Annotated in this window: 63 protein-coding genes (2 of these 63 running past the window's edge); 40 read left to right on the top strand and 23 right to left on the bottom strand. The window is 48.7% G+C overall.

The features are described from left to right. On the top strand, positions 1-149 hold the final stretch of the coding sequence (locus J9260_RS03365) for a TolC family protein (protein ID WP_210219647.1). The gene continues 1,102 nt to the left of window position 1, outside the view; only the last 149 of its 1,251 coding nucleotides appear in the window; its start codon lies off the left edge, out of view; it ends in the stop codon at positions 147-149. Between the two features lie 28 nt (positions 150-177). Continuing rightward, complete coding sequence (locus J9260_RS03360; protein ID WP_210219646.1) at positions 178-570, top strand: hypothetical protein; 393 nt, start codon at positions 178-180, stop codon at positions 568-570. On the opposite strand, the gene J9260_RS03355 is transcribed toward J9260_RS03360, so the two are convergent. The 4 genes from J9260_RS03355 to J9260_RS03340 all read right to left on the bottom strand — a co-directional run bounded on the left by J9260_RS03355 (position 567) and on the right by J9260_RS03340 (position 3,981). Beyond that, positions 567-1,586 carry a sensor histidine kinase gene (locus J9260_RS03355; protein WP_210219645.1) on the bottom strand — a complete coding sequence of 340 codons (1,020 nt, stop codon included), beginning with the start codon at positions 1,584-1,586 and terminating at the stop codon, positions 567-569. The two genes, J9260_RS03360 and J9260_RS03355, sit on opposite strands and share 4 nt — an antisense overlap. Then, a complete protein-coding gene (locus J9260_RS03350) occupies positions 1,583-2,272 on the bottom strand; it encodes a response regulator transcription factor (RefSeq protein ID WP_210219644.1) in 690 nt (229 codons plus the stop codon). The genes J9260_RS03355 and J9260_RS03350 overlap by 4 nt, the downstream gene beginning before the upstream one ends. Positions 2,273-2,319: 47 nt before the next feature. Further along, positions 2,320-3,009, bottom strand: a complete 690-nt coding sequence (locus J9260_RS03345) for a DUF2202 domain-containing protein (RefSeq protein ID WP_210219643.1) — start codon at positions 3,007-3,009, stop codon at positions 2,320-2,322. A 105-nt stretch (positions 3,010-3,114) separates the two neighbouring features. Continuing rightward, a complete protein-coding gene (locus tag J9260_RS03340; protein ID WP_210219642.1) occupies positions 3,115-3,981 on the bottom strand; it encodes a thioredoxin family protein in 867 nt (288 codons plus the stop codon). 218 nt (positions 3,982-4,199) lie between these two features. On the opposite strand from J9260_RS03340, the gene pelF reads away from it, so the two are divergent. The 8 genes from pelF to J9260_RS03300 all read left to right on the top strand — a co-directional run bounded on the left by pelF (position 4,200) and on the right by J9260_RS03300 (position 15,671). Then, positions 4,200-5,747, top strand: coding sequence for a GT4 family glycosyltransferase PelF (gene pelF / locus J9260_RS03335; RefSeq protein ID WP_210219641.1), 1,548 nt, complete (start codon positions 4,200-4,202; stop codon positions 5,745-5,747). Then, entirely contained in the window at positions 5,728-7,095 is a 1,368-nt protein-coding gene (pelG, locus tag J9260_RS03330) for an exopolysaccharide Pel transporter PelG (protein WP_210219640.1), read from the top strand. Before pelF ends, pelG begins: the two co-directional genes overlap by 20 nt. Before the next feature lie 62 nt (positions 7,096-7,157). Then, positions 7,158-9,818 carry a polysaccharide deacetylase family protein gene (locus J9260_RS03325; RefSeq protein ID WP_210219639.1) on the top strand — a complete coding sequence of 887 codons (2,661 nt, stop codon included), beginning with the start codon at positions 7,158-7,160 and terminating at the stop codon, positions 9,816-9,818. Between the two features lie 55 nt (positions 9,819-9,873). Next, positions 9,874-10,977, top strand: a complete 1,104-nt coding sequence (locus tag J9260_RS03320; protein ID WP_210219638.1) for a glycoside hydrolase family 191 protein — start codon at positions 9,874-9,876, stop codon at positions 10,975-10,977. Positions 10,978-10,979: 2 nt separating this feature from the next. After that, a complete protein-coding gene (locus J9260_RS03315; protein ID WP_210219637.1) occupies positions 10,980-12,407 on the top strand; it encodes a tetratricopeptide repeat protein in 1,428 nt (475 codons plus the stop codon). 150 nt (positions 12,408-12,557) lie between these two features. Next, on the top strand, positions 12,558-13,832 hold the full coding sequence (locus J9260_RS03310; RefSeq protein ID WP_210219636.1) for a hypothetical protein: 1,275 nt from the start codon (positions 12,558-12,560) through the stop codon (positions 13,830-13,832). Beyond that, complete coding sequence (locus tag J9260_RS03305; protein WP_210219635.1) at positions 13,813-14,715, top strand: tetratricopeptide repeat protein; 903 nt, start codon at positions 13,813-13,815, stop codon at positions 14,713-14,715. The genes J9260_RS03310 and J9260_RS03305 overlap by 20 nt, the downstream gene beginning before the upstream one ends. Next, positions 14,712-15,671 carry a porin family protein gene (locus tag J9260_RS03300; protein ID WP_210219634.1) on the top strand — a complete coding sequence of 320 codons (960 nt, stop codon included), beginning with the start codon at positions 14,712-14,714 and terminating at the stop codon, positions 15,669-15,671. Before J9260_RS03305 ends, J9260_RS03300 begins: the two co-directional genes overlap by 4 nt. Positions 15,672-15,726: 55 nt before the next feature. Here J9260_RS03300 and J9260_RS03295 read toward each other — a convergent pair whose 3' ends face one another. Next, positions 15,727-17,373, bottom strand: a complete 1,647-nt coding sequence (locus tag J9260_RS03295; protein WP_210219633.1) for a YdgA family protein — start codon at positions 17,371-17,373, stop codon at positions 15,727-15,729. A 91-nt stretch (positions 17,374-17,464) separates the two neighbouring features. Beyond that, complete coding sequence (gene murJ, locus J9260_RS03290) at positions 17,465-19,021, bottom strand: murein biosynthesis integral membrane protein MurJ (RefSeq protein WP_210219632.1); 1,557 nt, start codon at positions 19,019-19,021, stop codon at positions 17,465-17,467. A 177-nt stretch (positions 19,022-19,198) separates the two neighbouring features. On the opposite strand from murJ, the gene J9260_RS03285 reads away from it, so the two are divergent. From J9260_RS03285 to J9260_RS03215, 15 genes are all read left to right on the top strand, one after another. Beyond that, on the top strand, positions 19,199-19,468 hold the full coding sequence (locus tag J9260_RS03285; protein WP_210219631.1) for an EF-hand domain-containing protein: 270 nt from the start codon (positions 19,199-19,201) through the stop codon (positions 19,466-19,468). 94 nt (positions 19,469-19,562) lie between these two features. After that, positions 19,563-19,907, top strand: coding sequence for a Grx4 family monothiol glutaredoxin (gene grxD, locus J9260_RS03280; protein WP_210219630.1), 345 nt, complete (start codon positions 19,563-19,565; stop codon positions 19,905-19,907). A gap of 2 nt (positions 19,908-19,909) precedes the next feature. Then, positions 19,910-21,754 (top strand): 3-hydroxyacyl-CoA dehydrogenase NAD-binding domain-containing protein, encoded by a 1,845-nt coding sequence (locus tag J9260_RS03275; RefSeq protein ID WP_210219629.1) that lies wholly within the window; start codon positions 19,910-19,912, stop codon positions 21,752-21,754. Positions 21,755-21,823: 69 nt separating this feature from the next. Beyond that, positions 21,824-22,732, top strand: coding sequence for a hydrogen peroxide-inducible genes activator (locus tag J9260_RS03270; protein ID WP_210219628.1), 909 nt, complete (start codon positions 21,824-21,826; stop codon positions 22,730-22,732). A gap of 113 nt (positions 22,733-22,845) precedes the next feature. Continuing rightward, a complete protein-coding gene (locus J9260_RS03265; RefSeq protein WP_210219627.1) occupies positions 22,846-23,499 on the top strand; it encodes a response regulator in 654 nt (217 codons plus the stop codon). After that, complete coding sequence (locus tag J9260_RS03260; RefSeq protein WP_210219626.1) at positions 23,499-24,809, top strand: ATP-binding protein; 1,311 nt, start codon at positions 23,499-23,501, stop codon at positions 24,807-24,809. The genes J9260_RS03265 and J9260_RS03260 overlap by 1 nt, the downstream gene beginning before the upstream one ends. Positions 24,810-24,943: 134 nt before the next feature. Continuing rightward, on the top strand, positions 24,944-26,026 hold the full coding sequence (locus J9260_RS03255) for a hypothetical protein (protein ID WP_210219625.1): 1,083 nt from the start codon (positions 24,944-24,946) through the stop codon (positions 26,024-26,026). Beyond that, positions 26,007-27,164, top strand: coding sequence for a hypothetical protein (locus J9260_RS03250; protein WP_210219624.1), 1,158 nt, complete (start codon positions 26,007-26,009; stop codon positions 27,162-27,164). Before J9260_RS03255 ends, J9260_RS03250 begins: the two co-directional genes overlap by 20 nt. Beyond that, positions 27,161-27,385, top strand: a complete 225-nt coding sequence (locus tag J9260_RS03245; RefSeq protein WP_210219623.1) for a hypothetical protein — start codon at positions 27,161-27,163, stop codon at positions 27,383-27,385. Before J9260_RS03250 ends, J9260_RS03245 begins: the two co-directional genes overlap by 4 nt. After that, on the top strand, positions 27,357-28,754 hold the full coding sequence (locus J9260_RS18840) for a pre-toxin TG domain-containing protein (RefSeq protein WP_343231192.1): 1,398 nt from the start codon (positions 27,357-27,359) through the stop codon (positions 28,752-28,754). The genes J9260_RS03245 and J9260_RS18840 overlap by 29 nt, the downstream gene beginning before the upstream one ends. Before the next feature lie 210 nt (positions 28,755-28,964). Next, entirely contained in the window at positions 28,965-29,114 is a 150-nt protein-coding gene (locus J9260_RS03235) for a hypothetical protein (protein ID WP_210219621.1), read from the top strand. Positions 29,115-29,133: 19 nt separating this feature from the next. Beyond that, a complete protein-coding gene (locus J9260_RS03230) occupies positions 29,134-29,418 on the top strand; it encodes a hypothetical protein (RefSeq protein WP_210219620.1) in 285 nt (94 codons plus the stop codon). Next, complete coding sequence (locus tag J9260_RS03225) at positions 29,405-29,974, top strand: hypothetical protein (protein ID WP_210219619.1); 570 nt, start codon at positions 29,405-29,407, stop codon at positions 29,972-29,974. Before J9260_RS03230 ends, J9260_RS03225 begins: the two co-directional genes overlap by 14 nt. A 176-nt stretch (positions 29,975-30,150) precedes the next feature. After that, positions 30,151-30,624: a type II toxin-antitoxin system VapC family toxin gene (locus J9260_RS03220; RefSeq protein ID WP_210219618.1), complete on the top strand. Its 474-nt coding sequence runs from the start codon at positions 30,151-30,153 to the stop codon at positions 30,622-30,624. A gap of 2 nt (positions 30,625-30,626) precedes the next feature. Next, positions 30,627-30,803: a hypothetical protein gene (locus J9260_RS03215; protein WP_210219617.1), complete on the top strand. Its 177-nt coding sequence runs from the start codon at positions 30,627-30,629 to the stop codon at positions 30,801-30,803. A 113-nt stretch (positions 30,804-30,916) separates the two neighbouring features. On the opposite strand, the gene J9260_RS03210 is transcribed toward J9260_RS03215, so the two are convergent. Together J9260_RS03210 and J9260_RS03205 are read right to left on the bottom strand one after the other, a co-directional pair. Next, positions 30,917-31,354, bottom strand: a complete 438-nt coding sequence (locus J9260_RS03210) for a YqaA family protein (protein ID WP_425520100.1) — start codon at positions 31,352-31,354, stop codon at positions 30,917-30,919. Positions 31,355-31,363: 9 nt separating this feature from the next. Further along, positions 31,364-31,516, bottom strand: a complete 153-nt coding sequence (locus tag J9260_RS03205; protein WP_210219616.1) for a hypothetical protein — start codon at positions 31,514-31,516, stop codon at positions 31,364-31,366. Positions 31,517-31,882: 366 nt separating this feature from the next. Between J9260_RS03205 and J9260_RS03200 the strand changes: the two genes are divergently transcribed. Next, a complete protein-coding gene (locus J9260_RS03200; RefSeq protein ID WP_210219615.1) occupies positions 31,883-32,482 on the top strand; it encodes a glutathione S-transferase family protein in 600 nt (199 codons plus the stop codon). Positions 32,483-32,538: 56 nt separating this feature from the next. Here J9260_RS03200 and J9260_RS03195 read toward each other — a convergent pair whose 3' ends face one another. The 9 genes from J9260_RS03195 to gspE all read right to left on the bottom strand — a co-directional run bounded on the left by J9260_RS03195 (position 32,539) and on the right by gspE (position 39,327). Beyond that, entirely contained in the window at positions 32,539-33,144 is a 606-nt protein-coding gene (locus tag J9260_RS03195) for an FMN-binding negative transcriptional regulator (protein WP_210219614.1), read from the bottom strand. A 61-nt stretch (positions 33,145-33,205) separates the two neighbouring features. Then, positions 33,206-33,430 carry a DUF2798 domain-containing protein gene (locus J9260_RS03190; RefSeq protein WP_210219613.1) on the bottom strand — a complete coding sequence of 75 codons (225 nt, stop codon included), beginning with the start codon at positions 33,428-33,430 and terminating at the stop codon, positions 33,206-33,208. A 131-nt stretch (positions 33,431-33,561) separates the two neighbouring features. After that, a complete protein-coding gene (locus J9260_RS03185; RefSeq protein WP_210219612.1) occupies positions 33,562-34,461 on the bottom strand; it encodes a type II secretion system minor pseudopilin in 900 nt (299 codons plus the stop codon). Then, entirely contained in the window at positions 34,451-35,068 is a 618-nt protein-coding gene (locus J9260_RS03180) for a prepilin-type N-terminal cleavage/methylation domain-containing protein (protein ID WP_210219611.1), read from the bottom strand. The genes J9260_RS03185 and J9260_RS03180 overlap by 11 nt, the downstream gene beginning before the upstream one ends. Then, on the bottom strand, positions 35,065-35,466 hold the full coding sequence (gene gspI, locus J9260_RS03175; RefSeq protein WP_210219610.1) for a type II secretion system minor pseudopilin GspI: 402 nt from the start codon (positions 35,464-35,466) through the stop codon (positions 35,065-35,067). Before gspI ends, J9260_RS03180 begins: the two co-directional genes overlap by 4 nt. Next, on the bottom strand, positions 35,450-35,899 hold the full coding sequence (locus tag J9260_RS03170) for a GspH/FimT family pseudopilin (protein WP_246499608.1): 450 nt from the start codon (positions 35,897-35,899) through the stop codon (positions 35,450-35,452). Before J9260_RS03170 ends, gspI begins: the two co-directional genes overlap by 17 nt. After that, complete coding sequence (gene gspG, locus J9260_RS03165) at positions 35,871-36,320, bottom strand: type II secretion system major pseudopilin GspG (RefSeq protein ID WP_210219608.1); 450 nt, start codon at positions 36,318-36,320, stop codon at positions 35,871-35,873. The genes J9260_RS03170 and gspG overlap by 29 nt, the downstream gene beginning before the upstream one ends. Positions 36,321-36,383: 63 nt before the next feature. After that, complete coding sequence (locus J9260_RS03160; RefSeq protein WP_210219607.1) at positions 36,384-37,616, bottom strand: type II secretion system F family protein; 1,233 nt, start codon at positions 37,614-37,616, stop codon at positions 36,384-36,386. Further along, on the bottom strand, positions 37,603-39,327 hold the full coding sequence (gspE, locus tag J9260_RS03155) for a type II secretion system ATPase GspE (RefSeq protein WP_210219606.1): 1,725 nt from the start codon (positions 39,325-39,327) through the stop codon (positions 37,603-37,605). Before gspE ends, J9260_RS03160 begins: the two co-directional genes overlap by 14 nt. Before the next feature lie 159 nt (positions 39,328-39,486). Between gspE and J9260_RS03150 the strand changes: the two genes are divergently transcribed. From J9260_RS03150 to folK, 5 genes are all read left to right on the top strand, one after another. Then, the gene (locus J9260_RS03150; protein WP_210219605.1) at positions 39,487-40,620 is read left to right on the top strand and encodes a vWA domain-containing protein; all 1,134 of its coding nucleotides are present in this window, start codon (positions 39,487-39,489) and stop codon (positions 40,618-40,620) included. Positions 40,621-40,836: 216 nt separating this feature from the next. Beyond that, on the top strand, positions 40,837-41,115 hold the full coding sequence (locus J9260_RS03145) for a glycine zipper 2TM domain-containing protein (RefSeq protein ID WP_210219604.1): 279 nt from the start codon (positions 40,837-40,839) through the stop codon (positions 41,113-41,115). Positions 41,116-41,186: 71 nt separating this feature from the next. Continuing rightward, positions 41,187-41,639: a glycine zipper 2TM domain-containing protein gene (locus J9260_RS03140; protein WP_210219603.1), complete on the top strand. Its 453-nt coding sequence runs from the start codon at positions 41,187-41,189 to the stop codon at positions 41,637-41,639. A gap of 123 nt (positions 41,640-41,762) precedes the next feature. After that, positions 41,763-42,134 carry a dihydroneopterin aldolase gene (gene folB / locus J9260_RS03135; protein WP_210219602.1) on the top strand — a complete coding sequence of 124 codons (372 nt, stop codon included), beginning with the start codon at positions 41,763-41,765 and terminating at the stop codon, positions 42,132-42,134. Then, positions 42,116-42,607 (top strand): 2-amino-4-hydroxy-6-hydroxymethyldihydropteridine diphosphokinase, encoded by a 492-nt coding sequence (gene folK, locus J9260_RS03130; RefSeq protein WP_210219601.1) that lies wholly within the window; start codon positions 42,116-42,118, stop codon positions 42,605-42,607. The genes folB and folK overlap by 19 nt, the downstream gene beginning before the upstream one ends. Here folK and J9260_RS03125 read toward each other — a convergent pair. The 3 genes from J9260_RS03125 to rpmB form a co-directional block, all read right to left on the bottom strand. After that, positions 42,604-43,092, bottom strand: coding sequence for an SRPBCC family protein (locus tag J9260_RS03125; protein WP_210219600.1), 489 nt, complete (start codon positions 43,090-43,092; stop codon positions 42,604-42,606). The genes folK and J9260_RS03125 overlap by 4 nt on opposite strands. Positions 43,093-43,173: 81 nt before the next feature. Further along, entirely contained in the window at positions 43,174-43,344 is a 171-nt protein-coding gene (gene rpmG / locus J9260_RS03120) for a 50S ribosomal protein L33 (RefSeq protein WP_210219599.1), read from the bottom strand. 20 nt (positions 43,345-43,364) lie between these two features. Next, positions 43,365-43,601, bottom strand: a complete 237-nt coding sequence (rpmB, locus tag J9260_RS03115) for a 50S ribosomal protein L28 (protein ID WP_210219598.1) — start codon at positions 43,599-43,601, stop codon at positions 43,365-43,367. 138 nt (positions 43,602-43,739) lie between these two features. Here rpmB and J9260_RS03110 point away from each other — a divergent pair, with 138 nt between their 5' ends. Further along, complete coding sequence (locus J9260_RS03110) at positions 43,740-44,087, top strand: YkgJ family cysteine cluster protein (RefSeq protein WP_210219597.1); 348 nt, start codon at positions 43,740-43,742, stop codon at positions 44,085-44,087. On the opposite strand, the gene J9260_RS03105 is transcribed toward J9260_RS03110, so the two are convergent. Both J9260_RS03105 and J9260_RS03100 read right to left on the bottom strand, forming a co-directional pair. Further along, positions 44,076-45,236, bottom strand: coding sequence for a YbfB/YjiJ family MFS transporter (locus J9260_RS03105; protein ID WP_210219596.1), 1,161 nt, complete (start codon positions 45,234-45,236; stop codon positions 44,076-44,078). The two genes, J9260_RS03110 and J9260_RS03105, sit on opposite strands and share 12 nt — an antisense overlap. Then, complete coding sequence (locus J9260_RS03100; RefSeq protein ID WP_425520099.1) at positions 45,236-45,601, bottom strand: metalloregulator ArsR/SmtB family transcription factor; 366 nt, start codon at positions 45,599-45,601, stop codon at positions 45,236-45,238. The genes J9260_RS03105 and J9260_RS03100 overlap by 1 nt, the downstream gene beginning before the upstream one ends. A gap of 61 nt (positions 45,602-45,662) precedes the next feature. Between J9260_RS03100 and J9260_RS03095 the strand changes: the two genes are divergently transcribed. The 7 genes from J9260_RS03095 to J9260_RS03065 all read left to right on the top strand — a co-directional run bounded on the left by J9260_RS03095 (position 45,663) and on the right by J9260_RS03065 (position 53,942). Beyond that, complete coding sequence (locus tag J9260_RS03095; protein ID WP_210219595.1) at positions 45,663-46,427, top strand: sulfite exporter TauE/SafE family protein; 765 nt, start codon at positions 45,663-45,665, stop codon at positions 46,425-46,427. A gap of 44 nt (positions 46,428-46,471) precedes the next feature. Then, positions 46,472-47,926 carry an NAD-dependent succinate-semialdehyde dehydrogenase gene (locus J9260_RS03090; protein ID WP_210219594.1) on the top strand — a complete coding sequence of 485 codons (1,455 nt, stop codon included), beginning with the start codon at positions 46,472-46,474 and terminating at the stop codon, positions 47,924-47,926. 263 nt (positions 47,927-48,189) lie between these two features. Continuing rightward, positions 48,190-48,504 carry a DUF485 domain-containing protein gene (locus J9260_RS03085; protein WP_210219593.1) on the top strand — a complete coding sequence of 105 codons (315 nt, stop codon included), beginning with the start codon at positions 48,190-48,192 and terminating at the stop codon, positions 48,502-48,504. Between the two features lie 11 nt (positions 48,505-48,515). Further along, a complete protein-coding gene (locus tag J9260_RS03080; protein WP_210219592.1) occupies positions 48,516-50,549 on the top strand; it encodes a solute symporter family protein in 2,034 nt (677 codons plus the stop codon). A 115-nt stretch (positions 50,550-50,664) separates the two neighbouring features. Further along, positions 50,665-51,936 carry a DUF4118 domain-containing protein gene (locus J9260_RS03075; RefSeq protein ID WP_210219591.1) on the top strand — a complete coding sequence of 424 codons (1,272 nt, stop codon included), beginning with the start codon at positions 50,665-50,667 and terminating at the stop codon, positions 51,934-51,936. Further along, entirely contained in the window at positions 51,926-52,612 is a 687-nt protein-coding gene (locus J9260_RS03070) for a response regulator (RefSeq protein ID WP_210219590.1), read from the top strand. The genes J9260_RS03075 and J9260_RS03070 overlap by 11 nt, the downstream gene beginning before the upstream one ends. A gap of 91 nt (positions 52,613-52,703) precedes the next feature. Further along, positions 52,704-53,942 carry a cation:proton antiporter gene (locus tag J9260_RS03065; protein ID WP_210219589.1) on the top strand — a complete coding sequence of 413 codons (1,239 nt, stop codon included), beginning with the start codon at positions 52,704-52,706 and terminating at the stop codon, positions 53,940-53,942. A 72-nt stretch (positions 53,943-54,014) separates the two neighbouring features. Here J9260_RS03065 and trxC read toward each other — a convergent pair whose 3' ends face one another. Beyond that, positions 54,015-54,452, bottom strand: coding sequence for a thioredoxin TrxC (gene trxC, locus J9260_RS03060; protein ID WP_210219588.1), 438 nt, complete (start codon positions 54,450-54,452; stop codon positions 54,015-54,017). Between the two features lie 182 nt (positions 54,453-54,634). Between trxC and J9260_RS03055 the strand changes: the two genes are divergently transcribed. Further along, a protein-coding gene (locus tag J9260_RS03055; RefSeq protein ID WP_210219587.1) for an SdrD B-like domain-containing protein crosses the window boundary here: on the top strand, positions 54,635-56,939 show its 5' portion. Its footprint extends 845 nt past the window's final position; only the first 2,305 of its 3,150 coding nucleotides appear in the window; its start codon is at positions 54,635-54,637; the stop codon falls past the right edge of the window.

Genomic DNA, 56,939 nt, shown 5'->3' with positions numbered 1-56,939 from the left:
AAGGTCATTTAAACGAAGTATTGCTCGCCAAACGTAATGCCTTGGATGGCTTACTAGCATCACGCCAAATGCAAATTCAAGCCTTACTAGACCAAACACGCCTGCAATTGGATGCACACCAACTCTGGTCATTAGATAAACAGCCTTAAATCACCCTTTTATTTTTGGAGAACGTATATGTACAAGCGATTTCTAGTTACTACCAGCATCCTACTAACGTTATTAAGTGCTTGCACAACGCATCCCGGCACGCCGCAACCTATTGATACAACCTTCATCACTCAAGCTAACGGTATATCCGTCGCCTTTCGTTCCTTGAGAATGGAATCAGGCACGACAATCAAAGGGCAATTACACCGTACAGGGCATGAGCCAGTGCGCACCGGACACGTGGACTACGCCATTATCGACGCTAATGGCTCAATTCGTGAACAAGGCTGGGTCGAACATTCCAGTGCAATCCGTATGCGCCACACTAATCGCCCATCACGATTCAGCATCGCCCTCAAACAACCCTTGGCGAACGGAGAGAAAGTGCGCTTGAGCTACCATCAAGGCAACCACCCTTAACGCTGCGGCAACACCACTTCCACCCTCACCCCGCCACGCTTGGCGTGGGTGAAAAGCAAAGTACCGCCGTATAATTTAGCAATATCCTTACAAATCGACAACCCCAATCCATGCCCTTCCACAGATTCATCCAAGCGAATCCCACGTTGCGTCATTTGTTGCAAAGCAGCGTCACTGCAACCTTGCCCATCGTCTTCTACCACAATCAAAATATGTTGTTCGTGCCAGTCAATGCTGCAAAACACCTGCTCCCGCGCCCATGTGCACGCATTGTCGAGCAAGTTACCGATCAGCTCTAACATGTCTTCACGATCACCAAAGCGGGTAATTTCAGGTGCAATTTCCAAGTGGATACAGCGGGGCGATTTGTGATGAACTTTGGTTAAAATAGCCACCAGAATGGGTAATTCCTCATGGGGATCAAAGCGTTGCGTGGTATTTCCGACTCCTGCCATCCGCGCCCGTTTGAGTTCGCGTTCCGTCAATTGGCGGATGCGTTCGGCTTGTAATTTGGCGTGCTGACTGGTTTCACTGGAGGGTAATTCATCAAGGTATTGCACCAGTAAATTCAGCGGACTTTTAAATGCATGAGCCAGATTTCCCAGGGCATGACGCGAACGTTCCAAGCGTTCCTGCATCAGACTCAACAAGTGATTCAATTCTTTAACGATAGGGTATATTTCAGTGGGAACGGTATCGGTTAACTTATGGATTTTCCCGGCTTCTAACTGCTGAAGTTCGGCACGGATCACATCAAGACGGCGAAATGTGCGCCGAATAACCAGACTTTGCACCCCCAAAATCAACACAATCCCACCCGCAGCCAAAAACGGGAACAACCACTTAAAACGCTGTGGACGTTGATTCGCAGGCAACGGATAGTGTTCAGTATTAGCCGCAAACTGGCCTTCAGGCAGGGTACGTGGCAATAACATTCCCGCCAACCAAATCAATGCCATCACCGCAATCAAGGTAATCGCAAGATTAACCTGCAACTGACGTTCTAAGGACTTCATATATTCGACTCCGGTTTATCAGGATCAACAAAAATATACCCCTGTCCGCGCCGAGTAAGAATACGCCAATCACCTAATTTACGGCGCAAATGCCGCACATACACCTCAATCAGATTGCTATCGCGGTCAAAATCTTGATCGTAAACGTGTTCTGTCAAACGTGCCTTGGTCAAAATTCGCCCCGGATGCAGCATAAAATAGCGCAGTAAACGAAACTCCGTCCCCGTCAAGGTAAACACTTCACCCTCTGGCGTGGTTACTTGCTGCTGCTCTTCATCCAACTGCAATCCACAACAGTGCAATTGCTGATTAAGGGCGGATACCTGAAGGTTACGCCGAATCAATGCCTGAACTCGTACCAATAATTCCTCAAAGTGAAACGGCTTCCCAAGGTAATCGTCGGCTCCGGCTTTAAAACCATCGACCCGCTCATGCCATGCATCCCGCGCTGTCAAAATAATCACCGGAACCAAATTACCGCCTTGCCGCCAATGACGTAACACTTCTAAACCATTACGCTGCGGCAAACCAAGATCAAGAATCACCGCATCATACGGTTCTTCATTACCCATGAACTCCGCATCTACGCCATTAGTGGCAATATCCACCGCAAAACCAGCGCGTTTCAAACCGGTATGCACATTCGCTGCTAACGCTACGTCATCTTCCACCAGTAACAAACGCATCAGTCCACCTCACTTTTGCTCATCATTGCATTATTGACCACAATGACTCACTGCATCCGGCGGCCTTGACCCTGACCGTTGCCTCCGCCATTACCGTGACCTTGCCCGCCGCCTTGACCACCACGCTCGGTGGGGCTGTTGATAATCGCATCAACTTCTGCCTGCGGTAAGGCTTGTGCCTGATAAGTCACACCTTGATTTTCAATCTGTTTGGCAAATGCCCGCAAATGATTACGTGAGCCGCGCATTAAATTGCCGTACACCTGCGCAATATCGGCTTGGCGCGTACCGCTAATAGCTTTTTGCAAATCGCTAATGTCGGTTTCCTCAACCAACGCCCCCACTTGAAGTGCTTCGGCTAAGGAGGTTTGACCGCGTGCGATTAGTTGCGTGTAAAGCGTATTCAAGGCAGGTTCTTTGAACACACCCACAGCATCATTCACCACCGGATCGGCTAAACGGTAAGTTGTTAACAGGGATTTAATCCGATCTGTGTGTTGCTGTTCGGCATTGGCGATATTGCTGAAAACAGGCAGTTTCCATTGATTGCCCAGTGTCGTGTAGACATCACGCGCTAACTTTTCCTCTTCGCGCATAAACTGCAAGGCTTTGCCTTCATCCGCCGTAAGCTGGCTTGCACCGCCGCCGTTACCTTTGGCAACAGCAGCGGGTGACACTAACGTCGCAGCGCAGGCGAACGTCATTAATCCAAGCAATAGGGTTTGCTTAACTTTCATGGGGAATACCTCTTTGAATTCATTTTAATTTATTGTGACCCACGTAAAAGTCACACTAATCACTCTAAAGAGGTAATCTGAAACGAACCTGAAAATACGCGAGCGTTAGTACAATAACGCAAACAACTTGTTACGATACCGCTTCACCAACGGGTTGCCCGCGCCCATGATTTCAAACGTGCTGAACATACCTTTTTTGCCCGCGCCGTCTTGGAACTGACTGTCTTTTTTATGAACACTGAAGTACAGCTCTAAACCTGCTTCAAACTCATCCATTGCAACGCGCAATTTTGCCAGTTCCAGCATCGTCGCTAAATCGTCAGGATTTTCCGCCAAGCGTTGTTCCAATGCACTGGTATCAATGCCAACCACTTGCGCTTGCAACCTGGCTTTTTTCACTTCTGCCAATAATTGACTGACCACTTGGTTGTCAATCGCATCGGGCGGAACTGCCATCAACAGGGTTTCCGCTTCATCGGCCTGACCTTGCTGAATCAACATACCTGCCAACTCGACCACCGCTTCGTAGAAATCCGGCTCGTGTTGCACCACTTGCTGCATCAGGTTAATCGCTGCGGGAATATCACCACTTTCGTACAAACCCAAGGCTTGTTGACGATAACTTTCAGTGCGACGCACCCGGTGTTTATTGATAAATTTGCGTAATTCAGCTTCCGGCAACGCGCCCATGAATTCGTCAACCACCGTACCGCCTTTAAGCACTTTCACCGTCGGCAAACTACGCACTCCAAACTGTGCGGCTAACTGCTGATGTTCATCGCTGTTAACTTTCGCCAAGATAAAACCACCTTGGTATTCCACCGCCAATTTCGCAAGCAATGGCATCAAGGTTTTACACGGCTGACACCAATCAGCCCAAAAGTCGACCAAAATCGGAACTTGGAAAGAGGCATCCAGCAATTGCTGAAAATTCTGCGGGTTCGCTTCGACAATGTAAGGGGAATCAGCCATTGACTTTGATCCTTCGTAAAGTGATGAATTGCCGACAACATGAGGTCATTTGCGCAAAATGCAAGGGAGAGCGGCACACGAAAACCGAATACACCACCCGCAGACCGTTAGGGCGAGCATCCCTACCGTTAATGCACCGCGCATTAACACCCTATACCGTTTGTTTTGAATCATTAGGCATTAGCATCTTTCAACCTTTAACTAACGGCTAAATGCTTATGTCTGCACCTGAGTTTCCGCGACTTTCACGACATCAGCAGGCTGATATTTGCCTGTTGCTGGAAGGCACGTACCCCTATATTCGGGGTGGCGTTTCGACCTGGGTGCATCAACTGATTCAAGGCTTACCGCAATACCGTTTTGCCTTGGTGTTCATTGGTGCAACTCGCGAAAACTACCCGGACATGCATTATCAATTCCCTGCCAATGTCTGCCATTTTGAGGCGCATTATTTGGCGGAACCGTTAAACCTCGCCAAACCTTCGCCGCAAGCGGGCAATCCGACGTGGTTTGAAGCCTTGGATCATCTGCACACCCAGCTCAAACACGGCGGGCAACAACACGGTTTAGCCGCTTATGCACCGTTTATTGAGCAATTGCAGGCATCGCTGAAAGATGGAGCGGAAGCGTTTTTCTACAGCGAACAGGCATGGGAGCGTATTACCCGCGAATATCAGGCCAACGCGCCGGATTTACCGTTTAATGAGTACTTCTGGACGGTACGCTCCATGCATACCCCGCTGTTTAAACTGTTAGAAATTGCCCAAACCGCACCATCTGCCACGGTGTATCACACCATTTCCACCGGTTACGCCGGGGTGTTGGGGTTTTTCCTGAGCGTATTGCGCCAGCGTAAACTGTTGCTCACCGAACACGGGATTTACACCAAAGAGCGTTATATTGACTTGTACCAAGCCGATTGGATTCGTGACCCTACTCCGCAGTTTTCAATGGGTTTACACGCCCCGACCAGCTACATCCGGCGTATGTGGGGCAGATTTTTTGAAGGATTGGGGCGACTCACTTACGCCGCCAGCTCTGAAATCGTGACCTTGTTCGCGGCTAATCGTCAAACGCAAATCCAATACGGGGCAAATCCCAATCGTTGCCGCATTATTCCCAATGGGGTCGATATTCGCCAGCTTGCCACCACTCGCCAACAGCGTGCAGCAACCATTCCGCAGGTAATCGGGCTAATTGGGCGCGTAGTTCCGATTAAAGACATTAAAACTTACTTGCGGGCAACAGCCTTAGCACAACGCCAGATCCCTAACCTGCAAGCCTGGATTATTGGCGGTGAAGATGAAGACCCCGCTTACGCTGCCGAATGCCATCAATTAACCGCAAGTTTGGGGCTGCAAACCACCGTAAAATTTTGCGGATTTCAGTCCGTTGCGGCGATGTTGCCGCATTTGGGCATTGTGGTACTGAGTTCTATCAGCGAAGGCCAGCCATTATCCGTATTGGAAGCCTACGCCGCTGGTGTTCCGGTGGTTGTCACCGATGTCGGAGCCTGCCGCGAAATGGTGGAAGGTGTAACGGATGCAGATCGAGCCTTGGGGAAATCCGGCGAAGTCGTTCCCATCGCTTCACCCGATGCAATGGCGACTGCCCTAGTGCATTTGTTAAGCAATCCCAACGCATGGCGAGCCGCACAAGCTGCCGCGATTGCACGGGTCGAAGCATTTTACACCCAATCGGCATTTTTAAATCACTACGATAACTTGTACCAAAGGACGCTGGAACATGGCGGGCATCGGCTTTGAACTAAAAAAAATGATGGCGGGTAAAGGTTGGTTGGGCGTAGCTCAAGCGTACACCTATTCCGGCATTATCGGCTCTGGCCCGTGGGTATTGTCCATTTTGGGCATTTTACTCGCGAGTGCCTTGGGATTAAGCCGCAGCGGGGTGGATCAAAGTGCGGAATTTATGTCATCCGTCACTTACCTCATTGCGACATCGTTGGTCTTGAGCGGTGTGCTGCAACTGTTGTTTGTGCGCTTTATGGCGGATCGGGTTTACGAAGGCAAGGCTGAGTGGGTATTGCCCAATTTATTAGGTGCGTTAACCATTATGAGCGTGATTGCGGGCGTGATTGGCAGCACGATTGCACTACTGTGGTTTAGGCACGACCCAGTTTACGCACTGCTGATGCTGGTTAATTTCGTGGTGTTGTGCAATTTGTGGTTAACCGTGGTGTTTGTTTCCGGGTTGAAGCAATACCAAGCGGTATTGCTGTTGTTTTTCATCAGTTACGCCCTGTTATTATTGCTGGCATGGCTATTACGCACGGGCGGTACGCTGGGTGGTTTATTAGCGGTATTGGCGGGGCATAGTACGCTGCTGCTGACGTTGTTAGTGTTAGTCATGCGTGAATACCAAGGCGAGGCGACTCCACGTTTTGACTTTATGCAGCGTCGTTGGATTCATCCCAGCCTGATTATTACTGGCGTGTTATTTAATTTAGGCGTGTGGATTGATAAATGGATTTTTTGGTTTGACCCCACCACATCCGATACCGTGAATGGCGTATTGCGTGCATCCATTATTTACGATACGCCTTTTTTTCTAGCTTATCTTTCGATTATTCCCGGCATGGCAGTCTTTTTAATAAAAGTTGAAACTGATTTTGTTGAAACTTATCAACGCTATTATTCGGCAGTTAACGGGCAAGGCACACTGAGCGAGATTCAAATTTACCGTCAAGACATGGTGAAAAGCATTCGTGATGCCTTTAAAGGCATATTTTTCGTGCAAAGCTTATGTGTATTGCTGTTTTTTTGGTTAGCCGACGACATTCTGGCCTGGCTAAATCTATCGCCGTTATTTGTGCATTTGTACCGCATTGATCTGTTTGCGACGCTGCTACAGGTGCTATTTCTGACCACCCTAAGTATCAGTTTTTACTTCAACTTATTACGCCAAGCCCTGTGGATGTGTTTGTTATTAACGCTGGCAAACGCCCTATTGACCTTACTCAGCTTATGGCTGGGGGCAACTTTTTATGGCTATGGTTTTGCTTTAGCACTGTTATTAGCCACCGCAGCCGGAATAGCGGCTTTATCTGCAAAACTGAACCGCCTGGAATATTTAACCTTCATGATGCAACGCTGAAATCTATGCTTTGAACCAACATTTGTATTTCTGTTGAGTATGGACTGAGGATTATTTAAATTATGGATAGCAAATTAAAAACAGCTTATAAAGGATGGCCTTTATTGCTGTGGTGGTTATTAATTGCCACATTCTTACCCCTTTCCGCCAATGCAGCGGGTAGTTTAGTCAGCAACACAGCATGGACAACCGCCAATCGTTTAGACACGACTACAACTATGCAACAGGCTGGTTTTGAGATTTACGGACGTTACGAAAACAGCACGTATAAATTACTACTGAAATCAGTAGCTCCCAGCGCAGGTGTTGCGCCAACCCCAATTAGCACCAATACCACGATTTGGCTTAATAGTGACGGGCAAGCCACCACCGGCTACAAAATTTGGGGCTTCGCAGGCGGTGAAGAATTCAGCTTTAACGTTGCCAGTGATGGCACATTAGACTGGTATCGTTACCCCAACAACACTCAAACACTAATCGGTAAATTCCCTGTCGCGTCCTACATTAGTGGCGGCAATGCCACCACAGGTTATACATTGGAAATTCACCTCACGGATGCGCTGTTACAAGCCAACAGCACTGGTATGGCGGCTCCCAGCACTAGTGGAATAAAACTCTTTTTTGATGTGAATGACAGTATTTTCCTGCCGACCTATTACTCTAACGGCGAATATTTACTGGCACGCACCACTACTATTACCCGCACCAGCAAGCGCATTGGCATCGTTTATTCTGCAACCAGTGCCAATCGTTTTTGGGCATTAAAATCGTATTCTCAGTTATTTATGGCGGCTCAAATGCAAGCGGCACAAGCGGGTATTCCGTTTGATTTACTGACTGAAGATGATCTTAAAAATATCACTAAAATCGCTCAATACGATGCACTGGTTTTTCCGTATTTTGCCAATGTCAAAGCCGCTGATGTGGAAGTGATCAGTCAGAATTTATTGGTTGCCAGCACTCAATACAAAACTGGCCTGATTGTCTCCGGCAACTTTATGACCAACGATGAAAATGGCAATGCCTTGGCAGGTAATTCCTATAGCCGCATGGCTAGTATACTCGGCGTGACTCGCAGTGGCGGCACAACTGCACCCACTTCCGTGGTATTAAAAGCAGCCAGCACCACGCATCCGATGCTGCAAAATGGCTATACCGCTGCTGAAGAAATTTTAAACTACCCAACTGCGTATACCGATTATTTCGCCAGTGCCGGAACCACCGGTTACACCATCACACCAGTCGTCAATCAGATTATGGGTGGCGTTAGCACTGCCAGCGCGGTACTCGCCGCCACTAATGCGAGCGGAGCGCGGCATGTACATTTTTCCACGATCCAGTTCATGGGTGATTCCAACTTATTATGGGCGGCGATGCAATGGAGTGTTTACGGCAATAAAGCCCCAGTCGCCTTGCAGTTAGGACGTGAACAATCACTGTTCGCAGCGCGTAATGATATGGATATGAGTATGTATCCAGAGGAGTACAGCACTGTTGAAAGTCCTTTGTACACCATCATCAATAACTGGAAAACAACTTATAACTTCGTCGGCTCTTACTACCTGAATATTGGTAGTGGCGAAGATAATTGGACAACCGCAACTAACTATAATAGTTACGTTACGTTGTACAAAGATTATCTAACATTGGGTAGTGAAATTGGCACGCACTCTTACACCCACCCTGTTGATACTAATGTGTTAACGCCAGCACAAATTCAATACGAATTTGCAGATTCAAGAACACGTTTACAACAAATCACCCAATGGGGTTTAACCAATGTGGGTGGTGCAGTCCCCGGTGCGCCGGATAATCTGCCTGCTGCGAATGAAATGCTTAAGCATGTTTCTTACTTAAGCGGTGGTTATTCCGGTCGTGGAGCAGGCTTTGCTAATGCAATGGGGTATTTAACACCTGCTGACACCAAAGTTTACCTTAGCCCCAATATGACGTTTGATTTTACCAATATTGAATTCCTAGAAAAAACCCCAGATGAAACTAAAGTGATTTGGAATAATGAATTTAACGCATTAACCAATCACGCTAATCAAGCAGTAATACATTGGCCTTGGCATGATTATGGTCCGACTATCGGTGTCACTCAAACTACCCCCCCTTATGGTGGCTATCGTAAAAAAGATGGCACACCTATTAATTACACCGTCGATATGTTTACCAGTCTCATTAAAAAGGCTTTCGATGCTAAAACTGAATTTGTAACAGGTGCAGATTTAAGCAAACGCATCGCCACATTCCGTACCGCCATCCTGAACTTTACTCAACCCAACGCGACCAGTGTGAGTGTCACTTTAACGTCCAGTGATGCGGGACGCTATGCACTGAAAACCAACAGCCCGATTGCCTCTGTGACTAACTGGTATGCCTACAATACCGAGAAAGTTTTCCCCGCAAAAACTGGTGGTACTTACACCATTCAATTGGGAGCAACGCCAGCCAAAAGAACGCATGTTACCAAACTGCCGATGCGGGCTAATTTATTGAGCACCAGCTCCACGGGTATTAATAACTTGAAATTCAAATTTGAAGGTCAAGGTCGAGCAGAAATTGCACTGTCATGCACTACCAAACTCAACAAAATTACAGTGGCAGGAGCTAAGGCAATATCCCCGAACCCAGACCCAAAAGCTAACATCAACACGGTAATACTCGACTTCCCTAATCTCAAAACCAATGAAGCTACTCTTAACGTTACATGTAACTGAGATCGGTACAATGAAAAACGTCTGTTTGACATGGATTTTGCTACTGGGGTGTTTAATGAACTCCGTACAGGCTGAGACGATTAAGCAGCACAGTACCGCGCTGTTTTACGCCCCCAATTTACCCGTGGAATTGTTGAGTCAATACCAACGGGTGATTGTGGAGGCGGACAACGTAAAGCCGGAGGAGTTAACCGCTTTGCATCAAGGTGGCGCAAGTGTTTTAGCCTACCTTAGCATTGGCGAAATCGCTCCGAGCCGTAAATGGTACAAATCCGTCAAACCGGCGTGGATCTTGGGTAAGAACCGCGTTTGGGATAGTGAAATTATGGATCTCACTAATCCCGAATGGAGGCATTTCATTATTGAAGAACTGGTCGCGCCCTTGGCGAAACAAGGGTACGACGGGTTGTTTTTAGACACACTCGATAGCTTTCAATTGATTGCAACCACTGATGAGGCACGCAATCAACAAGCTGAAGCACTAACCCAAACACTTAACGAAATTCGCACCCAATACCCGCAGCTAAAATTGGTGGCGAATCGCGGCTTTGAAGTCATGCCGCACATCGCGCCGTTGCTGGATGCGGTATTGGCGGAATCGCTGTACGCCGCGTGGGACAATGCGCATCAACGTTTTCACCCCAGTAAAGCAGCCGATACCGAATGGTTATTGCAAAAACTGCAAGCCCTTCAAAAAGAGTTCAAGCTGGAAATTATCGTGCTGGACTACCTGCCACCAGAGGAGCGCGATGCGGCTGAAAAACTAGCGAAACGCATTGAAAAGCACGGCTTCGTACCCTGGATTAGCGTTGCCAGCCTCGACATTGTGGGTGTTGGCATGAAACCCACCGCGCCGAAGACTTTCCTGCTGGCCTACGATAGTGTGCAAGAAAGCCAGATACCGCCACTGCCCTATGCAGCGGTTGAAGCAGCTTTAAGCAAACACGGTTACAAACTGCACCGCCACGATATTCAAACAGGCTTACCCATTCAGGCACTCACAGGACGTTATGCCGGAATCTTAAGCTTTTTACCCTTTGAAACCCAAAGCAAAGCCTACCAAAACTGGTTACTACAACAGCATCGCGCAGGTATGTTATTCCAAGCCTTGCTGCCATCTGCCAGCTTACCGGATAGCACGTCCGGCAAAAGGAAATAACCATGTCAAACAAGGAACGTTTACTGACACCTTTGCACTTACTCCTCGCTCTCGGTGTGGGCGGTGGCGTATTGCACACCCTGTATCCCGACAGCGAAACCGTTTTAAAAACGGCGGATGCGCAACACCTGAAAACAGCGTTAAGCAATCCGTTGCAAACGGCTTATGCCCGCACCTTAGTCGCCCCCAACGTTGAACCCGTACCGTTATTGCAACTTGCCACCAGCCTTTCTGCGCAACACGCTTGGGAAGCTTCAGAAAATTTGTTAACCAAGTTACCCGGCGGCCTCAACCCTCAACTTACCCAACAAACCGAGAAACTGCACCTGCTTAACCGCTTGGATGCCTACTACGCTGACAACAGCACCCGTAATAAACAAGCAGTGCAAACGCAACTCAAAGTGCTTGCGACCTACCCGCAATGGAACACGATTACACGCACCCATTTAGCAAAGTATTCGCTCGATTTTGGCTTGCCAGCGCAAGCGATTCAGCATTACGCACAATTAGCCCAACAAGATCCTTCCCAAACCCAGCAATGGCTAATCCTGACGGCAACCACTGCTGACAATGCCGGATTATGGGACACCGCTGCCGATTACTGGCAACGGGTGCACGACCTTAGCCCCACTAAACTGAATGTTTACACGTATCACTGGTTAGAGTCCGCCATCAAAGCAGGACGCAACACCGAAGCCACCAATTATTTATACACATTGGTCGATCATTTACCTGAAACCAGCAGCGACTTACAACGCTTGGCGCATTTGAGCCTGAAACTTGGTAAGCCTGCGTTAGCCAGCACCATTTACCAACAATTAGCCAACGTTGATCCAGAATCTGCGCAAACATGGCACGAAAAAGCGGCACACTGGAGCCAGACAGTAGGTGCTTACCACCTTGCGGCGAATGCCTTAACCAAAGCACACAACCTTAGCAACGATGAAGCGGAACGCCTATCGCTGCAATACCGCAGCATTGACTTGTGGGTGGCAGCCAAACAACCCCACAAAGCAGCGTTGGCACTAAAGCCGCTGTTAGACAATAAACGTGCCACACATTTAACCCTGCCACACTGCTTGCAAGTGGCGTACTTAGCTGAAAAACAGCAACAACATGCACTAGCCAGCACCTTATGGACGTGGGTTTTGGCGCACAGTGATGACCGCAAGCTATGGCAACACGTTGCACTGTGGCAAGAAAGCCGTAAGCAGTACACCCAAGCACTAGCAACATGGCAGCAAATAGAAACACGTTTTGGAGTCAGCCAGCAAACCACCCTGATGCGTATTCAGGTGCTCTGGCGAGCCGAAAAACACCAACAAGCACTGCGTCTCGCCCGACAAGGTGGCAAAGGTTTGTATAAAACAGCTAACCGCTACCAACGCAGTATTCTCACAGAATTAAATAAACGACGTAACAACGCTTGATCACGGATTCTCAACAAAAAAATAAGGCCATTGAGTATGAACATCAATACTACACTTGCGACACTTAACCCATCAGACCCACATTGGTCACATAAAATAACCATCGCGTTATTTTTCAATCTACTCCCGCTATTAGGCTGGATGCTAGGAATGCCGGATCCGTTCTTTTTAGAAAGTGCATTTCCTTGGTTAATTATTCCGGGCATATTAACCGCGCTCAGTTTTGGCTCACGTTATGGTGTATATAGCTGTTTATTATTAGCCGTGCTTTCACGCATTTATTTAAATGTGATGGAACTGCCTAACGAACAAAGTTGGTTAGAATTATGGGCAGGTGGCTTATTATTAACTGTTGCCACAGGTGAACTCTCTGGACGCTGGCGTAATGCCTATTTAGCCGCAAAACAAGAAACGGATCGTCTCACCAATACTGCCAATCATACTGCCCAGCAATTGCATTTACTGCAAGTTTCCCATTCGCAACTGGAAGTTGAAGCCTTGGGAGCCAACCAATCATTGTGGAAATCCCTCAAATTATTGGAAGAAAGCGTTACCAACCAAGCTCCACACCTGCGACTGCCTGCTTTGGCGAAAAAAATGATCGAGATTTTAGCCACTTACGACTGGCTGGAAGTTGCCGCCTTTTACGCAGTGAATGACAACGGCACGCCCTACCCACAACCGTTAGCACAAGTCGGCACGATGCAAGCACTCAATGTACACGACGAATTGCTGCAACAAGCCTTAAAGACCCAACGCCCTGTCAGCATTAAGCGTGATTCCACACTCGCAGTCGATTACCAAAGCCTAGGCACATCATTGTTGGCGGTGTTTCCGATTAGCAATCCTGCGGGGAAAACCTGCCTGCTATTGGCGGTACAACAAATTCAGTTTCAAGCCTTTGAACCCAGCAATTTGAATTTACTCGCCACGTTATGCTCGTGGTTAGCCACCTGTTTAGAAGATAATCCTGGGCAATATTCAGCAATTACTTATCCAACGATCAATGCAGAAAACTTAACGCATTGGCATCGCACCGAAACTGAAGTGCACGTTGCCCTGTGTTTAGTTGCCTGCCACCACAAATCAACCTTATTGGTGGGGTTAGACATTGAAGCCTCCCCGTTAAAAGACCAATACATTCGCTATTTCACCAGCAACATCCGGGGTAGCAACCATCATTGGAAACTAGAACGTGATAATAATACCGTGATGATTTTACTATTGCCTATGCTCAATGGTGAATCATTCTGTATTTTAAAATACAAACTGGAAAACGACTTCCACTCCCATTTTAATAAAAGCTTTGCGCAGGCGGGGGTTGTGTTTCACCACCAATATTTTTACCGCTATCAACACCGCCAAGAATTAACTGGCTATTTAGACACCTTGAGGCAACCACGTTATGCATTGGCTGTTGCTTAGTTTTGCCCTAATTGATGCCTTGTGTTTAATCGCAGGGCTGCAAACACACCGACCTTATTTAGCATTATTAGGTTGGTTGGGGCATCTGACATTACTCATGGCAGGTACGTACCATTTAGTGCGCCTAACCCGTGCTAGTCGCCGCACTTATTGGGCGTGGTTATGCCTGTTATTGTTTTTGCCCGTTATTGGCTGGTTACTCGCGTGGGTGTTTTTACAAAACAACACCTGGTTTCGACCGTCTGTCCGTATCTCGCAAGACACCACGCGGGCGGATAGTTACATTGAGTTAACCGCGAACCCCAGTACATCGTTTTCACCCGACAGACTCAGCCAACGTTTGAGTGCTTTGACGACCGACGATTATCTGGATTTACTCGGCACAACCCAACATTTACCCAATAAACCTGCCAAAGCTTTGTTGGATGACGCGCTCCACAGCTCAACCGAAAGTGCACGGTTGCTGGCGCAAGCTCTGTCATCCAAGCAGGAACAACGACAAATGCAGCAACTAAAAACGCTCACCGAGCAATTGAAAAATCAGCAAATGCGTAACCCGAACTTACACCTCGCGCTGGCGCAATTGCATTGGCAAATTTTTGAGTCGCGCCGCCTCGATAGCTTTCAACAAACCGAAACCCTGCAAAAGGTACGCCTGCACGCGAACTTTGCAGCGCAACTCAATCCCAATTTAGCGCAAGCCCACTGGCTAACCGCACAGGTGAATTTACACCAACACCACTATCAAGCCGCCGAACACGCTCTTAAACGCGCGGCGAATGCGGGTATTCACCTCAATCGTATCAAACCGTATTTGCAAGCTATTCGCTTTCAACAGAATCGTCCAACAAACAGACTTCCCAGCCTTAAGGAATCCGCATGAAAACAACGTTATACACCGTCCCTGCTAGTCTATTACTACTGGGTATCAGCCACGATGTCTTGGCTAATGCGGATAGTTGGGAAGAAATTGCCGGTGACTTTGATCATTACAGCAACACCAATCCTTACCAGCGCAATACCGTTAAAATGACCTATCAACGGCAAGCCACTAGTACCACGCAATACGCGGTTAGCGGTGCATCTCACCGGATACACCACAAAAACGCACGTTACAGTGGGCAAGAAGTCAACGGTAAAATCCGCCATCAAATATCCCCGCAAGTCACCCTTGAAGGGCAACTCGGCGCGGTCAAACTCAATAAACCACAAGGCCGATCAGAAACCATTCCAACCCACAAAGTGCGGGCAGAATGGCAGGCACGTCATAACGTCAGTTTTGCTTTGCAACACCAAGGCGATGCCCTGTTTCGTGAAGAAATTGCAGTAGACAGTGGCAATAAAGTAATTCGTACCCAAGCCACCTCGGTAGAAGCATTTGCACGCCCCACCAAACGCACCAATGTTTCTGGGCGTTTACAACACAAACGTTACAGCGATGGCAATCACAGCCGCGATGCGTATGTCAGTGGTTTTTACGGCGTGACTCCGGCACAAGACCCGCGTTTGTGGGCGGGTGTAGAAGCTTGGCACTTAGACCACGACCGTACCGAAGCCGCTTATTGGTCGCCGAAAAATTACCGTTATGCTGGTGTGAAAGTGTACGGCGACACGCCGATCTCAAAGAACGTCAGCCTCACCGGCAGTCTCAGTAAAGGGCGCAGCAAAGAAGCAGGTAGTAATGGCAGTATTTCAGCATTTTCTGCCACCGTCGGGGCAAAATTCAAAGTAAATAGCAATGCTGATATTCGTTTGGAAGCACGCCACGGCGATTCTTACCGCAGTGGTGATCGTTGGGAAGGCAACGGTGTTATGCTGAGTTTCAACCACCGTTTTTAAAATCCATCATCACTTCCCCGCTGGCATCACACCAACGGGGGAGTAACTAACACGCTTATTTCTTAGCGTCAGCAGCAGGCTCTTCAGCCGCTTTCATGCTTTGTTCCATTTGCTGTAACTGCTTGAACATTTCCAACGCTTCTGGTGGTACATCGTCACTTTCTTCCAGTGCCTGCATCACTTCAGGAGTCATACCTTCTTTCTGGATACGTTCCATCAAATCAGCCGGAATACCCAAATCAGCCGCTGAACCATCTGCATCCGGTGTAGCACCCATGCCCGCCGCACCCGCGCCCGCATCCGGTGCAAGCAAATGCAGGAAATCGGCAAAGGTCATTTGCTGCCCGTTTAAGGTCACGTTTTCACCTGCCAGCGTCACATCGCTTTTCACTTTTTCGCCTTCAATTTTCAGCAAGCCCTGTTGTGAAAGCGGCATCAGCAGCATCTCTGTACCTTCAGGTAACATCGCTTTATCAGCATCTAACAGCACTTTACCTTGCATCATTTTCGCCCAATCGTTTGGCCCGAAAGCGACTAAATCCGTCATGCTAGGCGCACCTTGACCGGTATAGGTCAAATCGACATCAGCGTTCAGCTTACCCTTAGGACTTTCAGCGGTGAGGACATTATGCAAACGGCTTTTGCCCGTTTTCAGCACTTTGCTAAACACTAAGCCAATCATTTGCTCACTGTTTTTACTGACTTTCTCCATCAGCTCTTGCTGCTTTTTCTGACCTTCTGGGGTTTCCATTGCTTCAGCATTCCAGTCAGTTTGGCTCAGCGTATTTTGCATCTCAGCTTGCAACTGGCTAACTTCCTTCAAACCGTCAACATTCAGCCCCGCAAACTCCAACTGGTAGTTCACCTTAGTGACTGTATCTTTAACACCTTTGATATTGTTCACGCTGAAATTCATCGAGCCTAAGGCTTCATTGTTTTGCACATCGCTGTTGGTTTTCACCGCCAGATCAAACAAAACCGGCTCAGTTGTGCCTTCCGCAAGGATCGACACCTGCGGAGCCTGCATATCAAAACTGCCCAACACCTGCCCTGCCACCATACCTGTCATGGTTCCGGTCACATCCATGCTAGGAATCTGCATATGCGTGGTGGCATCTTTCAACTCAAATTTGCCCATGTGCACATCAACGTCACCCGCCATATCCGCGCCGTAATCGCCTGAAAACTGCACGCCATCCAAGCTCACATTCGTGCCTTCTTCAGCAAATTTCAGCGGATTCACCGTGAAATTAAAGCTGGTGTCGCCCCCGAAACCAATCACGGTATGACCATCCAGTGGAGCTTTACCCGTAAATAAAGTATTCAGTGCCTGACGTTTTTCAGCATCCAAAGCTTCCATATCGACCTGCGTATGGATGCGCGATGAACCAAACTGCACCGCGCTGCCACCGCCTAAAAAGATCGGGCCATTTTGAATATCATTAATAAATTGGACTTCACCAATGGCTTCGTTAAACGGCGGCATATCAAACTTTAATTTGGTAATAGCCTTGCCACCCAGTAACGATTTTTCATAACTGACCAACTCTTGCACCACACCACGCCCTGCGGCCTGTTGATTTTGTTGATCAATAAATTGGCGAACTGTTGTTTCGGTCTGCTGACCCACAAACCAGCTTGTACCGCCCCAAGCGACGACCAAAGCCACCGGGATAGACAACAGTGTTGCGATTTTTTTCATTGGAGAAACTCCTGATTGTTTCGTATCAAATAATCTGTTTTTGTAAAAATATAGCGGATCACACCGCCTAATCTTAGCAAATGTAAAGCCTTTAACGTCCTAACATCTGCTTTAACGGCATACCTAGCAGACGTAACGTAGCAAAATAGCTTACCAACGCCAGCACGATTAAACCGACTAACCATGTGACTCGTTGCCACACAACCGCGTTCTGCCACCAGCCATCCGCTGGCATCGCTGCAAATAACAAGCCGCCCATCACCAAACAGGCCGCAGCAATTCTCAATAAATAGCCACTCCAGCCACGATCAGGGTCAAAAATTTGCTGCTGGCGCAAGGTCATAAACAACATACCTGCGTTTAAATACGCCGCCAATGCCGTTGCCAACGCCAGACCCGCGTGCGCTCCGGGTGTGCCGCTTAAATGCCAAGGCAACACAATCAATACGTTCAACCCCATATTGGCAAACATCGAATAAATACCAATACGTACCGGCGTTTTGGTATCTTGGCGCGAATAAAACCCCGGTGCTAATACCTTCACCAAAATAAAAGCGGTTAATCCAAACGCATAAGTCATTAAACTCAACGCCGACATTTCCACGTCCTGCCAACCGAATTTACCGTACATCATTACCGTAGCTAAAATTGGCTCAGCTAACAACATCAAACCCAAGGTCGCGGGTAATGAAATCAACACCGCCAAGCGTAACGCCCAATCCATCGTGTGCCGAAACTCGCCCGCATCCGCTTTCGCATGGTCGCTAGACAATTTCGGTAAAATCACCGTGCCTAACGCCACCCCGAAAATCGCCAGTGGTAATTCCACAAAACGATCCGAATAATACAGCCACGAAATACTGCCCACCGCCAAAAACGACGCAATCACGGTATTAATCAGCAAATTAATCTGCGCCACCGATGACCCAAACAACGCCGGAATCATCAACCGCAAAATCCGGCCAACACCCTCATGCACTCGCTTAAACCGAAAACGCGGCACTAAGCCCAAACGCGCCAAGGTTGGTAATTGAAACACCAATTGCGCAATTCCCGCAAAAAACACCCCCCACGCCAACGCCAGTACAGGCTCATCGAAGTATGGCGCACCCCAGATTGCCGCCGCGATCATCACCACATTCAACAACGTTGGGGTAAAGGCCGGAATCGCAAATTTATGGAAAGTATTCAAAATGCCGCTGACAAACGCCGTCAACGAAATGAACAAAATGTACGGGAACGTAATCCGCAGCATCTCCGCCGCCAAGTCGGGACGGGCATTCGGCTTACTATCAAAACCGGGCGCAAATACCCAAATTAATACCGGCGCAGCAATAATCCCCAGCACCGTAATCACCAGCAATACCGCACCCAGCGCACCCGACACGTGGTCAATCAGATCACGCAAACTCTCACGGTCACGCTTTTCCTTGTACTCCGACAACACCGGCACAAAGGCCAACGAAAACGCGCCTTCCGCAAACAAGCGACGCAACAAATTAGGAATTTTAAACGCGACGAAAAACGCATCGGTTGCCCCGTCTACCGGGAAATAACGCGCCACAATCATATCGCGCAACAATCCCAACACACGGGAAATCATGGTCATGGCACTGATCACAGCACCGGAACGCAAAAGACGGCTCATCTTGTTGTATTTATCCTATTGTTGGGTTAGCACGAAAACAGGCGATGATTCTGCATCAATCACGTGCAAAGATCATTCAGATTATGTGAATTTTTTCCTGATACACTGTCAACATTCATGTAAACAATGCGTTGATAAACCTGACGAATAGCAACAACCACAAAACAGGGGATTCTCATGCACCGTATTCGCATCGGCGCGACTGCCGCATTACTGGGCAGTTTACTTACCACCAACAACAGCTATGCCGACTCCACCAGCGTCAACGATTTCGCACAACTCGACAGCAATGCTGACGGCAAAATCGCATGGCACGAATACGCTGCCCGTCGTCCGGTCTCCGGGCGCATTCACCCACGCCGTATTTTCGACAATGTGGATAAAAATCTCGATGGTTTTATTGACCGCCAAGAATACCTCGCCATGAAATCACGCGCCTCGCACTAAACAAACAGTATCCGTATGGAATCTGGCGTTTATTTATTTCCCCAGACAGGTAGAATGTAATCCATTCACCTACTGTTGGAACTAAGGAATACACATGAGCGCACTGGAACGTATTGATCAAGCTGTTAAAAGCAACCCCGTGGTTATTTTCATGAAAGGCACGCCCAAAATGCCTCAGTGCGGTTTTTCCAGCCGTGCTTCGCAAGCATTGATGGCTTGTGGGGAAGAATTCGCCTACGTTAACGTCTTAGCAGACCCGGAAATTTTCCAAGACCTGCCACAGTACGCTAACTGGCCAACATTCCCACAAGTATACATTAACGGCGAATTGATCGGTGGCTGCGATATTACCCTCGAAATGTATCAAAAGGGCGAATTGCAGCAAATGGTTAAAGCCGCAATGCAAAGCAACGCCGCCCCTGAAGGTGACGCGGCATAAACATGCCCACCAGCTACCGCCACTTGCACCTCGCGACCGACAGCCATCAAGTGCTGTGGGTCACGCTGGAAGTGCAAGGGGAGGTCAGCAATTTACTCACCAGCGACGTACTTGACGAACTGCAACACGTCGCTAATGTTGCACGCGCCCAACGACCGCGCGGCCTGATTCTCAGCTCTGGTAAACCCAGCGGCTTTATTGCAGGCATCGACCTCAAACGTTTCAGCGAATTTAATACCAGTGCCCCCGCTCTCGCTTTTAGTACGCAAGGGCAGCGTGTTTGCCAGCTATTCGCCGATTTACCATTTCCCACGCTGGCTTTGATTGACGGTTTTTGCGTCGGCGGCGGCTTGGAATTAGCACTGGCATTGAAATACCGGGTAGTCAGTAATCGCCCCGCCACCCGCCTAGGCTTGCCCGAAGTCAAACTGGGCATTCACCCCGGTTTCGGTGGCAGTGTGCGCAGTATTGCTACCTTGGGCATTTTCAAAGCCATGAAACTCATGCTCAGTGGGGAATTAATCAGCGCAGCGCAAGCCCGCGCAATAGGTTTAGTCGATGCTTGTGTTGACCCTGAGCAACTACGTGACACTGCGTTACACACCTTGCTCAAAGCACCACGCTACCGGCGACCACCTTGGTATCTGCGAATACTCAATGTATTTGCTCCGGCACGCCAACTCATTGGCTTAAAACTGCGCCACGATCTTGCCCAACACACCCCGGAAGCACACTACCCCGCACCTTACGCGCTGCTACAACTGTGGGAAACACACGGGGGCAACCGCAACGCCATGTTCGCCGCCGAAGCTGCTTCGGTTGCCGCGCTGGTCACTAGCCCCACCGCACAACAGTTGGTACGGGTTTTCTTCCTGCAAAATCGCTTAAAAGCCTTAGGTAATCCAGCAAACTGTAGCGCACAGCGCGTGCATATCGTCGGTGCAGGCACGATGGGCAAGGATATTGCCGCATGGTGTACACAACGCGGCTTACAGGTCAGTGTGCAAGACCATACCGCTGACACGCACGATGCAAACATTGCCACCGCCGATGTCATTATCGAAGCCATTAGCGAAAATCGGGCAGCTAAACAACAACTGTTTATCGCCCTGGAACGTCAGGCAAAACCTGATGCACTGCTGTTAAGCAATACTGCCAGCATTCCCATCGAAGACATTGCCAGCGGCTTGCGTGAACCGCAGCGGTTACTCGGACTGCATTTTTGTAGCCCGTTGTTCAACATGCCTCTGGTGGAAATTGCCTACGATGCACACGCTTACGACCATAGCTTACTGTTGCGGGTACTGGCGTTCGCACGTCGCCTCGATAAACTGCCGTTACCGCTGCAAAGTTCCCCCGGTTTTTTGGTGACACGCTTGCTCATGCCCTATTTGCTGGAAGGCATTCGCCTACAACAGCAAGGCATTCCAGCCGCCATTATTGACCAAGCAGCACGGGATTTCGGAATGCAATTGGGGCCGTTAGAATTCGCTGACACCATCGGTTTAGACGTGTGCCAACACATTGGCGATACGCTGGCAAGAAAGAGTCAACTGGATGTGCCGCTAACCCTTTACCACAAAGTCAAAGCCGGTAAGTTAGGTAAAAAAAGTGGCGAAGGTTTTTACCGCTACCGCAATGGCAAAATCTTGCAAACCGAACGCGCTACGTGGAACGGCAATCTCGCGTTATTACAAAGCAAATTACTCGCCCCCTTGCGACAAGAAGCCCGTGAATGTCTCGCACAAAAAATAGTCGAAGATGCCGATTTATTGGATGCAGCGATGATTTTTGGCGCAGGCTTTCCGGCATTTCGGGGCAGTATCCTGCACGATCCGCAAGTTTAATTACGTACATGCAAAAAATAGAATATTATCTAAACGGTAAGTCTCAAAACCGATAGCTTCGAGGTTGAAATGAACCTGCCAACCGTTAAACAACTGCGTTATTTCGTCGCCTTAGAAAGCACCGAACACTTTGGCAAAGCTGCCGAGGCGTGTTTCGTTTCCCAGTCTGCGTTCAGCACTGCCATCCGCGAGTTGGAAACCACCCTAGAAGTCCAATTGGTTGATCGCACCAATAAAAATGTCACTGTCACCCACATTGGTCGGCAAATCGCCAGCGAAGCCCGCCGCTGTTTACGTGATATGGAAAATCTGGTGGAACTGGCTCGCAGCAATCAATTGCCGCTAACGGGTGAATTGCGGGTTGGTATTATTCCCACGATTGCACCGTTTTTACTGCCGAAGGTATTGCCACCACTACGCCAAAAATTTCAGCAATTACGCCTGTTTTTGACCGAAGATATTACCCAGCGTGTTCACGAAAAATTGATGAATGGCGAACTGGATTTGATCATCATTGCCCTGCCTTACGCCTTACGCAATGTGGAAGTGCATTCGCTGTTTCAGGATCGTTTTTTACTGGCGTGCCGCGAAGACACCCAACATACCCGCCCGCGCCGTTACATTTTTGACGAACTGAACCCGGAAAGTATTCTGTTACTCGAAGACGGGCATTGCCTGCGTGACCACGCGCTCTCCGCCTGCCACCTGCAAGACATGGATAAAGTCAGCCGCTTTACTGCCAGCAGCTTGCTAACGCTGGTACAAATGGTGGACTCCGATTTGGGCATTTCGTATTTGCCGGAAATGGTGAAGGATTCCACTCTCCTCACCGGAACCAACGTCAAACTGTGGCCGTTACCTGATGCTAACTACCGCGAAATCGGTTTGGCATGGCGGCGCGGTAGTGCCCGCGAAGCTGAATTTGTGCAGCTAGGTAAGTTTATTCGCAGCGTGTGGGAAGGCGTTAGTAGCCAGTAACGCCTGCAATCCATGCTTCATGATTTGAGTAAGATCGTAATTTAGACGAATATTCTATACTCTTCGTTTATAGTATGGATAAATGGCATAGCGAGGAGAACCCCACCATGTGTATGCGAATACTGATTGTCGACGACCACCCCTTATTTCGTGAAATCATCAAACAACAGACGGAGGAAAGTTACCCCGATGCTTGTGTTTTGGAGGCTGCCACCGTACAGGAAGCCGCATTAGTATTAGCGGAGTATTCGGGATTTAAATTGATTTTATTGGATATTTCCCTGCCGGGAACAGATGGCATTGCGGGCTTGCCGCTGATTCGCAGTCAAGCACCCGATGCAAAAATTGCCATCTTATCTGGCAGTGGTGATACTGCATTAGCACATACCGCACTAGCACAGGGCGCAAACGGCTACATCTCGAAAGCAACGGGCGGACGGGAATTAAGGAATGCTTTACGCCTGATATTGCAAGGGGAACACTACATATCACCCTGTATTTTAGGAATGCAACCGACACCTGAACCCACTGTAACGCAGCCAAATCCAACCAACGTAGGCTCTACGGTCGATGAATTTGGCATGACCCCGCGCCAACTGGCAGTTTGCCGTTTACTGATGGCGGGTTTACCCAACAAGTCGATTGCCCGCCAATTGGACTGTGCGGAAGGCACGATACGGTTACACGTCAGCGCGGTGTTACGGGCGTTGAATGCACGTAACCGCACCGATGCCGTGCGAACAGCCATCGGTTTGGGAATTGCTTAATGCCAAAATCCACTCATACAAATACCCCAGATTTCCTAGCTGATGAAGTACAGCAACGGCTAGAAGAGCGTTACAAACTGCTGTTTACCCGCGTCGTTGTCCCTGTTTTGGCATTTGCCGCTGTTTTTCTAGTGGCGGGTCATTGGAACAACGATAGCAAAATGCTATGGCAGGGGTTGGTCGCGGCTATCGTTTTGACTTTATTGAATATTGCACTGTCTTTACTACAATCGATTCCAACCCGTTGGGGTGAGATGCGTATCCGTTCCGACACCTTTGATACGTTACGCTGGTGCATCAATTTCCCGTTTGACGTTTTCATCCTCTGGAGTTTAGGTGTACAGCAAGCCGCTGCCACTACGATCTGGCTGCTGCTGACCTTCGCGGCAATGGTGGATGTGCATAAACCACGCAACAAATTGGTGACCATCGCAGCAGCTTTTGCAGGTTTTTGTGCCTTGGTATTTTGGGTTTTCCCGACGGATTGGGGAACAGAGCTTTACCTTGTGTCCTGTTATCTGGGGTTGGTATTCATTCTGTGGAAGCTGGAACGCTATGTCGCACAAGAAATGGCAGCCGTATTCACTGAACGCGGGCAACGCGAACGGGTTGAACGCGAAGCGGAAACCTTGCAACGTGAAGCCGCTATTGGGCATTCCACCCGCGCTATCAACCACGAACTGAACACGCTAATTGGGGTAGCGCGATTAAGTGCTGAACGCATCCGTGAACGGCAAACCAACGATACCGCCGAGAAGGATCTGCAACGGCTGGAACGTGCGCTGAGTTACATGGCGAAAGTCTCGGCATTGGTGCTTGACGATCTGGGTAGCCAACACGCCACCAAACGCCTGTTATCGCTGGCGGAATTGCAGGATGATTTGCGGTTATTGTTGTGCAATGGCGTGACCCACTGCCACGCACGGCTGGAATTTGATTTTCCACCTAATGCCGCTGACTACCGATTTGAAGAACGCACGGGTTCGACCTATCTCATTTTGCATGATCTCGCCAAAAACGCCTATGAAGCAGTGCAGGAAAAGTTTGGTGAGCAACCGGGCGGGATTATCCGTATCAGTGCGGCGGTTGAGGGCGAAAAGCTAGTGCTGTCGGTGTATGACAACGGCGTGGGCATGACGGCACAGCAGGTCGAGGATATACGGCAGCAGGTGGCAACGAGTTCTAAGGTTAGCGGGCATGGGTTGGGGTTACAGTTTGTGTGGCGGGAGTGCTCATTAAATAATTTTTCATTATTGATGACTGCAAGATCTAATGTAAATAGCAATTTCAGCATCATTATAGCTACGTAATGCATAAAGAGTCACAACATCATATAATAAACCTCGTAGGTAAGACTACTTATAGTGGTTCATTGCTCATTAGCCTAGAATGACTCACGATGAATTAGGACTAACTGACTCGTTTATTAAAAGAGAAGAAGCTTATGCATTGGTTACGCAGATCGGCATTGACAATATTTTTTGCCTTATTTTTCATATGCGTCATACCTTGCGCCCAAGCAGATGAAAATCAATCTTTCTCGCCACTAACACGAAAAAGTGGAGACAAGATTTTTTGTGGTGTGAAAAATTACAATCTAAAAAGACATCAGAATTGTGGGGTTGAATCTTGGAAATCTCAACGAACTGCAAACTGTGGTATAGAGGCATACCGATTAAAACCACACATAAACTGTCCCGGCTCGATAGCTTATGACCAATATTATAATACTGATAGTGGAAGTTGTCGCGATAGTGCTGATGCAGAGTCAACTTGCAGAGAAGGTTATAGGATGACAAAGCACACTAAGACAACAGGAGAGTGTCAGAGATTTTTAGGGGGATCGCGGGGGATGGATGCTCATGTGCATGAGTATGAAATGCTCATTTATGAAAGTTATCAATGCACTAGAAATGAAAACTTGAAGGCTTGTCGTGGAAGCTTTAATGGTATTGAAAATTACAAAGCCTGTCGCAATGAAAAGCATGGTCCGGAAACTTACAAAGCTTGCAGAAAACCAGAGTTTGGGGTTGAAAGCTACAATACTTGCACTTACTATTTGGAACCACATGAAATAAAATCCTATATTGATACCAATCTTGGTTTGGTAAGTTTCTTTGCTGAATCCATGTTAACTCACGAAGGAAACTTCTATGCTTTTATTAATAATAAATTTGGATTATCCTGCACAATAAAAACATGGAATGCATCACCTTTATTTAAAGATAAAGTACAAGAATTAAAATCTTTATACATGATGGCTTTCGGCGAAGAATATACTGATGAAATTGATTGCACCCAACATTTAGATATTGGCATTGATGCCTACCAATGCCAACAAGAAAGTCGCGATAGAGTATGCAATAGTGTTAAAAGTTATATGTATGCAAAAAAATGGTTGCAAGTAAAGCAAATCGATGCCAATAACCTTACTACAGATATTGCATCCAGAAAAGACCAAAATATAAAAGATACACTCTCCATTTTTCAAAAAGAATTGGCAAAATATGAAACCTTCATCAAATAATACAACGCTGCTGTTGACAAGCGTTTTTTCACTATTATTCCCCGCCATTATTTCTGCAAATGAGATATCCGAAACGGAATTACAAAAGCAACTTGGCTGTATAGTTTCCGTAGAAGATGCATATGACCGACTAGACATTATTATGGAAACATGGTTCACCAATGATGAAAGCAACTTAAATATTAAAAAAAACTTTCATTATATAAATAACTTACACACTGAGTATCTAAAGAAAGTAGGCATCATAAAAGCAAAACCTTTCCCCGATTTTAAAGACGATACTGCAGTTGGTCTTGAATTAGAAAACATTGATAGATCATACCCCGATGAAATGGAACAACAAAATAATTTGTTTATTATTGAAGATCGTTTTTTATCTGGACTTTCTGATATTGAAGGGGGACTGCAAGAAGTTGGAAATGAAATAGAACATGGAAAAAAAAACTGCAACCATTATTTCAACAATGAACTCAATGAGACACAAAAAATCATAACAAGCCTCCAAAAACAAACATCTACAACAAAACAATATATTTCTGAAGCTGCAAAAAAAAGAAAAGACTCCCTGTCCATTATAATAAAAAACAGAAGATTTTCAATAATAGACCACTACAATAAAGAAACAGGGAAAAACTTAAGTAAATTTTCAAATATTCTGAGCGATATTGAAATGGCTTCTATTTTATTCAAAAACATAAATAAATGGTGGATTGAACATAACACCCCTAACATTGCACATGGAACAGTCACACAATACCTTCAATTTAATTCAGCATTAAGAGGGCTAAACTTATATATTGGTACACTTGACAACTTTGAAGAGCAACTAAAGTCACTAAATAACTTACCTGAAAATGTGAAAAACACCATTCTGAAAGATATCTATGCATACAAATTTATAATAATAAAAAACATTGATTATATCAAAAACTTAGGATACAACGGCTTTATTAATCGGCAACGTTTTATCACTGAAAGCCGACTACAACACATTGATGCTTACTCGAAAGAATGTGGAAACCTCATTAAGCAATATATACAACTAAGTGAAGAAAATGAAAACCAAATATCATTTGATAAATATGATATGCTTTATTGGAAGCAGGTCAAAATTTGCGAGGAAATAGAAGAATTATGAAAAATTTGATAATAATTTTACTTTCATTATTCAGTCAATCTGTTTTAGCTGATGGCTCCGCGTTAGCTCCATTATTCACCATAAACTCTAATGGTGATGTAAACTTAGGCCCAAAAAAAGAGCCTCGTGAATTTGACGCTTACAAAGAGAGTTACGTTGAGGTCCATCATATAGAAATGGAGATTACCAGAAATATCAAAGACACCCCCCCCGCAAGGTAACGCAGTCATACAAGAAAAACACATTACTAAAGAATCAGCTGAACGTGCTGTAAATAATTCTCGCTTAGAACGCCCTGATTCAACTTTTCAAAAAAAAGAGAAACAAAACGATTTACATAATGCATATAGAACAAAAGAAAAAAAGACATACTTTGAACGATTTGACTCCCTCAACCAAGCTAAAACAACATTCGACAAAAACCAAGAAAACTTAAGTTCACGAATAAAAGATAAAAACAAAAAACTCACCCAAGAGGGAGATCAATTAATTCAAATAATCAATGAAGTAGCAAAAAAACATAATACCGACGTAAAAAACTTATTACTGTCATCAATTGGCGACATTAATGAAGTCGCGGCATCTCTTAAAAAAAAGTTTAAGACCCCAAAAGAAAGTCAATTTGGCGAAGAGCTTTACAAAACATCCCACTACATTGAAATAGCGGAAAAATATGGTGATGGCAAATATATAAATAAAGCAGAGCTAATTACTCTTGCTGAGAATGCACTAAAACTAGCCGACGAAGCTTTATTAGAGGGTAATACAGATGAAGCAGCCATTTATATAGAGATCAGCAAAGCACTAGCCGATTTAGCTTTAGGCATGACACCTGGCATCGGATGGGCTAAAGATGTTTATGAAGCATCTTTAGGGAAATCGCTAGTTACCGGAAAAGACCTAGATGCTTCAGATCGAGTTTTCGCAACACTTGGTGTTGCAAGTGCAGGGACATTAAGTAAAACCAAAACAATATTAAATGCAATAAAAAAATTAAGTAATGGTGACAAGAGCTTCATAGCTATAGCATTAAACATTCGCAAATTAACCAACGGAATAGTAAGCCCCATTACATTTAGGCATATAGTTTTCGGCAATTTCAAACACACAACTGACACGGGAAAATATATCATAACAGGTGGATTACATACCAAGGCGGGGCTGGATCAATTCTTAAATTTAAATAAAGGCATTGGTCATAATTACAATATAATAGAGGTATTAAATTTCACAAACCCTACAATTCAAACAGGTGCTGATATTTTACAAAAAACATATAACAATGGGGTGATTGCACTTCAATTACCACGAACTGCCTTTAATGCAAAATCATATAATTCAGTAGATGGATTCAAAGGCGTAAAAACATTATGGCCTGACAATTTTAGCATAGAAGATTACGTAAACGCACTCAAGCAGGCTCTTGAATCCGAAACAGGAATAAGCGCGATAGCCCGCTCCAAAAGCACACCTGATTTACCAATAGAAATAAAGGAAGTATATTTAAAAAACTCAAATAAAATTAATTATGTAGTGCGGATAAAAAAAGGTGAACTAGAAACCTTTTATCCCGAATTAAACCAACAATGATTGTTGCGCCAGCGTATACCCATGGCAATTCAAAATTCGGTTTCTCAAAAATTCATACGTAATTGATAAAAAAATACTCATAAAAAATGAAGAAACTGAAAGCTCATTTGCGATGGGTATATTGGTAGGATGTCCTAAGAAAAAACAAAGCTGCTATCTTTAACGCCTTTAACCTAGAATACGCAGATAGCCAACAAAACAGGACATCCCATGACCACCACCCACCAACCTTACCGCTGCGCATGGGTAGACCTCAGCAAGTCCGATTACGACGCCTACCACGCGGTGTTTTTCAAGGTAGTTGTCGCAAAAATCATGCTGCATCCCTCACTTTTTCCCGCAGTGGTTTGTCGGGTTTAAGGGGGCTAGATCACACAACATGAACTTAACATTAGATAAAAAACGAGCAATTCAATTCTGCTATCCAGAAATTGAGCCAAACTGGGAAGAATTACCAGAAGACATTTTGATTGAACTCGTTTTGGACTATGATAATGAGCAATCATGCGCCACATCAGCACTGTATGAACTCAGCAGCAAGAATAATCCAAAAGCAGTTGAGCTTGCAGAGTGGTTATTAACAGAAAAAAATTCTGATGAATGGCTAAAGAAATCAGCCACATCCATTATTGACCGCAGAAAAAATCAACATGAAAATAATTAAACTTTTCCTTTTAGTCATTTTCTCACTGAGCTTATATGCCTGTAACTTATCAACGGATGAAAAATCCGCTGATTTGCAGAAAACCACTAAATACCAAAAAAATGACATTTCATTTTCAATGCCAAGTAATTGGAAAGTAACTGAGGATAATGGAGAAAATAGCGCAAGGTATCTATTTGTTGAGTCTCCCGGCTCTGCCATCATGATTATTAATACTTATGAAAAAGAAACAGCACCATCTCTACAGGAATACATAGAATCACTAACAAGCGAAAGATCCAATGAAAAGTTCTTTTGGGGATTAGGTTCACTATCAAATGGCAGCACTTCAAAAATAAAACGCACCATCAATAATCACGAAGTTAATGCATTCAAAAACGAATATGCGGCTAATATTGCAGGTATAAATGTCCCGCATATTAGTGAATTTTACAGTTTTGACTCAAAAACGCATATTGCTTTTGTATCCAGTCAAACTGCCACGGAAGATTTACCTTTAGTGGCTGATGGTTTTAACCTAATCCTGTCCACTTTTATGTGGCATGAAGATCCCTAATAAAGCCTTTCCGTACAAAGCAGAGCATATCAAAAGAATCCGAGTCGATTGATCGACTGCAAAGCCTAAAGCGGATTCAGTGAAATCAATCGAATTTGCACTCTTTGATTTTAGCCCATGCCGCCACATCCAGAATTTGTGATACACTGGGGCATCACGCATCGCCGGAAGCAAGCATGAAGCCCAGAGTCTACATCGAAACGTCCATTCCCAGCTATCTCACTGCCAGACCAAGCAACGACATTCGGGCAATGGCGAACCAGAACACAACAATCGAGTGGTGGGAGAACCGTAGACCCTATTTTGAGCTTTATATCTCAGAATTTGTCATTGCCGAATCGTCCCAAGGTCATCCCGAAGCGGCTGCCCGTCGCCTTGCTGCACTTGAAGGCATTGATGCGCTTGATATTCCCGTCGAAGCCAGAGAACTTGCTCGCGCTTTAATTAAAGAAGGCTCGTTACCTGAAAAAGCTGAAATTGATGCTTATCACATCGCAGTAGCAACGGTGAACGCAATGGACTACTTATTAACGTGGAATTGCACACATATCGCCAATGCCGTGATGCGCCCAAAAGTAGAAGCTGTTTGCCGTTTTCATGGCTATGAACCACCTATTATCTGCACCCCACAAGAACTCATGGAGGGTTAATTATGTGGCAAGACCCTATTATTAAAGAAACACGCGAATTGCGTAACCAATATGCAGCACAATTTAAACATGACTTAGATGCCATCTTTAACGATATTAAAGCAAGGCAAGAGAGATCAACGCGGAAGCGGGTATCTTTTCCACCACGCAAGCCTGCTGTCATCAAGAAGTGCGCTTAATCAACAGGAACACCATGACCCCAAAAGAAATCAAACGCCACCTCGCCACCGTCTATTACGTTTTGGCTGGCGATAATGGCAAGGCATTAGCCTTTTCAGCTAACCGTTGACACCTACCCCATCACCACCCACGCCAACACCCCATATCGCCCGCCCTTCGCCACTGCCACCACCAGCACAAACGGCAGCAAGCGCATCCGCATCACTCCCGCCACCACCGTCAGCGGATCACCGATGATCGGCAACCAACTCAACAACAACACCCCCCACCCATAACGCTGAAACCACTGTTGCGCCCGCGCCAAGCTTGCCGCTTTCACCGGAAACCAGCGTTTATCCTGAAAGTGTTCCAGATAACGCCCCAGCCACCAGTTAATGACCGACCCCAGCGTATTGCCCAACGTGGCGACTGCAATCAACAGCCAAAGCGCACTCTGCCCGTTGAGCAATAACCCAACGAGCACGGCTTCCGATTGCGCGGGAATCAAGGTAGCGGCGAGTAACGCCGACGTGAACAGCAGCAGATAATCCATCGCGGCATTATCTGCCAAACAGACGGATTATGCCGCTTCTTTGGCGGGCACTTTTTTCAGCTCAACGATATTACCCCTTGCGGGCTGCACCTCCTCATCTGCCACAGGCACAGGTGTTGCCTTGCGCCCGTGCGCTTTCTTGAGGAAGGTACTGCGTTCGGTTGCGTGTATCTTACTCATCGTAAAAACCTTTTTCGTAGCCAAAAAAAAAGCCCTGACGAACTGTTGGGGAGGAGGAACCAACAGTCGTCAGGGCAGCTTTACCCAAATACCCGCACTACATCGCACGGTTAGGAGGAGGAGTCACTTCATGATTACGCAATCGCCGCTGACTGCATGGTGATAACTATGCAAAGGGTGTGCCAAGTGAAAAGGTTGTAGGTCGGTGGCGGGGTTGGTGGATTTTGCTTGCACGCTACCCACCCTTGAGTTCATTAGGCTGCACTTATATTGTGCTTTTTCGGCTTAGTTTGGGCAGGATTGGTGCAGTCGCGGCAGCATCCTTCTACAATCCCTTCAGGCAATAAGCGAGAGCATAAACATACGATGAAACTGTTCTACTCCCCCACCTCCCCCTACGCCCGCAAAGTGCGCATGGTCGCGATTGAAACCGGGCTGGCGACGCAAATCGACGTTATATCGGTCAACGTCGCGCAGGAACAACCCGAACTCTTCGCCGCCAACCCGCTCGGCAAAGTCCCCGCATTAGTGCTGGAAAATGGTGAAGCCTTGTTCGATAGCCCGGTGATTTGCCGCTATCTCGACAGCCTCAGTGGAAACGCCCTACTCCCATTATCCGGCTGGCAACACTGGGAAATATTACGTTGGGAAGCCCTCGCCGACGGCTTGATGGATGCCGCCTACAATCGGGTAATGGAAGAACGCAGCCGCCCCGAACACGAACGTTCCCCCGCCGCGATGACACGTTGGGAAACGGAAATCACCCGCACCTTGCAGCATATCGAAACTCGTCTCGACACCTTGGGCGCAAACCTCACATTGGCACATCTGGCGTTGGGTGCTGCCATCGGCTATCTGGAATTCCGCCTGCCACACCTGTTGCAAGCTGCGGCTTACCCACAAACGCTGGCTTGGTATGTGTTATTCCGCGCACGCCCAGCGATGCAAGCCACCCAACCTGCCTAAACACCAGAGATACACCATGCGTATTGGTTTTGAAGCGTGGGAGTTGGCGTTGGAAGCTAATATCCAGCCAATTGCTTTGCCATCAATGCTGCCACACCGCGTTCACCTTCGCCGCCATTCGCATCCAAAGCTTGCATGACACGATGGTGATCCGCAGCACTGCGGTTCTGGCTCAATTTGTATTTGGCTTGCAACGACTCAATGGTGATTTCAAAACCAACGATGGCTTCCAGCATTTTGGCGGGGTAGCTGGGAATCCAAGCGTTGGGGGTATCGCCTTCGTAGTAATGACTGAGGCGTTCCACCTGCGCTTGCAACCATGCCGTATCGTGAATGACACGCACCTTGCCGTGGACATGCACAGCCGTGTAATTCCAAGTGGGCACGCCTGCGCCTTCGTACCATGTGGGTGAAACGTAGGCGTGTGCGCCTTGGAAGATTGCCAACACCTGCGGATTTGCTGCCAAGTGCTGCCATTGCGGGTTGGCTTTGGCAAGATGACCAGACAACGTGAGTGTGTCGCCCTGCTCCAACAAAAACGGAATGTGGCTGGCGAAGGGAACGCCTGCATCAACCGTAACCAGCGTACCAAATGCATTGGCGGCGATGAAGCGTAGGATTTCGGCTTGGTCGTGTTCGGCAAAGTGTTTTGGGATGTACATCAGAATTCCAATATGACTCCCGCACAACGGGATCTTGATTCAGGCACGTTCCTAGGTTTAGTCATTGCCTAATGACCAACCCAACCAATTTTCGCACAATCGGGCTAACCAGAAGAACAATAGGAAAGGCGACTGAAAAGGCAAATCCCCAAGCCTTTAGCCAAATACGCAAAATGCCATCCACCATGCCGACGTTAAAGATGCTAATCACCAATGACATAACACATGACATGAGCAGTGCCATGAAAAAGGCAAACACAATTGGCTGATATTTTTTGTCGATCATCAAAGTATCCCATGAAGCTGAATAGCGGTAGTGCCACCATTATCGCTTGCACTTTACCAATCGGGCAATTCTGATAAAAAACATGAAAGCATCCACCGATACTCGCCAACCCCTGACCACCTAAAAGCGCGTCAAAACGCCGCCTGCGTTGCCTGCAACACCCGGAAATAAGTAACAAACGGCGGCACAGCCTGCGGACTTAACCGAATCGAACGCTCTTCAAAATACGGTGGTGCGGTTTCATCGGTAAACACTTTAATCTGCATCCGGTAAAGCGGTTGCTGGCTGCTATCGAAAAATGCCTGCCCAAAATCCGGCAATACCGAACGCCCTTCTTTTGCCGCTTCGTCGCGTTGGGTAATGTACGCATCCACTTTTGCCGCATCACCTTCGGCTAACAGCATTAGCGTTTGGCGCGGTGCAAGCATCGGATTAATCCCACCCGCCCCCGAACTCACGGTCAGCAACCGGGTTAAACCCTCGTACAACGCAGGAGTCATACCCAACACCTGCTGCAATTCTTCAATACGTTCAAACGGCGCGTCTTTCGAGCCAAATGGCAAACCCGCCTGTTCGTAATCGCCGTCTTCCGCGCCATTAAGCCGCTTTAAATCATCGACATCGCGAAAATCCTCCAGCGCGTCCAACATCGCAGCGGCGGCGGTTTCATCCAACCCCAAGTGCTGAAAAATCAAGGTCAACAATTGACGGTTGGCGTAGTTAATGTCGATCAAACCATTTTCGCCGACCACCCGAATTTCCGCTTTTGCCGCTTCGTATTGCCAAGTAAACGGTGTGCCGCCGAGTTGTAATTCGCGCTCTTGGTTCGGTAAATAAAGCTGCATCACCGCGTAATGTGCCGCCGCATCTGCGACTGCGCGTGCATGGGCGGTGCGTCGTGCGTAATCCACCATGCTGGATTCGGTGCGGGTGGCGTACAACAAACTCGCTGCCAGCGTCATCATCACCATGATCATCCATAGCACCACAATCATCGCCACACCGGATTGCCGACCCACGCTACTTCCCATAATCACTCACCTGCGGTAACGCCACCAATAGCTCAGGCCACGCCCGTTCCGTATCGGCTAAACGCAATTTCAACAACTGCGGGTACTGGGGTTTTTCTTCCCAATCACTGCGCCATTCAGGGTCATTACCTGCCTCTTCCACGCCGAAATAGCTGAAACTGGCTTCTTTTAAACCTTCAAAAATCGGTACAGGTTCTGCGTCTTTAAACGACTCTTCCCACGTCAACTCTGGGCGATAAGGCGCGTATAGCATTTCTAATGCCTTGCCCTCTTTACCATTCACAATGTTTAAGCTCACCAAAAACACGCCGCCTTGATGTTGCAACGGCTGTAACGGCGCGGCATAGCGCAATGAAGTCGCCGTGCCGTCAAAAGCGTAAACACTTTCCTCTTTTTCACCTTTGATTTTCACCACCATCGCCTGCCCGACTTGGCGACGCAAAAAATCGCTGATTAAACGCATATCTTCGGTTTTGGTGATGCGGGTATCGGCAGCATCCCAACCGCGCCCCATCGTATTAAACGCGGCGAACAACGCTAAAAACAGCAATGACACCAGCGAAAACGACACCAGCATTTCCAGCAAAGTAAAGCCGCGCTGTTTCATAACTTTTTCCCAAAACGTAAGCTCGAAAGGTGAAACTCACGCGGTTTATCGCCGCTTGCCCAAGTCACGGTCACTGCAACTTGGAAAATTTGTGCGGTCAGGGGTAACGCTTCGAGCTTGTCATCAAGTTCCAACGGTTCCATAGCGATTTGCCAGCGATAACCGGAACTGCTTTCTTCACCGCTGAGATTGCCCTGCTCCACCGGAATTTCTGTGCCAACAGCCGCCAAACGCGACTCAGCCACTTGCACCGCAAAACTGTATTCCTGCGATAACGCGACACTGCGCATCGACGAGCCAAACAGTTGCAGCAATACGCCCACCACCAAGCCCATCACCACAAAGGCGACCAGCACTTCGAGCAGAGAAAAACCGGATTGCTTACTGGATACTGACACGCCCTGTTACCCATTCGACATTGACCTTGTAGGTCTGTTGATTGTAAGTCAGATCGACGGAGCCACCCGTCGAACTGCCATCGGGATAAAAGCGAATACCCGCTTGCTGGGTATTACCCACCTCTGCCGAGGTGGTGTTGATTTTGGCTTGCACCGTTTGATGCAATTGACGCTCGCTGTCTTTATCAAGGCCATCCAGCCAAAAACGTTTGCTGGCAATGTCCATTTTCCAAACTACCGGCTGCTGACGTGCCACGGCGGAAGCTCGTGCATGACGTAAACTCGCCGCCACTTCGCGGGAGGATTTACGCAACACCGGCCCTTCAGAGAGTGATGTTGCCACCACTCCCATCAGTAATCCGCCGATAACCAGCACAATCAATACCTCAAGTAAGGTAAAGCCTTTATTGCTGCCAGAGACTAATATCTGCATCTTCGCCTTCACCGCCAGCCGCGCCATCCGCCCCCAACGAGATCAAATCATAAGGGTGGTTATTGCTGCCCGGACGTTTATATTGGTAATCGTTATTCCACGCATCTTTCGGCACATCGCCTTTTTTCAGGTAAGGGCCATTCCAGCCACGTGCGCTTGACGGTTGAGCAACCAGTGCTTTCAAACCATCCGCCGTCGTGGGGTAACTGCCTACTTCCAGACGGTACATATCCAGCGCGGCACTAATATTTTCAATTTGCACCTTGGACGACTGGGTTTTGCCCTTGCCAAGGTATTTCATCGCTTGCGGCCCGACGATCCCGGCAATCAAGCCGAGGATAACCAGCACGATCATCAATTCGATCAAACTGAAACCGCGTGATAAGTGGGTAACACGGTGCTTTTGGGGTTTGCGTTGCATTTTTAGCTCCTTATTGTTGCTATTATTTGCTGTATTTTAATTATTGACACTTGGGGTAAACGGTCATTTCACCAAATCAGCCATATTGATCATCGGTAATAACACCGAGCCAATAATCACCAAAATGGCAACCGCCATGATCAGAATCAGCACCGGTTCCAGTAGTGCTAACATCTGTTTCACAGAAGTTTTGACCTCATCATCGTAAATGTCTGCCACTTCACGCAGCAGCTCTTCCATACGCCCGGTTTCTTCACCGACGCGCAACATGTGCAAGGCGTAAGGGGGAAATACGCCTTTGCTCAATAATGTCCGAGTCAGGCTTTCGCCTTGCTTAAGGCTGTCAGCAGATTCTTCCACTGCGGCAGCCATGACCCGGTTACTCACGGTATTTTTTGCGATTTTCAGCGCACCCAACAGCGGCACACCGTTATGCAGTAAGGTTCCCAAGCTACGGGAAAACCGTGCGGTTTCAATTTTGCCAATTAAATTTCCGACCAGCGGCCAGCGTAATAAGCTGCGATCCAAGCCTATGCGTGCTTTTTCATTGGTGAAAATGTATTGCACTGTGAGCAACAGTAATAACATACCACCCAACACTGCCCACCAATAATGCCGCAAGGCATCGGCTGCTCCCATCACCACTTTGGTAATCGTTGGTAATTCGCCGCCCATATCGGAAAACATTTGCGCAAATTGCGGCACTACGAAAGTCAGCAACGCAAAAATCGACACCACCGCCACAAAAGCTAAAATCGCCGGATAAATCAACGCTGAAATGACTGTACCGCGTAACTCTTTAGCACGCGCCATGTATTCCACCAAACGCGCCAATGCTTCATCAATCGAGCCACCTGCCTCCCCGGCACGCACCATATTGATGTAAAAACGATTAAATTTACCGCTTTCCTCCAGCGCGTCCGCAAAGCGTTTACCGCTGCGCACCTGATTTTGAATGCCTTGCACCAAACTCAGTACCGGTGGTTTATCGCTGATTTCCAGCAAAATCCCCAAAGCCCGATCCAGCGGTAAACCCGCCCGTAACATCGACGACATTTGTTGGGTCAATGCCATAATGTCTTCTTGCTTGACGCTTTTACTGGCAAATAAACCACGCGCGGGTTTCGCCGTCGTGGTTGTCGATGCGCCATCACTGGCTTTAAGCGACTGAATTTTCAGCGGAATCAAACCTTGCGCGTGCAAACTTTCCACCACGAAGGCTTCATTCGCGGCTTCCAGCGTACCGGTTTTGCTCACACCCGCCGGGGTAATCGCCTTAAAACTATACGCTGGCATTCGGGGTATCCTCCGCCACGCGCAACACTTCTTCCAAGGTTGTCACACCTTTGAGGGCTTTCATTAAACCGTCTTCGTACATAGTGCGCATTCCGGCTTTACGCGCTTGTTCTTGGAGTACTCCGGCATCTTCATGTTTCAAAATCAAGCGGCGTAACGGGTCATCCATCACCAAAAACTCGTGAATCGCACTCCGACCTTTGTAGCCGGTATTGCCACACGCATTGCAACCTTTGGCGTGCCACAAGCGCAACTCCCCATCCGGCTGGTATTTGCGCAAACCCAACTCATGCTCAATTTCCGGTAGCACGCTGTGTGATTCGCGGCATTGCGGGCATAACCGCCGCACTAACCGCTGCGCCAAAATGCCATTCACCGTAGAGGTCAATAAGTAATCTTCCAAACCCATATCGAGTAAGCGCGTAATCCCGCTGGCAGCATCATTGGTGTGCAAGGTTGACAACACCAAGTGCCCGGTTAAGGCGGATTGAATCGCGATACGTGCGGTTTCCACGTCACGCATTTCCCCGATCATAATAATGTCCGGGTCTTGGCGCACAATCGAACGCAAAGCATCGGCGAAATTCAAACCGATTTTCGGATTCGCCTGAATTTGGTTAATCCCCTCTAACTCGTATTCCACCGGGTCTTCCACCGTCAGAATTTTGTTTTCCGGGGTATTCAATTGGGTCAAGGCCGCATACAACGTCGTGGTTTTCCCCGAACCTGTTGGCCCGGTCACTAACACTACCCCGTGCGGCGCATCCAATTCTTTTTGCAGACGTTGGAAGTTATCGTCAGAAAATCCCAAGGTCTTCAGATCCAGCTTAACGCTGTTTTTATCGAGCAAACGCATCACCACACTCTCCCCGTGCATCGTCGGCACGGTCGACACCCGCATGTCGATTTCTTTACCGTGCGCCCGCATCTGAATGCGTCCGTCTTGCGGTAAACGCCGCTCGGCAATGTTCAGCCGTGCCATTAATTTAATCCGCGAAATAATAGCAGCAGTTAATTGCGCAGGGGGAGATTCCACCTCATGGATCACTCCATCAATGCGGTAACGCACTTTCAAGTGGGTTTCAAACGGCTCAATGTGAATGTCGGAAGCGCGTTGGGTCATAGCGTTGGTCATAATCTGGTTAACCGTGCGGATAACCGGAGCTTCACTCGCCATGTCTTTCAGATGTTCGATGTCGTCAAGGTTTTCGTGACCGCCGGTAATTTCAAACTCGTCGTCGTTACCTTTGGCTTTATCAGCATCCGCGCCGTACAAGCGTTCAATATTGGCACGAATCTCACTCGGCAAACCCAACAGCGGCTCAATTTGCTTACCGCTCGCCATGAATAAAGCTTGGCGGCAAAACTCATCCTGCGGGTTCGACATTGCTACCACAATGCGATCTTCTTCCGCGTGCACTGGCACGACTTCCGCATTACGCATGTAATTAATTGAAATACCGGGATTATCTAAAGCAATCGTGGGGTAATCACGAGTCACCGCCATCCGCACACCCAAGTGGCGCGACAGCACAAAAGCGACTTCTTGTTCAGTTAGCATTCCTAAACGCACCAAAACACTGCCCAACGGCTGACGTATTTCGGCCTGCGCACGTAACGCACGTTCAAGGTCTGCGGATTTTAGCTTGCCTTGTTTGACCAAACGTTCGCCAAACAGGACAGAGGGAGCATGGGAAGGTGCAACCTGCATGGTTTTTCTACTTTTATTATTATTGTTAATCGCTAATTCTAGGGATCAAATACAAAGACGCAAGCAGTTTCCCTCCAAACGGTCGGAAAAAAACACCGTTTGCTTGACACAGTGCTAAGATTTATCCAGTACTTTGAACCGGAACTGAAGTTAATACGCATGAAACGCCTGACCACTTTATTATTGACCACCATCCTCGCCCTACCGGCTGCTGCCAACGCGGCGGACGACCTGATTATTGTGCTGGATGCCTCCAACAGCATGTGGGCCAAAATTAACGACACGCATAAAATCGTGTTCGCACGCGACGCTTTAAGCCAGTTACTGACCGCGCAACCCGATACTGCCAGCATTGGCCTAATCAGTTACGGCAACCGCCACAAACGCGACTGCCAAGACATTAATACCATTGCCAAACCCGGTGACAGCACCCCGTCTGCCTTGCTCAAACAAGCACGTGAGATTATGCCGCACGGTGGCTCCCCGATCAGCGGCGCGTTACGCCAAGCTGCGACGCAAGGAAATACGATTTTACTCATCAGTGACGGTACTGAAAGCTGCGATAACGACCCTTGCGCCACAACCCAAGAACTTAAAAGCAAAAACCCCGACTTACGCATTCATGTCATGGGCTTTAGCGATGCCGCCGACTCGCCGTTGCGCTGCATTGCCGAACGCAGCGGTGGTAGCTTCACCCTTGCTACTGATAAAACCGCCATCAGTAACGGCTTAAGCAAGCTCACCCAATCAACCGGAACCAGTACACCGACTCCACCCACCGCCGCCGATTCCACCATCAGCAAGGATCCCGGCACACTGGAACTCAGTATCGGTGGCAGTAACGACCCGGAAAACTTACCCGCAAACTTCCTGATTTACGATGCAGCAGGGCAACACTTGGTCACGTTCACCAGCAAAACCACCGTATCACGCCCGTTACAACCCGGCACTTACCGCATTGACGCACTCTGGGGTGAAATCAAGAAAACCCAGACGTTGGAAGTGACTGCCGGAAAAACCGTGACGCACCGCTTCGATTTGGGCGCGTTGGGTGTCCTAACGTTTAATGCCGTTGATACGCAACAAAAACCAGTGGATGCCAATTTCAGCTTGTATAACGATACCAACGGTTACTACGCCAGTGCCTTGCTCAAAAATCAAGTGACCGAAAAACTCCCAGTAGGAACCTACAAACTCAAAGCCACGATTAACGAACAAGTGCAACAAGCTGAACTCACGATTACTGCGGATAAAGAAACCCGCCACACGTTTACTTTCCAGCCCCAACCCTAAGCGAAGCCGGTCGGATCGGGCAATATTTCCACTGGCACTCAACTCGTAATTGATAGAGAATGGTGGTGGGAATATGCGGGGCACTGGTTAAAGATGAAAAATAACGATGACTTTAGCGAACCACTGCACAACTCCTTGGTCTAATCAAACACCAGCTATAAAGAACTGGCAATTGCCAAAATATATAAACACAGCTTGTTTTAAGGAGCTATTTCAATGAAAACTGTAATCCTCTCACTGACTGCCATCACGTTGGCTTCTACCCTGTTAGTTGGCTGCGGCGGCGCACCCATGAATAATGCACAAACTGGCGCAATTGCTGGTTCCGTGTTGGGCGGCGTTGTTGGTCATCAATTTGGTGGCGGTGAAGATGGCAAAACGGCAGCAACCGTTGTTGGTGCTGTTGCAGGCGGTATGATTGGTGGTCAAATGGGCGCGACACAAGACCGCGCGTATCAACAACCACAGCCTTACTATAATAACCGCCCTTACTAATCCGCACTTTTTAGCCACTGCTTTTCTGGCATAGAACTGCAGTGGCCCCCCCCACGAAAAAGGAGTTTTTTATGAAACGTACCATTATACGTATCGCCGCTATCGCAACCCTCGCCACTACTGCTTTGACTGGCTGCGTTGGTGCTCCTATGGATAACGCAACCACGGGAGCCATTGCCGGTTCCGTTTTAGGTGGCGTTGTTGGTCATCAATTCGGCAAAGGCGATGGTAACGACCTCGCAACCGTTGCAGGTGCACTGTTAGGTGGTTATCTGGGTTCGCAAATGGGCAGCCAGTACGACCGTCAACGCTTGGGTCAAGCGGTTTCCAGCGGTGCTCCAGTGAGCTGGCAAAATCCAGACACAGGCTACCGTTACAATGCAACACCAGGCCAGACCTACCGTACAAATACTAACCAAGTGTGCCGCCCGGTTAACGTGACAGGTTACATTGATGGTCGTCAGGAAAACATTCAAATGCGTGCTTGCCGCCAGCCTAACGGTCAATGGGTAACAGTTAACTAATACCCCGTTCTGTGGCATAAACAATTACCCCAACTTTGCTGCTAAAAGCTCAAAGTTGGGGTATTGCCTTATACGTAGTACAATTCCACGCCTACCCTCGCAGCACAACAAAACGAGTTATGTATGGATATAGTCTACGTGCGTGACCTCAAACTAGATGCCCGCATTGGCATTTACGAATGGGAAAAACGCATCTTCCAAAAAATCCGCGTCGATCTGGAAATGGCATGGGATAACCGCCCGCCCGCTAACAGTGACAACATCAAAGACACCCTGAATTACAAAACTGCCGCCAAACGTGTCAAAGCCTTGGTGGACGCTGACCATTACGAATTAGTGGAACGTTTAGCAGAAACCATTGCCAGCACCCTGATGCAGGAATTACAGATTCCGTGGATTCAGGTCACGGTCGGTAAACCCGGCGCGGTACACGGCTCCAGTGAAGTCGGGGTGCGTATTGAACGGGGCAATCGTGCATGGCAACCGTCTATTTAAGCCTTGGCAGCAATCAACAGCGGGAGCACAATCTATGCTCCTGTTTGCAACGGTTGCGTCAAGATTTTACGGCGGTGGTTTGTTCCACGGTCTATGAAACCGCTGCGGTCGGATTCAACGGGGAGGCGTTTCTGAATCTGGTAGTGCGCTGTACGACTTCGTACACCCCGGAAGCCTTACAAACGTATTTACGCACGCTCGAAGATGCACACGGGCGGGTGCGCAACGGTGAGAAATACAGCCCACGCACCTTGGACGTTGATTTATTGTTGTATGACGACCTAAATCAGCAACCCGAACAAAACCTGCCACACAGCGATATTTTGCGTTACCCGTTCGTCTTATTTCCGCTACTGGAGCTTGACCCGGAACTCATCCACCCTGCATTGCGCTGTTCGCTGCAAACCTTAATAAGCACTACCGGCTTATCAAGAGATAGCCTGCATCCTTTCACGCTGAATTGCGGTCATTAGGCGGAAAATTTAACTCGCAACTGACGGATAAAACCATCCAAACGGTTATCCACCCCACCGTGAAAGCGGTTCAGTAAACGGCGTATCGGCATGGTAATTTGTAAGGTTTGCGTAAACGTGACACGTGTGCCACCCGGCACATTATTCAAACGAGCTTGACGGGTTGCGTGTATGCCGCGTTGCTGTAATTCCAAGATCAATTCCTGTAACGGGATTTCCTTGGTTTTGCGCAATACCACCGCAGTACCTTGTAACGGCTGTTCGACCCAGCGTAAACCCTCGTCATCGTCCAGCGTTTGCACACTTTTCAAACCAGTGCGCCACTGCGCCTGACCGGGCAAGTTGTTTAATGCTTCCCAGACTTCGGCGACCGGTGCTTTAAACAATTCCACACGGGTTACTTGTTCGCGGGCAGGCAACAACATCCCCACTAATAACACCAGTAATAATACCAATACCAGCGCACCCAATAGCATTCCTAGCATGACAAATCTTCCTTAAACGCAAAAAGCCCGGACTTTTTGCAGCCGGGCTTCGTGAAGAATCGCGGTAAACTAATCAAGTAGTTACTTGATTTTAGCTTCCTTAAACAGAACATGTTTACGGACAACCGGATCGTACTTGCTGAATGCCAGCTTGTCCGGTGTTGTACGCTTATTCTTGGTTGTGGTGTAGTAATAACCAGTCCCTGCGGAAGAAACCAGCTTGATCTTATCGCGACCGCCTTTCTTAGCCATTGTCTGATACTCCCGTTAAATTAAACTTTTTCGCCACGAGCACGCATATCAGCTAAAACGGACTCAATACCGTTTTTGTCGATAATACGCATCCCTTTGGTGGAAACACGCAGACGAACCCAGCGTCCTTCACTTTCCAGCCAGAAACGTTTCGCGTGCAGGTTAGGCAGGAAACGACGTTTGGTTTTGTTGTTAGCGTGCGACACATTATTGCCTGTGATCGGACGCTTACCTGTTACTTGGCATACACGAGACATCTGGATTCTCCAAATCTGCGATTCTTGATATACTAAAGGCGCGTAAGACTACCAGAACACCTCCCCTCACGCAACCAAAGCAGGTTTTTTTTTACATTATCAACCAACACTAACGCGATTTAGGACACATACTCCGTCATGGCAAACCCTTGTATTGAATGCGGCGCGTGTTGCGCCAGCTTCCGCGTTTCGTTTTATTGGGGGGAAACCGATGCCGCCCCCGATGGTTACGTGCCTGCTCACCTCACCCAAGCGATTGCCCCACACCACGTTGCGATGCTAGGCACGGATCAGGCACGTCCGCACTGCATTGCGTTACAAGGCACGGTCGGTGAACACGTCAGTTGCACGATTTACCCGCTACGCTCGTCCACTTGCCAGGAATTCACCGCTTCGTGGGAAAACGGCATTCACAACCCTACCTGTGACCGTGCACGGGCAAATTACGGCCTCGCACCACTCACACCTGAGTCATTACACTTTTAAAACACGGATTTGCCACAGCAGCACCATGCCCAGCAACATAAAACCTGCTGCCATTAACAGTCCGCCTTGGTAACTGCCGGTAGCTTCCGCGATATAACCGGTGATTGCCGGAGCAATTATTTGCGCCACACCATAACTTAAGGTCAGACGCGCCATCGCTTTGGCGGGATTAGCCGGGTATAAACGCCCAATGACGGTGAGGGTTAAACTCACAATGCCAATAAAAGTTGCGCCGTATAACGCTGCACTGCTCATCGCTATCAGCGGGTGATCCGAGATTGCGGGTAACACAATCGCGATAATTTGCCCCGCAAACGCCCATTGCAATGCGCTTAAATCACCGATGCGGCGCGATACCCGATCCCACACGAAACATGCCGGAGTCGCCGCAACCCCGACCAAAACCCATACCCAACTGCCTAAACCTTGTAAACTGGGGATTTTTTCCGCCATTGCCACGGTAAATGTCGCACTCACCACAAACCCGACACCCGCACAGAAATACATCGCAATCATTAACAGCAACCAACGGCGCGACGGCGGGGCTTGCGTGACCGCCGCTTGCGCATGACTCGGTGCGGGTTCTGGCAGCCATAACCATGCAGGAATAAACAGCAGCGTTCCCAATAAACCCAACGTCCACCATTGTTGCGCCCAATCCAGCCCCGCCGCCAACATTGCCACCGATACCAAGCCCGATACCAAAATACCGCCACCTAAACCGCCGAAGTGAATACCCAGCTCAGGGCGATGCCCGTTACGCATTAACCAATTCAGCATTAATCCCGAACCAATCAATAACCCCGCCGCACTGGTTAACCCCGCCAAGTAGCGCAGGATTGACCACAGCCACATATTGTCGGTTAAACCCATACCCACCACACTCAGCACCGCCACTACCAAACCGGCGCGATAAAGTTGGTATTTCAAGTGCAAACTACTGATGGACGCGGCTAACAAAGCACCGCTCATGTAACCCATATAATTAAAGGTAGCCAACCAACCACCAGCGACTTCGGTTAGCCAAGTTTCCACCCGCATCACCGGCAATAACGGGGTATACGCAAACCGCGCCAAACCCACGGTCAGAATCAGGCTGCAAATACCTGCCAACAACACTTTGCTGGTTTGCACAGAGTTGGTTGTCATTAATCGCAGACCTCGCACGCCGGATTTTGGCGTTGTGATTGTGACAGGCGCAATTGATCTTGCTGGTAAGGTTCGCTGCTGACATTGACCACTTGCCATTGGGTCAGGGTTTGCGTCACCCACGCGGGTAACTCAGGGTGCAAACGGTAATACACCCACAGTCCTGCTTTACGGTCGAGCAGTAAACCGCTTTCGCGCAAAATCGCAAGGTGGCGGGAAATCTTCGGTTGTGCCAAAGCTAACGCTTGGGTGAGTTCACACACGCACAATTCCGGTTTGCCCACGAGCAATAAAAGAATGCGCAGGCGGGTTAAATCCGCAAGGGCTTTGGTGAAAATTTCCAATGGCATGGTGGTTGCACTCATTCAAAACAATGTCGCCGAGTATACAATAAACCATCCCGGTAGCAGACATAAGGAAACCCGCTTGGACATTTCAATCAGTATGATCGCAGTCAGTGCACTTGCCAGTTTTGTCGCGTGCTTTTTTTCCGCATTAGCGGGTGGTGGAGCAGGGTTAATCCTGTTGCCGATTCTGATTATTAGCGGTTTACCGTTCATCAACGCACTGGCTTCGCACAAGCTGGCGGTGGGATTTATTGGCATTGGCAGCACCTTGCGTTATGCACGTGAAGGGCTGATTGACTGGCGGATTTTTTGGTGGAATGCCTTACTGGGCGCACCATTCGTGGTGGCTGGAACGCTGTTCGCCAGTGCGCTTGACCAAAATCTCATGCTATTGCTGGCAGGCTGCTTTATTTTGCTAATGGCTGCGGTGTCTTGGTTGAAAAAATCCAGCGGCTTACAACACACCCCAACGATGGGGAAACGCCAAGTTATTATTGGCAGCTTGTTACTCATACCGATTGCGTTTTATTCGGGGTGGATTTCGGTGGCAAGTGGGGTATTTACCACCATGATTTACCTGTATTTGCTGCGTTTTGACCAGCTTCACGCCACAGCGATGACCTTGGCGGCTAACGGTTTGGTATGGAATGCGATTGGCGCGATTGCGCACCTGAGCTTAGGGCATATTCACTGGGAAATCGCGCCGGGGTTGGTGTTCGGGGCTGTGACCGGCTCTTACCTTGGGGCTGCGTTGGGTATTAAGCAGGGAAATCGCTTCCTTAAACAGGTGTTTTTGGTGTCGGCGGTGATTTCGGGCGCGGTTTTGGTTTACAAGGCTTTATAATTTGTCAGTGTGACTCCCTTTTTTGGCTATCTGAGGCTTTGTTTATGTTGCCTATTACCTACCCCGCGTTACTGCGCTCGCAATGCTATATCAATGGTGAATGGGTGGACGCGGATTCCGGCGCGGTGTTGGCGGTGACGAACCCTGCCACAGGTGCACGCTTAACCACCGTGCCGCAATGCAGCGCAGCTCAAACTCGTGCAGCCATTGACGGCGCAACGCTGGCACAACGCGCTTGGCGGCAACGCACCGCAGCACAACGTGCCAGTGTCTTACACACTTGGCATGGCTTGCTGTTGCAGCATCAAGAAGATCTCGCGCACATTATGACCGCCGAACAAGGCAAACCGCTGGCGGAAGCCCGTGGTGAAATTGCTTACGCGGCGGCATTTATCCAATGGTTTGCGGAAGAAGGTAAGCGCACTTACGGCGACGTGATTCCTTCGCCGTTTCCCAACAGCCGCGTCATCGTAGTGAAAGAACCCGTGGGAGTGTGCGCGGCAATTACCCCTTGGAATTTTCCGGCGGCAATGATCACCCGCAAAGTAGCTCCAGCCTTAGCTGCCGGGTGCGCTATCGTGTTAAAACCGGCGGAAGACACACCGTTATCCGCGCTGGCTTTGGCAGTGTTGGCAGAAGAAGCAGGCGTGCCCGCCGGTATTTTTAGCGTGATAACAGGCGACCCGCGTGTGATTGGCGCGGAACTCACCAGCAACCCCAAGGTGCGCAAACTCAGCTTCACAGGTTCCACTGCTGTCGGGCGATTACTGATGCAACAATGCGCCCCCACCCTCAAAAAGCTTTCCTTGGAATTAGGCGGTAACGCGCCGTTCATTGTGTTTGACGATGCCGACGTGGATGCGGCGGTGGCGGGTGCAGTGGCTTCCAAATACCGTAACGCCGGGCAAACTTGTGTGTGCGCTAATCGCTTTTTAGTGCAGGCTGGTATTTACGACAGCTTCGCCGCAAAACTGGCACAAGCGGTTGGAGAGCTGACTGTGGGCAATGGCGCGGAAGCAGGCATAACCCAAGGGCCATTGATCAATGAAGCCGCAGTTTGCAAAGTGGAAGCGTTAGTCGCGGATGCGGTGCAAGGCGGCGCGAAAATCGTCGGCGGTGGCTATCGCCATCCGTTGGGGGGAACGTTTTACGCGCCAACCGTGTTGACCGGAGTGTTGCCCACCATGCGGGTGGCACATGAGGAGATCTTCGGCCCGGTTGCTCCTTTGTTTAAATTTGATACCGAAGCCGAAGCCATTCAGATGGCTAATGACACCGAATACGGCTTGGCAGCGTATTTTTACGCACGTGACATCGGGCGCGTTTGGCGTGTCTCTGAGGCGTTGGAATACGGCATGGTCGGGGTCAATAGCGGGGTCATTTCAACCGAAGTTGCACCTTTCGGCGGCGTGAAAAACTCCGGTTTGGGGCGCGAAGGCTCTAAATACGGGATTGATGAATACCTGGAAATGAAATACATCAATATGGGTGGGTTGTAGCCCTCTACAAATTTTTGCCATCGCTGCCCTGCCTTGTTTACACCTTTTTTACACACCTAATGACATGATTGGGATTATCAACAAATTGCATTCGTGAGAGGGGGATTTGTTGATTAAATAGCGAATGCACGTCTGCTCAGCATTAAATTGTCGACAATTTCAAAAATCCCGTCATGTTGCGCGTTAATTTCGCTCAATTACGAACACCACGGTGCGATGTGTTTTCAGTGAGTTATTGTCAATAAACGGAGGAGTCATAATCTATGGCATCAAACATCAACTGGGCCGCGATCGACAACGATCCGCGTTTTCAGACATTACATAAGAAGAAAACCACCTTCTTGTGGAGTCTGATGATCTTTTCAGTCATCTACTATTTCCTGTTACCTATTGGCGCAGGCTACTACCCTGAGTTGTTCAAAATCAAAGTTTGGGGGCCGGTAAACGTCGGTATTTTATTTGCATTATCTGAGTTCGTTGTAGCTTGGAGCATTGCCTTTATCTATACCCGTCGCGCCAATCGTGATTTTGACGAAATGGCAGCGGAAATTGTTCGTGACTCGAATTTGATCAAATAAGGAAGGGACACATGAAGAAAACTTTCTGGAGTGGCGCGATAGCCCTGCTAGTCGTGCTGTTAGCAAGCCAAACAGCGTTTGCCGCTGACGGTGGCGCAGTTGCTGATAAATTCAAATGGCTGACTTTCTTGGTCTTTGGTTTGATCATCGGCCTGACCATGTACGTGACTTATCGTGCAGCCAAACAAACCTCATCAGCGGCTGACTTCTATGCAGCAGGTCGTTCGGTGACTGGTTTGCAAAACGGTTGGGCGATTGCAGGTGACTACCTGTCAGCAGCTTCCTTCTTAGGTATTGCCGGTCTAATCTCTCTATACGGTTATGATGGTTTCATGTACTCCGTAGGCTGGTTGGTTGCATACATTACCGTGCTGCTGGTAATTGCCGAACCCTGCCGTAATATCGGTAAGTACACGTTGGGCGACATCCTTGCCTTCCGTAACAACCCCAAAGCAGTCAAAACCATTGCGGCTATTTCTACCGTTACAGTTTCCACGTTCTACCTGACCGCGCAAATGGTCGGTGGCGGTATCTTAGTTAAAACATTAATCGGTATTGATTACGAAGTATCCGTTATCGCAGTAGGCATCCTGATGCTGACTTACGTGGTATTCGGCGGCATGAAAGCAACAACATGGGTACAAATCATCAAGGCAATCTTGTTGGTCACTGCTTCCATCTTGTTGGTTATGTTTACTTGGGGTCAATACGGTTTCTCCTTACCTGGCTTCCTGCAAGCTGTCGTTGACAACCCGGATATCCAAAAGCAAGTTGCCAAACTGGTGGGTGATGCTGCGTCTACTATGTCGCCACAAGAGTTGGGTCAACGTTTCCTTGAACCCGGCCTGTTCCTGAAAAGCCCTATTGACCAAATTTCTTTGGGCATGGCGTTAGTTCTGGGTACTGCGGGTATGCCACACATCCTGATGCGCTTCTTCACTGTACCAACTGCTAAAGATGCACGGGTTTCCGTTATCTGGGCAATGGCTATCATCGGTGGCTTCTACGTTCTGACACTGTTCTTAGGCATGGGTGCTGCGATGCACGTCACACCTGCCGCGATTGCAGGCTTAGATAAAGGTGGCAATATGGCTGCACCTTTGTTGGCACAGTTTGTGGGCGGCGGTGCTGATTCCATGTTAGGTAACTTGTTCCTCGCGTTCGTTGCTGCGGTTGCGTTTGCAACAATCGTTGCGGTTGTCGCAGGCTTGGTACTGGCAGCAGCCTCTGCAATGTCTCACGACTTGTATGTTGGTGTTGTTCGTGGCGATCACGCTACAGCTAAAGAGCAAGTAACAGCCGCACGTATTTCTACCGTTATCGTTGGTGCATTAGCGATTTACGTTGGTATTGCTGCTAAAGGTCAAAACGTTGCCCACTTGGTAGCATTGGCATTCGCGGTAGCTGCGTCCTCTAACTTGCCTGCGGTATTCCTGACACTGTATTGGAAGAAAACCAATACTTACGGCATCGTTTCCGGGATGTTGATTGGCGCGAGTACTGCGATTCTATTGGTAATGCTGTCACCAAACATGACTTATCCATTGGCTAAAATTGCTGATGCGAACAAAGTCCTGCAAGGTGAACCGGCTAAACCAGCGGTAGAAGCATCTCCTGCGGTAGGTGGTTTCATGTGCGAATTGTTTGCTGATGCGGACTGCAAAAAGGCAGTGAAAGCAGCACCAGAAAAGCCAGCTAAACCGGGAGCAGTTGAAAAGTTAGCAAAAGCGCAAGCAGAGCTGGCAACGCTGACCGATGAAGCGGCTAAAACAGCAAAATCTAAAGAAATTGCTGGACTGGAAAAAGCTATCAAAGCAGCAGAAACAGATCTTAAAACGTTTGAAGGTCAAACCACTAGTATGGCAGGGCTGGAAAAACCGTGGTTCTTGTTGAAAAACCCTGGGTTGATTTCCATTCCATTGGGCTTCTTAGTTACCATTCTGGTTTCACTGTTCACGCGTGAGCGTCGTGCTGAAGAGATGTGGGACGAGCTGTACGTCCGTCAAAATACTGGTATCAACGCTGAAGGTGCGCAAGCACACTAAGCCGAGGTTGTTACCTTAAGTGAAAAACCCCCGTCCTGTACGGGGGTTTTTCTTGCCTGCAATACTATCGCAGGTAATAGTGCCCGATTTGATTGAGTGTCACGAGAAACAAGCCATGTCCAACGACAGCCTGTGGTTTTCCCGGTTAAATCTGGACAATCCTTACGGGATTGAATCTTATGTATTAGCTATCCTGCTGGCGATATTAGTTAGCGTGGTGTCTTACCCCTTGGTCAATGTGCTGGACATTGCCAATATCATTATGTTGTTTTTGCTGGAAGTATTTCTGTGTGCGTTATGGCTGGGGCAAGGCCCTTCTTTGGTCGCAGCACTCGCGTCAGTACTCTTGTTCGATTTTTTCTTCGTGCCGCCACAGTTTGCGTTATTAACCACCAGTGTGGAACACATTGTCACCTTGATTGTAATGCTGTTGATTGCCCTACTGACGGGACAAATAACGGCAACCTTATTGGCAAAAAATCAGGCGTTGCATCTCAGTGAAGAATTAACCAACTCGTTGTACCGCATGGCACGGGAACTGGCGGGTGCAGTCGACAAACCCCAAGTGGAAACGATTGCGGAACATTATCCACACAATCCGGTAACGGAATCCCTGTTGGAAATTGCACGTGAACGTCTGCATTATGCCGATATAGCGCAAGTAAACCGTCTGCAAGTAGAGTCAGAACGCTTACGCGCCTCTATTCTCTCATCCCTTTCTCATGACTTACGCACACCCTTAACTGCCTTGGTCGGCCTAACGGAAACACTGAAAGCCGGTGGTAAGCAACTTTCTCAACCTGTTCAGCAAGAAATGTTGGAGGCGGTTCATGAACAATCCGTGCATTTAGCGGATATGGTGACGAATTTGCTGGATCTGGCGCGTTTATCTGCCGGTAAACTCAGCTTACGCACCGAATGGCATTCCATGCTTGAAGTGGTTGGTTCTGCTTTACGCTTACTGAACTCTTTATTGCCGCCCGAACGGGTGCAAATAAACATTCCCGCTAACTTTCCATTACTGCTATTTGACGCGGTTCTGATCGAAAGAGTCGTCGGTAATTTATTGGAAAATGCAGCTAAACATACACCCACTAATACTTTGATCAGCATCCATGCCCGCATTGTTGAGGATCATGCCGAGATTTGCATTGCCGATCACGGTGCGGGCTTTCCGCCCCAAATGCTACTCGCGGCGGAGGCACGACCTCCCACTACAGGTTTGGGATTGGTGATTTGTGAAGCGATTATTAAAGCGCATCAAGGTAACTTGCACTTAGAGCAACACGCCAGCGGCGGTGCGTGTATTCGCTTTACCCTGCCCCTAGGCATCCCCCCAGTGTTAGAAAACGACCCTGAAGAGGAATTCCCCGATTATGGACAATAATACAATTTTGATCGTTGAAGACGAGCTTCGCATTCGCCAATTCCTGCGTCCTGCACTGGAGTCTGAAGGCTGTAAAGTCTTTGAAGCAACAACGGTAGCCAGCGGCTTAGCGATGTCGGGGGATGTAAAACCCGGTTTAATTATTTTGGATTTGGGGCTACCGGACGCTGATGGTATCGACTTTATTCTCACATTCCGTACTTGGTCAGACACCCCGATTTTGGTGTTATCCGCCCGCAATGGAGAAACCGATAAAGTCTCTGCCTTGGATGCTGGAGCCGATGACTACCTCGCCAAACCGTTTGGCATCGCCGAATTATTGGCACGCTTACGGGTGCTCAGGCGACGCAAGGATAGCCGACCGATCAATGATAATGCCGTGATTCAGTTTGGTGAAATCATGGTGGATCGCTCGCGGCGTTACATCACCCGCAATGAGGAAATGGTGCACCTCACCCCGCGTGAATACCATTTATTAACAGTTCTACTCGCCCAACCCGATAAGGTGTTGACACAGCGGCAATTACTGCGGGAAGTGTGGGGCGCGGGGCATTCTGAAGATGGTCATTACTTGCGCATTTACATTGGTCGTTTGCGGCAAAAGTTAGAGGTGAACCCAGCCCAGCCGCGTCACCTGTTAACCGAGACAGGTATTGGCTACCGTTTCACCCTGTGAAAATTTGCGAATTATCAAATTTTTTACAACCTGTTTACATACGATTGTCCTACAATCCTGCTTTTATTATTGCAGCGCACAATTGTAAGTTATGGAATCATCAGCATCTATTGAAATTGCCAAACAAGCATTGTTGACATTTGGCCTGATTCTCGCCATTGGCTCATTCTTGGGAATCACTGCCAAAAAGTTAAAAACGCCTGACGTAGCTATCTTTTTATTAGCAGGCATGGTGTTAGGGCCGGAGGTCATGGGCGTGATCGACATCAAAGCCAACTCAATCGCTAATCAGCTTATTTTGATCTTTGGCTCGTGCTACATCCTGTTCGATGGCGGGGCATCCCTCAAGTTGAAAGTGTTGAAAGAAGTGTGGCTTACGGTCGTGATTCTCTCAACCTTGGGGGTCTTGATTTCGATGTTTGTCACGGGCGTAGTAGCTTACTGGATATTGGGGATACCGTTTATTATTGCCTTGCTGCTGGGGGCTACCATCGCTTCAACTGACCCCGCGACTCTCGTACCAGTCTTTCAGCAAGTTAAAATCCGTGAGCGCGTCGCACAAGCGGTAATGAGTGAATCCGCCTTCAACGATGCGATGGGCGCGATTGCAACGTTTACGGTGTTAGGCATTGCTGCTGGTCACGCCGAGTTTTCCCTGTTTGGCTCCATGGGTGAATTGCTCTGGCAGGCGTGTTTGGGCATCTTTGTTGGTGGTATTTTAGGGTATTTGGCAGCGGTATTAATTGCCCACGAAAAATTCAGCTTCCTGCTGGAATACGCGCCACTGGTAACGTTAATGGCTGTTATTGGTGCGTATATGGGTGCAGATGGTGCTCACGCATCAGGCTTCATGGCGGTATTTACGTTTGGAATTATTTTGGGCAATAAGGACATGTTCGGCTTTGAAATGCAGGAGCGCGAAGCAGAGCGCATGGAAGATTACATCATGACTACTGCATTGATCATGCGCATGTTCATCTTTATTTTGCTGGGTTCACAAGTCAATTTCGCCTTAATGAATGAATACCTGATCGGCGGCGTGATAGTGGTGCTTATCTTTATGTTTATTGGTCGTCCACTGACCGTATTTGCGTGTGCCGCGCTTGACCCAAAAGCCAATTGGACGCGCAATGAGTTGTTATTCATGTGCTGGACACGCGAAACCGGCGTTATTCCGGGGGCATTAGCGGGTATGCTGGTTGGGATGAAAGCACCCGGAGCCGATGTCGTCGCCTCCGTTACTTTCATCGCCATTCTCATGACCATTCTGATTCAAGCCACGACCACTAAGTGGGTTGCGAAGAAGTTGGGAATGCTGGAAACGGTTTAACGGAATGTCGCCAGCATCACAGCCGTGATAAACGCCATCCTGCACTCGTGCATGGATGGTACGGGCTGCCCTTCATAACAACTGGCTTTTCACCCAGCGCACAATATCTGCCGCGCTCATCGCACCCGATACGCGCCCAATTTCTTTACCACCACGGAACATCGCCATCGTTGGAATGCTACGAATGTTGTATTGCGCCCCAATCGTTTGATGCGCTTCGGTGTCGACTTTGGCGAAACGCACTTGCGGTTCCAGTTGTGCGGCAGCTTGCGCAAAGGCCGGAGCCATCTGACGGCATGGCCCACACCAAGGAGCCCAGAAATCTACCAGCACCGGAATGTCATTGCGGACAATGTGTTTGGCAAAGGTTTCCGGGTTTAACTCGGTGGGATGCCCGTTGAACAGCGGGCTATGGCATTTGCCGCACTTCGGGTTATCGCCTAAACGCGCTGCTGCAATACGGTTGGTAACGCTGCAACTGGGGCAGACCAGATTGAATATATCGCTCATGTTCACTCCTGAAAAAATCTATTCGTGTTTGTCAGTATGGGGGCGAGAACGCGAATATCCAATCCACCGCTTGCCCTAAAGACGCTTGTTTCATTAGCGTTTAATGCTATGATTGCCTGTAATAAATCATTCAAATAAGTGACTGGTGAATACCAAGTCACAATAAATGACCGGGCTTGCTTATGCGTTACCGTTTTTCTTTACTGCCTTTTGCCGTGCGTTTCCTATTGGGAAGCCTGTTGTTATTGCTGAGTGTATTCATTCAGTTAGCCCACGCAGCCGATGCGGAATTACGCATTGAGACCCAGATCAGCAATGCCAACCCTGCGCCGGGGGAAACCTTTACTTACAGCATTCGTTATCGGTGCGCCGGAATTTCGTCGTTGTATTGCACCGTACCGCGTATCACCACCACGATTCCCGAACCGTTAAAAATAGTGGGTTATACCCCCACAGGCGGCAGTGTGGCGCAAGCCAGCATCGTGGGAAAAACCCTCGCATGGCAATTAGCCACGCCGTCGGAAAGCTTGCCGCAAGGCGTGCCAGCAGACGGGTTAGCCGCTGGTTCAACCGGCATTATCAAGGTGCAGGTGAAGTTTCCAACGTGCGGCAGCAGCGCACCCCCTGCCCTTATTTCCCTGCAAGCCACAGCTACAACCGGTGAGTTTTCGACCACATCAAACGCGCCTGACCTCATAGTTCCGGCGGCGATAGCTAACGCTTGCCCAACACCGCCGCCACCTGCCAGCCCCGGATTTGCTAAAACCGGAAGTGCTGCGCTTGTGCAACCCGGCGGTTTGGAACGCTGGAGCATCAGCCTGCCAACCAGCGCGACAGCTTACACTGTTACTGAAAATGTGCCGCCCGGAATGCAGGTTTACACCGCTGCTGCCAGCAATGCGACGGCGGTGGGGCATCCGAGCGTGGATTGCAGCGATAACGGTGAAGACGATTTTACCGCGCTGAATCAGCCGGTTGCGACATGGATGAGTGCGGAAGTCGCCGCAGGGCGTGCCGATAATTTGCAGTCACCCAGCGGAATGGCAACGGGTTGTACCGCCCGATTGTTGGCATCCGGGTTATTGGTCGGCAATATCAAACGGTTACGCTGGACGGTGAATGCCAATCTCGCCGCGCAAAGCGTAAATCTGGCAATGGTCGTAGATAGCCCTTACATCGGCGGCGATATTCGCAACTGCGCCACTTCATCTCAACACGGCACAAGTTGCGCCGCGCCGATTCCGGTTTTGGGGCAAGGTGAACCGCTGTTGAGCATTAGTAAAATCAATCCCACGGGCGGTGTGGTTTCGCCCGATGGCTCGACCATTGTGTACGCTCCACCGCTGTGGCAACCCACCATTGCCCCCGCTCCCGCAGGAAATGACCGGGTATATCGCGTCGCGATTGGCTTGGATGAACTGTCCGGCACGAGTACTCAATACCCCGTTATTGAGGATATTTTACCCGCTGGTTTGGATTATCAGCTTGAGCAAGGCGGTAACTGGTGGCGCGTGGCATTACCCAACAACCGTATTACCACCACACAAACGGCGTGCAAAACCCCGCAATTCAGCCATACCCGTCAAGCGGATGGGCGTGTGGCGTTACGCTGGGCATTTCCCGGCTGTCACTTGGTGGTCGGGCAAGCAGATTTGGGGTTGGCGGTGTATTTCAGTGCGCGAATCTCACCCGGCACGGCGGTAGGAACGCGCCTTACCAACGTCGCCAGCGTTGCCACGGGTGACTTTCCACTGGTGGGTTGCGTGAATGGTGCGGATGCTGGCGACACCGGGCGCAACACTTGCCGCTCCTCGAATCTGAATTACACTGTGCCTGAATTAACCACGCTCGATAGTGTGAAATGGGTAAAAGGTGCGCTGGATAGCGCGTATCACCGCACCCCTAATGTCGGCAACACCACCGCGCTGGGCATGAATACTTACCTGTTGGAAATTCGTAACACCGGCAATGTCACCAATACGCAAGTGGATATTGTCGACGTATTACCCGCACTCGGCGATAGCGCATTGGTCACAGGTGCGCAACGTTTATCCGAATGGAATGCACGTATCGCGGGCGAACTCAACTTGCAACGCATCACAGCCGCCGGTCATGCCACCGCTATTCCCGCTAATGAATGGACACTGGATGCCAGCTCCAGCGATACCCGCATCGGCTTGCGCTGGCGACCACTGAACGGACTCGCGCCGGGGGAAAAGTTGCAAATCAGTATTCCGGTACAAACGCTGGATGCCGAACCACCAGCCAATCGGCGCGTGGCTTGGAACAGTTTTGCGTACACCGCGAGTTATTTCGACACCAGCAGCAACACCACCGAAACCTTGCTCACCAGCGAACCGCCCAAAGTCGGTTTAATGATGATCGACACCGCCACTACTGCCGGATTAGGCGGCAACGTGTGGTTCGATAGCAATGGCAACGGGCAACGCGATCCAGCGGAATTACCGTTGGCGGGCGTGAGTGTGC

The sequence above is a fragment of the Thiothrix unzii genome (genome assembly GCF_017901175.1).
GTDB classification, from domain to species: domain Bacteria; phylum Pseudomonadota; class Gammaproteobacteria; order Thiotrichales; family Thiotrichaceae; genus Thiothrix; species Thiothrix unzii.
This window is presented reverse-complemented; position numbering and strand designations above follow the sequence as displayed.

Bases quoted from the DNA above. Each gene is read 5' to 3' on its own strand.
- J9260_RS03360 (WP_210219646.1), top strand. From the start codon at position 178: ATGTACAAGCGATTTCTAGTTACTACCAGCATCCTACTAACGTTATTA.
- J9260_RS03355 (WP_210219645.1), bottom strand. From the start codon at position 1,586: ATGAAGTCCTTAGAACGTCAGTTGCAGGTTAATCTTGCGATTACCTTG.
- J9260_RS03350 (WP_210219644.1), bottom strand. From the start codon at position 2,272: ATGCGTTTGTTACTGGTGGAAGATGACGTAGCGTTAGCAGCGAATGTG.
- J9260_RS03345 (WP_210219643.1), bottom strand. From the start codon at position 3,009: ATGAAAGTTAAGCAAACCCTATTGCTTGGATTAATGACGTTCGCCTGC.
- J9260_RS03340 (WP_210219642.1), bottom strand. From the start codon at position 3,981: ATGGCTGATTCCCCTTACATTGTCGAAGCGAACCCGCAGAATTTTCAG.
- pelF (WP_210219641.1), top strand. From the start codon at position 4,200: ATGTCTGCACCTGAGTTTCCGCGACTTTCACGACATCAGCAGGCTGAT.
- pelG (WP_210219640.1), top strand. From the start codon at position 5,728: ATGGCGGGCATCGGCTTTGAACTAAAAAAAATGATGGCGGGTAAAGGT.
- J9260_RS03325 (WP_210219639.1), top strand. From the start codon at position 7,158: ATGGATAGCAAATTAAAAACAGCTTATAAAGGATGGCCTTTATTGCTG.
- J9260_RS03320 (WP_210219638.1), top strand. From the start codon at position 9,874: ATGAACTCCGTACAGGCTGAGACGATTAAGCAGCACAGTACCGCGCTG.
- J9260_RS03315 (WP_210219637.1), top strand. From the start codon at position 10,980: ATGTCAAACAAGGAACGTTTACTGACACCTTTGCACTTACTCCTCGCT.
- J9260_RS03310 (WP_210219636.1), top strand. From the start codon at position 12,558: ATGCCGGATCCGTTCTTTTTAGAAAGTGCATTTCCTTGGTTAATTATT.
- J9260_RS03305 (WP_210219635.1), top strand. From the start codon at position 13,813: ATGCATTGGCTGTTGCTTAGTTTTGCCCTAATTGATGCCTTGTGTTTA.
- J9260_RS03300 (WP_210219634.1), top strand. From the start codon at position 14,712: ATGAAAACAACGTTATACACCGTCCCTGCTAGTCTATTACTACTGGGT.
- J9260_RS03295 (WP_210219633.1), bottom strand. From the start codon at position 17,373: ATGAAAAAAATCGCAACACTGTTGTCTATCCCGGTGGCTTTGGTCGTC.
- murJ (WP_210219632.1), bottom strand. From the start codon at position 19,021: ATGAGCCGTCTTTTGCGTTCCGGTGCTGTGATCAGTGCCATGACCATG.
- J9260_RS03285 (WP_210219631.1), top strand. From the start codon at position 19,199: ATGCACCGTATTCGCATCGGCGCGACTGCCGCATTACTGGGCAGTTTA.
- grxD (WP_210219630.1), top strand. From the start codon at position 19,563: ATGAGCGCACTGGAACGTATTGATCAAGCTGTTAAAAGCAACCCCGTG.
- J9260_RS03275 (WP_210219629.1), top strand. From the start codon at position 19,910: ATGCCCACCAGCTACCGCCACTTGCACCTCGCGACCGACAGCCATCAA.
- J9260_RS03270 (WP_210219628.1), top strand. From the start codon at position 21,824: ATGAACCTGCCAACCGTTAAACAACTGCGTTATTTCGTCGCCTTAGAA.
- J9260_RS03265 (WP_210219627.1), top strand. From the start codon at position 22,846: ATGCGAATACTGATTGTCGACGACCACCCCTTATTTCGTGAAATCATC.
- J9260_RS03260 (WP_210219626.1), top strand. From the start codon at position 23,499: ATGCCAAAATCCACTCATACAAATACCCCAGATTTCCTAGCTGATGAA.
- J9260_RS03255 (WP_210219625.1), top strand. From the start codon at position 24,944: ATGCATTGGTTACGCAGATCGGCATTGACAATATTTTTTGCCTTATTT.
- J9260_RS03250 (WP_210219624.1), top strand. From the start codon at position 26,007: ATGAAACCTTCATCAAATAATACAACGCTGCTGTTGACAAGCGTTTTT.
- J9260_RS03245 (WP_210219623.1), top strand. From the start codon at position 27,161: ATGAAAAATTTGATAATAATTTTACTTTCATTATTCAGTCAATCTGTT.
- J9260_RS03235 (WP_210219621.1), top strand. From the start codon at position 28,965: ATGACCACCACCCACCAACCTTACCGCTGCGCATGGGTAGACCTCAGC.
- J9260_RS03230 (WP_210219620.1), top strand. From the start codon at position 29,134: ATGAACTTAACATTAGATAAAAAACGAGCAATTCAATTCTGCTATCCA.
- J9260_RS03225 (WP_210219619.1), top strand. From the start codon at position 29,405: ATGAAAATAATTAAACTTTTCCTTTTAGTCATTTTCTCACTGAGCTTA.
- J9260_RS03220 (WP_210219618.1), top strand. From the start codon at position 30,151: ATGAAGCCCAGAGTCTACATCGAAACGTCCATTCCCAGCTATCTCACT.
- J9260_RS03215 (WP_210219617.1), top strand. From the start codon at position 30,627: ATGTGGCAAGACCCTATTATTAAAGAAACACGCGAATTGCGTAACCAA.
- J9260_RS03205 (WP_210219616.1), bottom strand. From the start codon at position 31,516: ATGAGTAAGATACACGCAACCGAACGCAGTACCTTCCTCAAGAAAGCG.
- J9260_RS03200 (WP_210219615.1), top strand. From the start codon at position 31,883: ATGAAACTGTTCTACTCCCCCACCTCCCCCTACGCCCGCAAAGTGCGC.
- J9260_RS03195 (WP_210219614.1), bottom strand. From the start codon at position 33,144: ATGTACATCCCAAAACACTTTGCCGAACACGACCAAGCCGAAATCCTA.
- J9260_RS03190 (WP_210219613.1), bottom strand. From the start codon at position 33,430: ATGATCGACAAAAAATATCAGCCAATTGTGTTTGCCTTTTTCATGGCA.
- J9260_RS03185 (WP_210219612.1), bottom strand. From the start codon at position 34,461: ATGGGAAGTAGCGTGGGTCGGCAATCCGGTGTGGCGATGATTGTGGTG.
- J9260_RS03180 (WP_210219611.1), bottom strand. From the start codon at position 35,068: ATGAAACAGCGCGGCTTTACTTTGCTGGAAATGCTGGTGTCGTTTTCG.
- J9260_RS03170 (WP_246499608.1), bottom strand. From the start codon at position 35,899: ATGCAGATATTAGTCTCTGGCAGCAATAAAGGCTTTACCTTACTTGAG.
- gspG (WP_210219608.1), bottom strand. From the start codon at position 36,320: ATGCAACGCAAACCCCAAAAGCACCGTGTTACCCACTTATCACGCGGT.
- J9260_RS03160 (WP_210219607.1), bottom strand. From the start codon at position 37,616: ATGCCAGCGTATAGTTTTAAGGCGATTACCCCGGCGGGTGTGAGCAAA.
- gspE (WP_210219606.1), bottom strand. From the start codon at position 39,327: ATGCAGGTTGCACCTTCCCATGCTCCCTCTGTCCTGTTTGGCGAACGT.
- J9260_RS03150 (WP_210219605.1), top strand. From the start codon at position 39,487: ATGAAACGCCTGACCACTTTATTATTGACCACCATCCTCGCCCTACCG.
- J9260_RS03145 (WP_210219604.1), top strand. From the start codon at position 40,837: ATGAAAACTGTAATCCTCTCACTGACTGCCATCACGTTGGCTTCTACC.
- J9260_RS03140 (WP_210219603.1), top strand. From the start codon at position 41,187: ATGAAACGTACCATTATACGTATCGCCGCTATCGCAACCCTCGCCACT.
- folB (WP_210219602.1), top strand. From the start codon at position 41,763: ATGGATATAGTCTACGTGCGTGACCTCAAACTAGATGCCCGCATTGGC.
- folK (WP_210219601.1), top strand. From the start codon at position 42,116: ATGGCAACCGTCTATTTAAGCCTTGGCAGCAATCAACAGCGGGAGCAC.
- J9260_RS03125 (WP_210219600.1), bottom strand. From the start codon at position 43,092: ATGCTAGGAATGCTATTGGGTGCGCTGGTATTGGTATTATTACTGGTG.
- rpmG (WP_210219599.1), bottom strand. From the start codon at position 43,344: ATGGCTAAGAAAGGCGGTCGCGATAAGATCAAGCTGGTTTCTTCCGCA.
- rpmB (WP_210219598.1), bottom strand. From the start codon at position 43,601: ATGTCTCGTGTATGCCAAGTAACAGGTAAGCGTCCGATCACAGGCAAT.
- J9260_RS03110 (WP_210219597.1), top strand. From the start codon at position 43,740: ATGGCAAACCCTTGTATTGAATGCGGCGCGTGTTGCGCCAGCTTCCGC.
- J9260_RS03105 (WP_210219596.1), bottom strand. From the start codon at position 45,236: ATGACAACCAACTCTGTGCAAACCAGCAAAGTGTTGTTGGCAGGTATT.
- J9260_RS03100 (WP_425520099.1), bottom strand. From the start codon at position 45,601: ATGAGTGCAACCACCATGCCATTGGAAATTTTCACCAAAGCCCTTGCG.
- J9260_RS03090 (WP_210219594.1), top strand. From the start codon at position 46,472: ATGTTGCCTATTACCTACCCCGCGTTACTGCGCTCGCAATGCTATATC.
- J9260_RS03085 (WP_210219593.1), top strand. From the start codon at position 48,190: ATGGCATCAAACATCAACTGGGCCGCGATCGACAACGATCCGCGTTTT.
- J9260_RS03080 (WP_210219592.1), top strand. From the start codon at position 48,516: ATGAAGAAAACTTTCTGGAGTGGCGCGATAGCCCTGCTAGTCGTGCTG.
- J9260_RS03075 (WP_210219591.1), top strand. From the start codon at position 50,665: ATGTCCAACGACAGCCTGTGGTTTTCCCGGTTAAATCTGGACAATCCT.
- J9260_RS03070 (WP_210219590.1), top strand. From the start codon at position 51,926: ATGGACAATAATACAATTTTGATCGTTGAAGACGAGCTTCGCATTCGC.
- J9260_RS03065 (WP_210219589.1), top strand. From the start codon at position 52,704: ATGGAATCATCAGCATCTATTGAAATTGCCAAACAAGCATTGTTGACA.
- trxC (WP_210219588.1), bottom strand. From the start codon at position 54,452: ATGAGCGATATATTCAATCTGGTCTGCCCCAGTTGCAGCGTTACCAAC.